Origin of the sequence: Bordetella hinzii LMG 13501, from assembly GCF_001548475.1 — a bacterium.
In the GTDB taxonomy this organism is placed as follows: Bacteria; Pseudomonadota; Gammaproteobacteria; order Burkholderiales; family Burkholderiaceae_B; genus Bordetella; species Bordetella hinzii.
In genome coordinates, this window is the sequence record NZ_LRUJ01000005.1 from 1 (window position 1) to 56,636 (window position 56,636).

Annotated in this window: 52 protein-coding genes (1 of these 52 running past the window's edge); 27 read left to right on the forward strand and 25 right to left on the reverse strand. The window is 67.9% G+C overall.

Annotated elements, in window-relative coordinates:
* Positions 1-135 precede the first annotated feature (135 nt).
* Positions 136-1,284, forward strand: a complete 1,149-nt coding sequence (locus AXA74_RS04805) for a hypothetical protein (RefSeq protein WP_155680853.1) — start codon at positions 136-138, stop codon at positions 1,282-1,284.
* 7 nt (positions 1,285-1,291) lie between these two features.
* On the opposite strand, the gene AXA74_RS04810 is transcribed toward AXA74_RS04805, so the two are convergent.
* Positions 1,292-1,927, reverse strand: coding sequence for a VTT domain-containing protein (locus tag AXA74_RS04810; protein ID WP_032957115.1), 636 nt, complete (start codon positions 1,925-1,927; stop codon positions 1,292-1,294).
* Positions 1,928-2,047: 120 nt separating this feature from the next.
* On the opposite strand from AXA74_RS04810, the gene mutL reads away from it, so the two are divergent.
* Entirely contained in the window at positions 2,048-3,913 is a 1,866-nt protein-coding gene (mutL, locus tag AXA74_RS04815) for a DNA mismatch repair endonuclease MutL (RefSeq protein ID WP_032957023.1), read from the forward strand.
* Between the two features lie 2 nt (positions 3,914-3,915).
* Complete coding sequence (miaA, locus tag AXA74_RS04820) at positions 3,916-4,866, forward strand: tRNA (adenosine(37)-N6)-dimethylallyltransferase MiaA (RefSeq protein WP_126623615.1); 951 nt, start codon at positions 3,916-3,918, stop codon at positions 4,864-4,866.
* A 50-nt stretch (positions 4,867-4,916) separates the two neighbouring features.
* Here miaA and purM read toward each other — a convergent pair whose 3' ends face one another.
* Complete coding sequence (gene purM / locus AXA74_RS04825; RefSeq protein WP_032957020.1) at positions 4,917-5,966, reverse strand: phosphoribosylformylglycinamidine cyclo-ligase; 1,050 nt, start codon at positions 5,964-5,966, stop codon at positions 4,917-4,919.
* Positions 5,967-6,214: 248 nt separating this feature from the next.
* Between purM and hda the strand changes: the two genes are divergently transcribed.
* From hda to AXA74_RS04845, 4 genes are read left to right on the forward strand one after another with little or no spacing between them, the layout of a single operon-like run.
* Positions 6,215-6,910: a DnaA regulatory inactivator Hda gene (hda, locus tag AXA74_RS04830; RefSeq protein WP_032957018.1), complete on the forward strand. Its 696-nt coding sequence runs from the start codon at positions 6,215-6,217 to the stop codon at positions 6,908-6,910.
* A complete protein-coding gene (locus AXA74_RS04835; protein ID WP_032957015.1) occupies positions 6,907-7,605 on the forward strand; it encodes an HAD family hydrolase in 699 nt (232 codons plus the stop codon). Before hda ends, AXA74_RS04835 begins: the two co-directional genes overlap by 4 nt.
* Positions 7,605-8,957, forward strand: a complete 1,353-nt coding sequence (gene pcnB / locus AXA74_RS04840; protein WP_029581532.1) for a polynucleotide adenylyltransferase PcnB — start codon at positions 7,605-7,607, stop codon at positions 8,955-8,957. The genes AXA74_RS04835 and pcnB overlap by 1 nt, the downstream gene beginning before the upstream one ends.
* Positions 8,954-9,427: a 2-amino-4-hydroxy-6-hydroxymethyldihydropteridine diphosphokinase gene (locus AXA74_RS04845; protein WP_032957012.1), complete on the forward strand. Its 474-nt coding sequence runs from the start codon at positions 8,954-8,956 to the stop codon at positions 9,425-9,427. Before pcnB ends, AXA74_RS04845 begins: the two co-directional genes overlap by 4 nt.
* Positions 9,428-9,511: 84 nt before the next feature.
* Here the strand turns inward: AXA74_RS04845 and AXA74_RS04850 are convergent, their stop codons facing one another.
* From AXA74_RS04850 to AXA74_RS04880, 7 genes are all read right to left on the reverse strand, one after another.
* Positions 9,512-11,590, reverse strand: a complete 2,079-nt coding sequence (locus tag AXA74_RS04850) for a PhoX family protein (protein ID WP_029581534.1) — start codon at positions 11,588-11,590, stop codon at positions 9,512-9,514.
* A gap of 93 nt (positions 11,591-11,683) precedes the next feature.
* A complete protein-coding gene (locus tag AXA74_RS04855; RefSeq protein ID WP_029581535.1) occupies positions 11,684-12,196 on the reverse strand; it encodes a DedA family protein in 513 nt (170 codons plus the stop codon).
* 38 nt (positions 12,197-12,234) lie between these two features.
* Positions 12,235-13,065, reverse strand: coding sequence for an HpcH/HpaI aldolase/citrate lyase family protein (locus tag AXA74_RS04860; RefSeq protein WP_029581536.1), 831 nt, complete (start codon positions 13,063-13,065; stop codon positions 12,235-12,237).
* Complete coding sequence (locus tag AXA74_RS04865; protein ID WP_029581537.1) at positions 13,065-14,252, reverse strand: CaiB/BaiF CoA transferase family protein; 1,188 nt, start codon at positions 14,250-14,252, stop codon at positions 13,065-13,067. The genes AXA74_RS04860 and AXA74_RS04865 overlap by 1 nt, the downstream gene beginning before the upstream one ends.
* Positions 14,249-15,079: an FAS1-like dehydratase domain-containing protein gene (locus AXA74_RS04870; RefSeq protein WP_029581538.1), complete on the reverse strand. Its 831-nt coding sequence runs from the start codon at positions 15,077-15,079 to the stop codon at positions 14,249-14,251. The genes AXA74_RS04865 and AXA74_RS04870 overlap by 4 nt, the downstream gene beginning before the upstream one ends.
* A gap of 163 nt (positions 15,080-15,242) precedes the next feature.
* Positions 15,243-16,766, reverse strand: coding sequence for a fumarate hydratase (locus AXA74_RS04875; RefSeq protein ID WP_032957009.1), 1,524 nt, complete (start codon positions 16,764-16,766; stop codon positions 15,243-15,245).
* Between the two features lie 64 nt (positions 16,767-16,830).
* Entirely contained in the window at positions 16,831-17,598 is a 768-nt protein-coding gene (locus AXA74_RS04880) for a crotonase/enoyl-CoA hydratase family protein (protein WP_032957007.1), read from the reverse strand.
* Positions 17,599-17,861: 263 nt separating this feature from the next.
* On the opposite strand from AXA74_RS04880, the gene glyQ reads away from it, so the two are divergent.
* From glyQ to def, 11 genes are all read left to right on the forward strand, one after another.
* Positions 17,862-18,773, forward strand: a complete 912-nt coding sequence (gene glyQ, locus AXA74_RS04885; protein WP_029581541.1) for a glycine--tRNA ligase subunit alpha — start codon at positions 17,862-17,864, stop codon at positions 18,771-18,773.
* Position 18,774: 1 nt separating this feature from the next.
* On the forward strand, positions 18,775-20,910 hold the full coding sequence (glyS, locus tag AXA74_RS04890; RefSeq protein ID WP_032957004.1) for a glycine--tRNA ligase subunit beta: 2,136 nt from the start codon (positions 18,775-18,777) through the stop codon (positions 20,908-20,910).
* A complete protein-coding gene (gene gmhB / locus AXA74_RS04895) occupies positions 20,907-21,446 on the forward strand; it encodes a D-glycero-beta-D-manno-heptose 1,7-bisphosphate 7-phosphatase (RefSeq protein ID WP_029581543.1) in 540 nt (179 codons plus the stop codon). Before glyS ends, gmhB begins: the two co-directional genes overlap by 4 nt.
* A gap of 3 nt (positions 21,447-21,449) precedes the next feature.
* Positions 21,450-22,178, forward strand: a complete 729-nt coding sequence (locus AXA74_RS04900; RefSeq protein ID WP_032957002.1) for a lysophospholipid acyltransferase family protein — start codon at positions 21,450-21,452, stop codon at positions 22,176-22,178.
* On the forward strand, positions 22,165-23,022 hold the full coding sequence (locus tag AXA74_RS04905; protein WP_029581545.1) for a M48 family metallopeptidase: 858 nt from the start codon (positions 22,165-22,167) through the stop codon (positions 23,020-23,022). The genes AXA74_RS04900 and AXA74_RS04905 overlap by 14 nt, the downstream gene beginning before the upstream one ends.
* Positions 23,023-23,026: 4 nt before the next feature.
* On the forward strand, positions 23,027-23,953 hold the full coding sequence (locus AXA74_RS04910; RefSeq protein WP_029581546.1) for a LysR family transcriptional regulator: 927 nt from the start codon (positions 23,027-23,029) through the stop codon (positions 23,951-23,953).
* A 77-nt stretch (positions 23,954-24,030) separates the two neighbouring features.
* Positions 24,031-25,446 carry an FAD-dependent tricarballylate dehydrogenase TcuA gene (gene tcuA, locus AXA74_RS04915; protein WP_032957113.1) on the forward strand — a complete coding sequence of 472 codons (1,416 nt, stop codon included), beginning with the start codon at positions 24,031-24,033 and terminating at the stop codon, positions 25,444-25,446.
* Positions 25,433-26,641, forward strand: coding sequence for a tricarballylate utilization 4Fe-4S protein TcuB (gene tcuB, locus AXA74_RS04920; protein WP_032957001.1), 1,209 nt, complete (start codon positions 25,433-25,435; stop codon positions 26,639-26,641). The genes tcuA and tcuB overlap by 14 nt, the downstream gene beginning before the upstream one ends.
* 56 nt (positions 26,642-26,697) lie before the next feature.
* Positions 26,698-27,663 carry a Bug family tripartite tricarboxylate transporter substrate binding protein gene (locus tag AXA74_RS04925; protein WP_032957000.1) on the forward strand — a complete coding sequence of 322 codons (966 nt, stop codon included), beginning with the start codon at positions 26,698-26,700 and terminating at the stop codon, positions 27,661-27,663.
* A 142-nt stretch (positions 27,664-27,805) separates the two neighbouring features.
* Complete coding sequence (gene gloA / locus AXA74_RS04930; protein WP_029581550.1) at positions 27,806-28,201, forward strand: lactoylglutathione lyase; 396 nt, start codon at positions 27,806-27,808, stop codon at positions 28,199-28,201.
* Positions 28,202-28,207: 6 nt separating this feature from the next.
* Positions 28,208-28,741, forward strand: a complete 534-nt coding sequence (gene def, locus AXA74_RS04935; protein WP_032956999.1) for a peptide deformylase — start codon at positions 28,208-28,210, stop codon at positions 28,739-28,741.
* Between the two features lie 12 nt (positions 28,742-28,753).
* On the opposite strand, the gene AXA74_RS04940 is transcribed toward def, so the two are convergent.
* Entirely contained in the window at positions 28,754-31,003 is a 2,250-nt protein-coding gene (locus AXA74_RS04940) for an acyl-CoA dehydrogenase (protein WP_080700548.1), read from the reverse strand.
* Positions 31,004-31,120: 117 nt separating this feature from the next.
* Here AXA74_RS04940 and AXA74_RS04945 point away from each other — a divergent pair, with 117 nt between their 5' ends.
* The gene (locus AXA74_RS04945) at positions 31,121-32,350 is read left to right on the forward strand and encodes a nucleoside recognition domain-containing protein (protein ID WP_032956998.1); all 1,230 of its coding nucleotides are present in this window, start codon (positions 31,121-31,123) and stop codon (positions 32,348-32,350) included.
* A 1-nt stretch (position 32,351) separates the two neighbouring features.
* Here AXA74_RS04945 and pyk read toward each other — a convergent pair whose 3' ends face one another.
* Positions 32,352-33,794, reverse strand: a complete 1,443-nt coding sequence (gene pyk, locus AXA74_RS04950; protein WP_032963887.1) for a pyruvate kinase — start codon at positions 33,792-33,794, stop codon at positions 32,352-32,354.
* 98 nt (positions 33,795-33,892) lie between these two features.
* On the opposite strand from pyk, the gene AXA74_RS04955 reads away from it, so the two are divergent.
* Positions 33,893-35,035, forward strand: coding sequence for a glycerate kinase (locus tag AXA74_RS04955; protein ID WP_032979133.1), 1,143 nt, complete (start codon positions 33,893-33,895; stop codon positions 35,033-35,035).
* 25 nt (positions 35,036-35,060) lie between these two features.
* Positions 35,061-35,540, forward strand: coding sequence for a thioesterase family protein (locus tag AXA74_RS04960; protein ID WP_032979134.1), 480 nt, complete (start codon positions 35,061-35,063; stop codon positions 35,538-35,540).
* Here the strand turns inward: AXA74_RS04960 and rsmA are convergent.
* From rsmA to AXA74_RS04975, 3 genes are read right to left on the reverse strand one after another with little or no spacing between them, the layout of a single operon-like run.
* Positions 35,537-36,325, reverse strand: coding sequence for a 16S rRNA (adenine(1518)-N(6)/adenine(1519)-N(6))-dimethyltransferase RsmA (gene rsmA / locus AXA74_RS04965; protein WP_032963882.1), 789 nt, complete (start codon positions 36,323-36,325; stop codon positions 35,537-35,539). The two genes, AXA74_RS04960 and rsmA, sit on opposite strands and share 4 nt — an antisense overlap.
* 14 nt (positions 36,326-36,339) lie before the next feature.
* A complete protein-coding gene (locus tag AXA74_RS04970; protein WP_032979135.1) occupies positions 36,340-37,875 on the reverse strand; it encodes a peptidylprolyl isomerase in 1,536 nt (511 codons plus the stop codon).
* Positions 37,872-40,274: an LPS-assembly protein LptD gene (locus AXA74_RS04975; protein ID WP_126623616.1), complete on the reverse strand. Its 2,403-nt coding sequence runs from the start codon at positions 40,272-40,274 to the stop codon at positions 37,872-37,874. Before AXA74_RS04975 ends, AXA74_RS04970 begins: the two co-directional genes overlap by 4 nt.
* A gap of 173 nt (positions 40,275-40,447) precedes the next feature.
* Here AXA74_RS04975 and AXA74_RS04980 point away from each other — a divergent pair, with 173 nt between their 5' ends.
* From AXA74_RS04980 to AXA74_RS04990, 3 genes are all read left to right on the forward strand, one after another.
* On the forward strand, positions 40,448-41,491 hold the full coding sequence (locus AXA74_RS04980) for an aminoglycoside phosphotransferase family protein (protein ID WP_029581560.1): 1,044 nt from the start codon (positions 40,448-40,450) through the stop codon (positions 41,489-41,491).
* Positions 41,491-42,171: an N-acetylmuramate alpha-1-phosphate uridylyltransferase MurU gene (gene murU / locus AXA74_RS04985; protein ID WP_029581561.1), complete on the forward strand. Its 681-nt coding sequence runs from the start codon at positions 41,491-41,493 to the stop codon at positions 42,169-42,171. The genes AXA74_RS04980 and murU overlap by 1 nt, the downstream gene beginning before the upstream one ends.
* Before the next feature lie 150 nt (positions 42,172-42,321).
* A complete protein-coding gene (locus tag AXA74_RS04990; RefSeq protein ID WP_029581562.1) occupies positions 42,322-43,035 on the forward strand; it encodes a DUF6776 family protein in 714 nt (237 codons plus the stop codon).
* A gap of 6 nt (positions 43,036-43,041) precedes the next feature.
* On the opposite strand, the gene AXA74_RS04995 is transcribed toward AXA74_RS04990, so the two are convergent.
* Positions 43,042-43,365: a 4a-hydroxytetrahydrobiopterin dehydratase gene (locus tag AXA74_RS04995; RefSeq protein ID WP_029581563.1), complete on the reverse strand. Its 324-nt coding sequence runs from the start codon at positions 43,363-43,365 to the stop codon at positions 43,042-43,044.
* Positions 43,366-43,418: 53 nt separating this feature from the next.
* Positions 43,419-44,069 carry an OmpA family protein gene (locus AXA74_RS05000; protein WP_029581564.1) on the reverse strand — a complete coding sequence of 217 codons (651 nt, stop codon included), beginning with the start codon at positions 44,067-44,069 and terminating at the stop codon, positions 43,419-43,421.
* A 143-nt stretch (positions 44,070-44,212) separates the two neighbouring features.
* Here AXA74_RS05000 and AXA74_RS05005 point away from each other — a divergent pair, with 143 nt between their 5' ends.
* Both AXA74_RS05005 and AXA74_RS05010 read left to right on the forward strand, forming a co-directional pair.
* On the forward strand, positions 44,213-44,617 hold the full coding sequence (locus tag AXA74_RS05005; RefSeq protein WP_230586951.1) for a hypothetical protein: 405 nt from the start codon (positions 44,213-44,215) through the stop codon (positions 44,615-44,617).
* A gap of 85 nt (positions 44,618-44,702) precedes the next feature.
* Positions 44,703-45,752 carry an NADP(H)-dependent aldo-keto reductase gene (locus AXA74_RS05010; protein ID WP_032956991.1) on the forward strand — a complete coding sequence of 350 codons (1,050 nt, stop codon included), beginning with the start codon at positions 44,703-44,705 and terminating at the stop codon, positions 45,750-45,752.
* Here the strand turns inward: AXA74_RS05010 and AXA74_RS05015 are convergent.
* Positions 45,712-46,518, reverse strand: a complete 807-nt coding sequence (locus AXA74_RS05015) for an AraC family transcriptional regulator (protein ID WP_029581567.1) — start codon at positions 46,516-46,518, stop codon at positions 45,712-45,714. The genes AXA74_RS05010 and AXA74_RS05015 overlap by 41 nt on opposite strands.
* Positions 46,519-46,787: 269 nt before the next feature.
* On the opposite strand from AXA74_RS05015, the gene AXA74_RS05020 reads away from it, so the two are divergent.
* Positions 46,788-48,446 (forward strand): 2-isopropylmalate synthase, encoded by a 1,659-nt coding sequence (locus tag AXA74_RS05020; RefSeq protein ID WP_032979136.1) that lies wholly within the window; start codon positions 46,788-46,790, stop codon positions 48,444-48,446.
* 4 nt (positions 48,447-48,450) lie between these two features.
* Here AXA74_RS05020 and tam read toward each other — a convergent pair whose 3' ends face one another.
* The 8 genes from tam to AXA74_RS05060 form a co-directional block, all read right to left on the reverse strand.
* Positions 48,451-49,218, reverse strand: coding sequence for a trans-aconitate 2-methyltransferase (gene tam, locus AXA74_RS05025; protein WP_032979137.1), 768 nt, complete (start codon positions 49,216-49,218; stop codon positions 48,451-48,453).
* A gap of 46 nt (positions 49,219-49,264) precedes the next feature.
* Complete coding sequence (locus AXA74_RS05030) at positions 49,265-50,221, reverse strand: PDR/VanB family oxidoreductase (RefSeq protein WP_032979138.1); 957 nt, start codon at positions 50,219-50,221, stop codon at positions 49,265-49,267.
* Positions 50,222-50,225: 4 nt separating this feature from the next.
* On the reverse strand, positions 50,226-51,086 hold the full coding sequence (locus tag AXA74_RS05035) for a fumarylacetoacetate hydrolase family protein (RefSeq protein ID WP_032979139.1): 861 nt from the start codon (positions 51,084-51,086) through the stop codon (positions 50,226-50,228).
* 3 nt (positions 51,087-51,089) lie between these two features.
* A complete protein-coding gene (locus AXA74_RS05040) occupies positions 51,090-52,109 on the reverse strand; it encodes a cupin domain-containing protein (protein ID WP_051593952.1) in 1,020 nt (339 codons plus the stop codon).
* Between the two features lie 10 nt (positions 52,110-52,119).
* The gene (locus tag AXA74_RS05045) at positions 52,120-53,106 is read right to left on the reverse strand and encodes an ABC transporter substrate-binding protein (protein ID WP_032979140.1); all 987 of its coding nucleotides are present in this window, start codon (positions 53,104-53,106) and stop codon (positions 52,120-52,122) included.
* A gap of 43 nt (positions 53,107-53,149) precedes the next feature.
* Entirely contained in the window at positions 53,150-54,286 is a 1,137-nt protein-coding gene (locus AXA74_RS05050) for a CaiB/BaiF CoA transferase family protein (RefSeq protein ID WP_032979141.1), read from the reverse strand.
* A 14-nt stretch (positions 54,287-54,300) separates the two neighbouring features.
* Positions 54,301-55,428 carry an acyl-CoA dehydrogenase family protein gene (locus tag AXA74_RS05055; protein ID WP_230588828.1) on the reverse strand — a complete coding sequence of 376 codons (1,128 nt, stop codon included), beginning with the start codon at positions 55,426-55,428 and terminating at the stop codon, positions 54,301-54,303.
* Between the two features lie 103 nt (positions 55,429-55,531).
* Positions 55,532-56,636, reverse strand: partial view of a Rieske 2Fe-2S domain-containing protein gene (locus AXA74_RS05060; protein ID WP_051593953.1) — the 3' portion only. Its footprint extends 122 nt past the window's final position; only the last 1,105 of its 1,227 coding nucleotides appear in the window; the start codon falls outside the window, past its right edge; the stop codon is at positions 55,532-55,534.

Sequence of the window (56,636 nt, forward strand, 5' to 3'; positions counted from 1 at the left end):
CCATCCGCCGCCAGAACCCGGCCGGCCGCCGGCGCCCGGCCCGCCGCCACCGGCGCACGGCCTCCCGCCGGTGGCGCCCGGCCTCCCGCCACCGGCGCACGGCCCAAGAACGCCAAGGCGGCCAGCAAGTCCGCCATGGCCCAAGCCCCCGCCGACGTGCTCGCCGGGTATCTCGCGGATCCGTCGAACAAGCGGCGCTTCGATTTTGTGTTGAGCGACCAGATGTCCACTCTGGATCTCTCCGACCATCCCTATTACCGGGTCGAGGGAATGCACACGATCAAGACCCAGGACAAAGACCCCGAGCACCACTACGTCAACACCTTCACGCCGGAAACCTGGACCCTGCTGCCCCCCAGCCAGCGGCCTCGCCACGAGACGCGCTACAACACGGCGGACGTCATCCTCTCCCAATACCTGACCGCGGCCCGCGCGGACGGCTTCGAGGACCAGCGGCCGGGCAAGCTGGTTTTCATGCTGGACTCCCAGGACAGGACAGCGCCGTTCCGCAATGCCGACGGCGAGGTGAATAGCGAGCGCTTCCTGAGCGGCACGCGCGCGGGCAGGCAGGCGCAACGCCTGATGGACGCACTGGATCTGACAATAGACCGGATTCAGTTCAACCCGCTGATCGACCGGCTGGACCTGCACGTCTCCACCCTGCCCGGGGCAAGCACGACCGACATCCTGTCGCGTCACCTGGCGCAACCGGAACGGCGCCAGGCCATGGACCTGCTGCAACAGGCATTCATCACACAGCGGCAGGACCGAGGCGGCGCGGCGGGGTCCGTCGGCGGGACCTATGCGCTATCGGACCTGCCCCCCGACCAACCCATCAATCTGTTCGTCAACTCCTTCTCACCCGATCGCTGGATCATGCACCAGAACTGGCGCCAGAACGCGCAACGCCCCTACTTCGCCAACGATGTGGTCCTGGCGCAATACAGCATCGCGGCCAAGGCCCATGGCTACTATGGCCGGCTGCCCCGGACCATCGTGCGCGACAATATCGTCAACGAGACAAGCCAGGCTTTTTTCGCCGCGGCCGGCGCGCGGCCGGACCTGCAGGGCTTCCTGACCAAGACGCCCAACGGCAAGCACACGCAACGCATCCTGGACAGCCTGGACATGCGGGCGACGGGCTTGCAATGGCTGCCCGAAGACCGGCAGGCCATCATCACCGTCCAGCCCAAGGTCGAGCCCGCCAAACCCCGGGCCGAACCGGCCAGGCCGAAGGCCCCGCCAGCCAAGGCCACGTCACGCCGGCCCACCGCCGGCCATTGAGCCCGCTTCAGCGCGCGGCGCCGCCGGAGCGGCGCCGGCCGCGCAAGAAGCGCACGATGGCCGCCGCCGCGACCGGCACGATGGCCGCGGCCAGGCCCACCAGCACGATGGTGTTGAGATGGTCCTTGATGACGGGGATATTGCCGAAGAAGTAACCGGCGGTGATCAGGCCCACGACCCAAAGCAGCGCGCCGCTGACATTGAAGAACTGGAACCGGCCTTGCGGCATCTGCGCCACGCCCGCCACGAAAGGCGCGAAGGTCCGCACCACGGGGATGAAGCGGGACATGACAATGGTCTTGCCGCCGTGCTTCTCATAGAAGAGATGCGTCTTGAGCAGCGCGCCCCGGTCCAGGAAGCGCACATTCATGGTGAAGACGCGCGGCCCCAGGCTGCGGCCTATCCAGTAGTTGAGGGTGTTGCCCGTCACGGCGGCGACCACCAGCAGCAGGGCCAACAGCACCGGATCGACGGCGCCGCTGGCGCCGAAGGCCCCGGCGATGAAGAGCAGCGAATCGCCGGGCAAAAAGGGCAGGATGACCAGCCCCGTCTCGGCAAAGACAATCAAAAAGAGCACCAGATAGACCCATGCGCCATACTGGTCGATCCAGACACCGAAGGTCTGATCGATGTGCAGGATCATGTTGAGAAAATCCATTGTCTGCGCGCGCCCCGGCCTTGCCTCGAAAAGAAGAGACACTATAGCCCAGCCCCGGCAGGGGCTAAAATCGCCGGCATACCCCTGCTTCGACCCCAGCCCGCCATGTCCGACCGCCGCTCCATTGCCCCACTGCCCGACCTGCTGATCAGCCAGATTGCGGCCGGCGAGGTGATCGAGCGCCCGGCTTCGGTGCTGAAGGAAATCCTCGAAAACGCCATCGACGCCGGCGCCCGGGCCATCGAGATCCGCCTGGAGGGCGGCGGTATACGGCGCATCGCCGTCAGCGACGACGGCTTTGGCATCCCGCCCGAAGAACTGCCGCTGGCCGTGGCGCGCCATGCAACCAGCAAGATCCGTTCGCTCACGGAGCTGGAATCCGTCGCGTCCATGGGGTTTCGCGGGGAGGCGCTGGCCTCCATCTCCTCGGTGGCGCGCCTGGCCATCATTTCGCGGGTCCGCAATGGCGAGCACGCCTGGCAGATCGACGCCGCGAGCGGCGAGGTCAGCCCCGCCTCGGGGCCGGCCGGCACCACGGTGGATGTGCGCCAGCTGTTCGACAATGTGCCGGCGCGGCGCAAGTTCCTGCGCTCGGAGGCCACCGAGTTCGGGCATTGCCTGGATGCGCTGGAACGCATCGCCCTGGCCCATCCGCAGATCGCCTTCCGCCTGTTCCACCACGACAAGGCCCAGCGCCAATGGCTGCCGGCCGATCCGGGCCAGCGTATCCGCGATGTGCTGGGCGCGGAGTTCGCCAGCCAGGCCCTGCCGGTCGACACCCGCTACGGCGCCATCGGCCTCATGGGCATGGTGACCCGGCCGACAGCGGCGCGCGCGCGCGCCGACCGCCAATACCTCTATGTCAACGGCCGCTATGTGCGCGACCGCACGGTCAGCCATGCCTTGCGCAGCGCCTATGCCGATGTGCTGCACGGCGACCGCCAGCCGGCCTATGTGCTCTACCTCGACGTGGACCCGGCGGCCGTGGACGTCAACGTCCATCCGGCCAAGCACGAAGTGCGTTTTCGCGATAGCGGCGCCGTGCATCGCTTCGTGGCACAGGTGGTCGGACAGACGCTGGCGCAGACCGGCGGCGCCCAGGCGCTGGAGGGCGAGGCCGGCCCCGCGCCGGCTCCCGAAGCCGCCGTCGAGGCTGCCGAGGCGGCCCCGGCGCGCCCGGCGGCCGTCCTGCGGCCCAGCCCCTATGCGCCCGCCTCGCGCCCGCATACCCAGGTGCCTTTCCGGCTGCAAGAGCCCGAAGGCGTCGCGGCCAGCGACTGGCAATCCCTGTACCGGCCGCTGGCCGAGGCCGCCGCGGCGCCGGCCATGCTGGCCGAGCCGGCGCCCCGCCCCGCTCCGGCCGCCAGCCCGCTGCCCGAGCACGAGGATCAGCCGCTGGGCATGGCGCTGGGCCAGCTGCATGGCGTCTACATCCTGGCGCAGAACGCCCGCGGCCTCATCCTGGTCGACATGCACGCCGCGCACGAGCGCGTCGTCTATGAACAGCTCAAGCGCGCCCTGGACAGCCGCAACCTGCCGCGCCAGGACCTCCTGGTGCCGGTGGTTTTCCACGCCCAGGAAAAAGACGTCGCCCTGGTCGAGGAGTACGCCGGCCAGCTGGCCGAACTCGGCTTCGAGATGCGCCCGTCCGGCCCCAGCTCCATCGCCGTGCGCAGCGTGCCCGCGCTGCTGGCGCGCGGCGACATCGAAAGCCTGGCGCGCGCCGTGCTGCGCGATCTCGGCTCGGTGGGCGAATCCCGGCTGCTGACCGAGCAGCGCAACGAGCTGCTTTCGACCATGGCCTGCCATGGTTCGGTGCGCGCCAACCGCCGCCTCACCCTCGAGGAAATGAACGCGCTGCTGCGCCAAATGGAAGCCACTGAGCGCGCCGACCAATGCAATCATGGCCGGCCCACATGGATCCAGTGGTCGGTCAGCGACCTGGACAAGCTGTTCTTGCGCGGCCAGTGAGCATGGAGCAGCCCGCCCTGATCTGCCTGGCCGGCCCGACCGCGGCCGGCAAGAGCGCCGCCACCCTGGCCCTGGCCCGGCGTTGGCCGCTCGAAATCATCAACGTCGATTCGGCGACGATCTATCGTGGCATGGACATCGGCACCGCCAAGCCGACGCAGGCCGAGCAGGCCCAAGTGCCGCAGCATTTGCTGGATATCCGCGACGCCGCCGAATCCTATTCGGCAGCGGAGTTCCGCGGGGACGCGCTGCGCCTGATAGCCGAGATCCAGGCGCGCGGCCGCATTCCCTTGCTGGCCGGCGGCACCATGCTCTACTACAAGGCCTTGCGCGAGGGGCTGGACGACCTGCCCCAGGCCGACCCCGCCCTGCGGGCCGAACTCGAAGCCCGCGCCGCCGAACAGGGCTGGCCGGCCCTGCACGCCGAACTGGCGCGGCACGATCCCGTGACGGCGGCGCGCCTCTCGCCCAATGACAGCCAGCGCATCCAGCGCGCGCTGGAGATCTGCCTGCTCTCCGGCCAGCCTATGTCGGCCCTGCTCACCGGCCAGGACCGCCGCGCCGACACCGGCCATCGTTTCGTGACCATCAGCCTCGAACCCGCGGACCGCGCCGGGCTGCATGCGCGCATCGCCCAGCGCTTTGACGCCATGCTGCAGGCCGGACTGGTCGACGAGGTGCGCCGCCTGCATGCCCGCGGCGACCTGCACCCGGGCCTGCCTTCGGTGCGCTGCGTGGGCTACCGCCAGATATGGGCCCACCTCGATGGCGAAATCGGGCTCGAACAGGCGCGCGAGCAGGGCATCGCCGCGACCCGCCAGCTCGCCAAGCGGCAGCTTACCTGGCTGCGCGCCCAGCCCGGCCGCCTCATCGTCGATTGCCTGGCGCCCGATGCCGTCGCGCGCGTGCTCGACATGGCGGCGCCCTATCTGGACCCGGCCGTCGGCGCATAGCCAAAAAAAACCCGCCATCTTGGCGGGTGTGGGCTCGCGGGGCCGGGCGCTCAGACCACGAAGGTCTGGGCCATGCCGCTTTCCTGGGGCACGATTTCGCCGATGCGCTTGACCACTTCGCCCTGGCCGCGCAGCGTGGCGGCGATGGCGTCGGCCTGATCGGCGGCGACCACCAGCACCATGCCAATGCCGCAGTTGAAGACGCGGTGCATTTCCGCGTCGGCGACCGCGCCCTGCTGTTGCAGCCACTGGAACAGCTTGGGCATTTCCCAGCCATCGCGGTTCAGCCGGGCCGCCAGGCCTTTTTGCAGGATGCGCGGCACGTTCTCGACCAGGCCGCCGCCGGTGATGTGGGCCAGGCCCTTGATGGCCGCGCCGTGCTCGGCCATGGCGGCCAGGACCTGCTTGACGTAGATGCGGGTCGGCGCCATGACGACGTCGACCAGCGGCTGGCCGTCGAAATCCTGCTCCGGGCGCGCGCCGGCGCGATCGAGGATCTTGCGCACCAGGGAGTAGCCGTTGGAGTGCGCGCCGCTGGAGGCCAGGCCCAGCACGACGTCGCCCGGCTGGATGGACTTGCCGTCGATGATGGCCGATTTTTCGACCGCGCCGACGGCGAAGCCGGCGAGGTCATACTCGCCTTCCGGGTACATGCCGGGCATTTCGGCGGTTTCACCGCCGATCAGGGCGCAGCCGGCCAGTTCGCAGCCCCGGGCGATGCCGCCCACCACGGCCGCCGCGGTGTCCACCGACAACTTGCCGCAGGCGAAATAATCGAGGAAGAACAGGGGCTCGGCGCCCTGGACCAGGATGTCGTTCACGCTCATGGCGACCAGGTCGATGCCGACCGTGTCGTGGCGGTTCCAGTCAAAGGCCAGGCGCAGCTTGGTGCCCACGCCGTCGGTGCCCGAGACCAGCACGGGCTCACGGTATTTCTTGGGCACCTCGAACAGGGCGCCGAACCCGCCGATGCCCCCCAGCACGCCCGGGCGCATGGTGCGCGCGGCCAGCGGCTTGATGCGGTCGACCAGCGCATCGCCGGCGTCGATATCAACCCCGGCGTCGCGGTAGGTCAGGGGAGCGGTGTGTTCATTGGTCATGAGGAAAACCGTGGGAAATGTAACAATTGCGGATTCGGGGGAGTAGAGCGGGATTTTAGACGAAGCGGCGAACAGACCCAATCCGGGGCCGATCCGGCGCGGATTCGCTGCTTTCCGACACCTTTTTTCCCGATTGGCGGCTCCGGGCGGCATCCGCGCAGGACGGAAGAGGCTTTCGTGGTTTAAAGTTAAGGGTTAGCCGCGCACGACGCCGCGCCCGGCCCCAAGCTAGTCTTATTGCAATTCCAATGAACCGCCAGCTGCTGCTTGACGTACTTCCTGCGCCAGCGCCTTCGCTGAATAACTTCATTGCCGGCCCCAACGGCGAGGCATTGGCGGCCGCTCGCGCCCTCGCCGCGGGGCGCGCCATCTACCTGTGGGGCCCGGCGGGCTGCGGGCGCAGCCATCTGCTGCGCGGCCTGGCCTCGCGCGCCGAGGCGGTCTATATCGATGCGCCCAGCGGGCCGCAGATGCTGCGCCAGCTCGCCCAAGCCGACTCCACCGCGCCCATGCCGGCCATCATCGCCGTCGACGACGTGCACCTGATGGACAAGGCCAGGCAGGCGGCCCTCTTCGCCCTGTACAATCGCTGGCGCGAATCGGCGGCGACCGACCGCGCGTTCGCGCTGGCCGTGGCCGGCGATCGCGCGCCCATGTCGCTGCCCCTGCGCGAAGACCTGCGCACCCGCCTCGGCTGGGACCTGGTGTTTCGCCTCGAACCTCTTTCGGATGCCGACAAGCTGTCCGCGCTGTCGGCCCAGGCCGCCGACCGCGGCCTGCAATTGGCGCCCGAGGTCATCAACTGGATGTTGACGCACCACGAGCGCGACATCCGCAAGCTGGCCGCGCTGCTTGACGCGCTGGACCGCTATTCCCTGGCCACAGGCCGCCCCATCACCACGGCGCTTTTGCGCGCCATGCTTGCCGAATCCCAAGCCACATGAGCACCCGCCGTCTCGCCCTGTTTGACCTGGACCACACCCTGCTGCCGCTGGACAGTGATTATCAATGGGCCGATTTCCTGGCGCGCACCGGACGCGCGGGCGACCCCGACGAAGCCCGGCGCCGCAACGACGACCTGATGGAGCGCTACAACCGCGGCGAACTCACCGCCGAGCAGGCCGCCGAATTCATGCTGGGCCTGCTGGCCGCGCACAGCCCCTTCGAGCTGGCGGCCTGGCACGAGGAATTCATGGCCGAGGTGATACGCCCGGCCATGCACACCCGGCCGCTGGACCTGGTCGCCGGACACCTGGCCGCCGGCGACCTGTGCGCCGTGGTCACCGCCACCAACAGCTTCGTCACCGCCCCCATCGCCCGCGCCTTCGGCATCCCGCACCTGATCGCCACCGATGCCGAATACCGCAATGGCCGCTACACTGGCCGCATCGAAGGCACGCCCAGCTTCAAGACCGGCAAGGTCGTGCGGGTCAAGCAGTGGCTGGCCGCTCAACAGCTGTCGCTGAACGACTTCTCCGAGTCTTTCTTCTACAGCGATTCCACCAACGATATTCCCTTGCTTGAAGTCGTCACCCGTCCCATCGCCACCAACCCCAGCCCCAGCCTGCGCCAGACCGCGCTGCAACGCGGCTGGCAGGTGCTGGACATGTTCGACCATCTCGAAGACCACAAGTCCTGATGATCACCGACACCATACGAAAATTCGTCGGACGCCTGTTCGGGCCCGTCAACCGAGGCCCGCAACGCATCGCCAGCGACAAGCACGGCATCGACCGCCGCAATGTCTCCCGGCATGCCATCAAGGTCTGCGAAGTCCTGCGCCAGCACGGCTATGAAGCCTATATCGTAGGCGGCGCCGTGCGCGACCTGATCATGGGCCTGGAACCCAAGGACTTCGACGTGGCCACCAATGCCACGCCCGAGCAGATCCGCCCGCTGTTCCGCCGCGCGCGCATCATCGGCCGGCGCTTCCAGCTGGTGCACGTGGTCTTCGGCCAGGAGATCATCGAGACGTCCACTTTCCGCGCGCCGGCCTCGGCCGACCAGGAAACCGACGAGCACGGGCGCATCCTGCGCGACAACGTCTTCGGCAGCCAGGAAGAAGACGCGGCGCGGCGCGACTTCACCATGAACGCGCTCTACTACGACCCGCACACCGAAGAAGTCATCGACTATCACAACGGCGTGCAAGACCTGAAAAAGCGCCAGATCCGCATGATCGGCGACCCGGTCAAGCGCTACCGCGAAGACCCCGTGCGCATGCTGCGCGCCGTGCGCTTCGCCGCCAAGCTCAACGGCACGATAGATCCGGCCACGCGGCAGCCCATCCGCACCATGGCCGCCCTGATCGAGAACGTGCCGGCCTCGCGCCTGTTCGACGAGATGCTCAAGCTGCTGACCTGCGGCCATGCCATGGACTGCCTGCGCCAGCTGCGCGCCGACGGCCTGCACCATGGCCTGCTGCCGCTGCTGGACGTGGTGCTGGAGCAGCCCGGCGGCGAGCACTTCGTCGAGCTGGCGCTGGAGCGCACCGACGCGCGCGTGCGGGCCGGCAAGACCATCAGCCCCAGCTTCCTGTTCGCCGCCCTGCTCTGGCAGCAGGTCGAGTCGCGCTGGAAAGAACTGCGCGGCCGCGGCGAACACAATATCCCCTCGCTGGTGCAGGCCGCCGATTCCGTGCTGGACGAACAAACCGAAAAGCTTGCCATCCAGCGCCGCTTCTCCTCGGACATGCGCGAAATCTGGTTCATGCAGCCGCGCTTCGAACGCCGGGGCGGCAAGACCGCCTATCGCATGATCGAACAGCCGCGTTTCCGCGCGGCCTGCGACTTCCTGCAGCTGCGCGCCGCCGCCGGCGAATTCGACAGCGTGCTGGCCCAATGGTGGATGGACCTGGCCAACGCCGACGACGCCACGCGCGCCGAGATGATCGAAGAGTCCGCGCGCCAGCCGCGCGAAGACAGCGGCGAAGAAAGCGGCCCCTCGCGCCGCCGCCGCCGGCCGCGCCGCCGCCGCAACAGCGCCGAATGAGCCAGCGCGCCTACGTCGGCCTGGGCGCCAATCTCGGAGACGGCGCCGCGACCCTGCGCGCCGTCCTGGCCGAGATCGCCGCCCTGCCCGGCGTGCAGGCCTGCCGCGCCTCGCCCTTCTACCGCTCGGCGCCGGTCCAGGCCAGCGGCCCCGACTTCATCAATGCGGTCGCCGAGCTGGACACCACGCTGGCGCCGCTCGAACTGCTCGACGCCCTGCAGGCGCTCGAAACCCGGCATGGCCGCGAGCGCCCCTACAAGAACGCCCCGCGCACGCTGGACCTCGACCTGCTGCTCTACGGCGGGCTGCGCATGGACACGCCGCGCCTGACCTTGCCCCACCCGAGACTGCACGAACGCGCCTTCGTGCTCTATCCCCTGCGCGACCTGGCGCCGGCGCTGGAACTGCCCCAGGGCAGCTACGCCGACCTGCTGCGGGCCGTGGGCGACCAGGCGATCGAGCAAATCTAGGCGCGCGGCGCCAGACACCCGGACGGGCCTGCGCACAACGCCAGACCGCGCTCCCGGTGCCCGGCGCCGCCGGGCCCGTCTCCCCTATACGCCGATCTTGCCGCCGTCGGCGCGCTGGATCACCACCGTCGACGAGCGCGGACGCACGACGCCGGTCGTGGCGACGGTCGCATCATCGGTGTCGTAGGCCGGCCAGTTCACGGGATGCTGCACGTTCAGGAAGATCGAGGTGTAGTCCGGCGTGAAGGCAAAGCCGGTGATCTCGGCTTCGTTGGGGCCCACGAAGAAACGGCGCAGATCCGCCTGGTTGCCGGCATTGATGGCCGGACCGGTGCCGCTGCTGTCGGCCAGCGCGCCGGGAATGACGGCCAGCATCTGGTCATTGACGGTGCGGGCCACGTCGTTGTTGCGGCCGTTGTCGATGCCATTGTCGGTCTGGATCCACAGGATGCCGCGGTCATCGAAGGCCAGGCCGTCGGGGCTGGCCAGCTCGTTCATGGCGGTCAGGCCCGAACGGTTGGTGTCCGCGTCGGCGCCGGCGCTCGATCCAAAAACGAAGATGTCCCACTTGAACCGGGTCGAGCCGGGCTCGTCGTGCCAACGCACGATATGGCCGTTGACGTTATTCAGGCGCGGATTGGGCGGATTGGTGCCCGAGGCCGCATTGCGGCGCGTGTTGTTGGTCAGGCTCAGGTAGATGTCGCCATTGCCCGGATGCGTGGCGGTCCATTCCGGACGGTCCATGGGCGTGGCGCCCACGAAGTCCGCCGCGCCGCGGGTGTTGATGATGATGTTTTCCAGCGAGCCGAACTCATCGCCCAGCGTGCGGCCGCCGGCGCCGACCGTGGCCGGCGTCAGGGGCAGCCAGGTGCCGCTGCCGTCCTCGTCGAAGCGCGCGACATAGAGCGTGCCCTTGTCCAGGTACTTCGCGCCGACAGCCAGGCGGTCGGTGCGCTCGGCGTCCTTGGGATCCCAGACGGCTTCGGAAACGAAGCGGTAGATATATTCGAACTGCGAATCGTCGCCCGAGTAGAAGGAGACCGGCTTGCCCGCTTCCAGCTTGCTATAGGCGCAGCCCTCGTGGGCAAAGCGGCCCATGGCGGTGCGCTTGGTGGCGATGCTGTTCGGGTCATAGGGATCGATCTCGACCAGATAGCCGAAGCCGTTGACTTCATTGCGCCAGTCCTGCGTGGCGTCGGCGCCCGTCGGCGTGACATTGAAGCGCGCAAACTCGCCCAGCACCTCGGAGGGATCGTTGGCGGCGCTTTCCCAGCCATAGCGGCCGGCCGTCGCGCTCACGCCGACGCGGACCTGGTGGGCCGGACGCGCCGCGGTGTTCACAAAGCAGGCCGCCCAGTTCTCTTCAGCCGTGATGTACGTGCCCCAGGGCGTGGTGCCATTGCCGCAGTTGTTGTTGGTGCCGCGCACTTGCGAGCCATTGGGCGAGAACGGCGTCTTGACCCAGTCGGTGCCGGCGACGGGGCCGGCCAGCTTCATGGCCGTGGCGGAGGTGAAGCGGCGGTTATAGCGCGAGTTGTTGACGATGTTCCAGCTGCCGTTTTCCTTGCGGATGTGCATCACGGCCACGCCATGGGCGTTGATTTCCTTGCGGACTTCCTCGGCCGGACGCTTGCCAGCCACGCGCGTCGGGCCGTTGGGATGCAGCGCGCCCTGGTCGATGTATTCGTGGTTGACGACCAGCAAGCCCTCGGTCGAGCTGCCTTGCAGCGGGAAGTAATGCATGCCGTCATGGTGCATGCCGGTGGAGTTCAACAGATCGTTGGAGCTGTTGTTGCCATTCTTGTCCCAGGGCTGGGCGTTGTCGTTGAGCGGCGTGCCCCAGGCGCCGAGGACATGGGCCACATAGCCCGCCGGCACGACACAGGCGTCGGTCATGGAAGCGGGCAGCGACTCGAAGCCCAGCTTCAGGGCCTGCGGCGGCGTGGTCGGCGTGGTGCCGCCGCCGTTGCCCGGCGCCGTGGCGTCATCGTCATCGCTGCCGCTGCTGCCGCAGGCGGCCAGGCCCAGCGAGCCCATGGTGGCCAGCGCGGCGAGGCTGCCGCGCATCACCGCGCGGCGCGACAGGTTGCGCTCGAGGATTTCGCTGAAGGGAAGGTTGCTGCTGGAGTTGCGGACGACCTTGTCTGTTATGGACTTGCTCATGTGGGCTCCTGTCGTAGAGTCGCGCCAGTTGTGGGAAGCAAGATCCTAAGAACTGAACGTTAACCGCTCATGACAGCAAGCTGAAACACGCGGCTAGCCGCGCCACCATTGCAACAGCGGGCGGTAGACGTCGGCCGCCAGATAAGGGCCCGCGCCCCACACCGCCGTCCAGGCCAGGGCGCCGATGGCATTGGCCGCGACAAAACGGTGAAACGGCATGCCGGCCGAACCGGCGATAAGGCCGTTGAGTTGGCGCAGCACCACCACGAAGCGAGCGCCCATCACGAGATAGACGCCGCGCTTGCGGAACTGTTGTTCCAGCGACGCCAGCCGCTCGGGCGTGAGCTTGACCAGATGGCCATGGCGCAGCAGCAGGCGGCGCCCGCCGAAACGGCCGATGGCGTAGCCCGTGCAATCGCCCAGCACCGATCCCAGAAAGACCGCGGCCAGCAAGGCCGCCAGCGGCATCTCGCCGTGCACGGCCAGCAGCGAGGACAGCACCACGGCGGACTCGCCCGGCACGGGCACGCCCATGGACTCCAGGTAGACACAGAGAAAGAGCGCCCAGGCGCCATAAACCAGCAGCAGGTGGTGCAGGGTCTGCATGGCCGTCGGGCAGGCACGCGGGCGCCTGCCCCTTGACGCTAGGCGGGGAGGCTCTCGCCGGCCCTCTCCAGCAGGCGGCGGGCGCGGGCGATGACAGGCGCATCGATCATCTTGCCGTCCAGCTTGAAAGCCGCCAGGCCGCTATCGCGGTGGGCGCGCACCACCTGGCGGGCCCATTCGAGATCGGCCAGCGGCGGCAGGAAGGCCTCGTGCACTACCGGCACCTGGGTCGGATGGATGCACAGCAGGCCGCCAAAGCCCATGTCGCGCGCCCGGATGGCCGCGGCGCGCAGGCCGCTCGTGTCCTGGATACCGGGAAAGACGCCATACAAAGGCTGCGCCAGGCCGGCCACCCGGCCATGCAGCAGCAGCTGCACGCGGGCGTGGTCCAGCACCAGGTCGGCGCCCTCGGTGTCGGGCGTCATGGACAGGTCCAGGGAATAGTCCAGTGAGCCGAAAGCCAGGCGCTGCACGCCGGGCGTGGCGGCGATCTCCGCCAGGTTGAGCACGCCCTGCGCCGTTTCGACGATGGGGATGACGGGGATATTGGTCTGCGCCGCATGGCGCACCTGGGCCATGCTCTCGGCCTTGGGCAGGACGATGCCGCTGACCGTGGCGCGCCCCCGCAGGGCTTGCAGGTCGGCGTCATGCCAGGGCGTGCTGGCGTCGTTGACGCGGACCCACAGGCGCACATCGGGATGCGCGTCCAGGAAGTCCAGCAGGGTCTGGCGGGCGCTGTCCTTGGCCAGATGCTCGACCGCGTCTTCGAGGTCGACGATGACGGTGTCGGCGCCGGTGGCCAGGGCCTTGGGGATGCGGTCCGGCCGGTTGGCGGGCACGAACAGCGCGGTTCGGATGACTGAGGACATTACACAACCTCCGCGGCATGCAGGCGCGCCACATCGTCGGGCGCATACCCCAACGATGCTAACACCGCGTCGGTGTTTTCGCCCACGGCCGGCACGGCGTCCATGCGCGGACTGAAGGCATTGTTGTGCGCCGGCGGCAGGAAGGACGGAATGCGGCCGGCCGGGCTGTCGATCTCGCGCCAGTTGTCGCGCGCCTTGAGCTGGGGATGCTCCCAGACGCCCTTCATGTCGTTGACGCGGGCATTGGCGATCTGGGCCGCCTCCAGGCGGTCGGTGACCTCGTCGATGGTCAGCGCGGCAAAGGCCTGCACGATGAGCTGGCGCAGGCTGTCGCGGTTGGCCGTGCGGCGCGAATTGCTCTCGAAGCGGCTGTCGGCGGCCAATTCGGGCTGGCACAGCACCTGATCGCAGAACACCTTCCATTCGCGTTCGTTCTGCAGCCCCAGCATGATGGTCTTGCCGTCGCCCACCGGGAAGGGGCCGTAGGGATAGATGGTGGCATGGGAAGCCCCCGCGCGCGGCGGCGGCGGCGCGTCCTCGAAGGCGTAGTACATGGGATAGCCCATCCACTCCACCGTGCTCTCCAGCATGGAGACGTCGATGCGGCTGCCCCGCCCGGTCTTGCCGCGCAGCAGCAAGGCATTGAGGATGCCGCTATAGGCATACATGCCCGCGGCGATGTCCGAGATCGAGCAGCCCGCCTTGACCGGCTCGTCGGGCGTTCCGGTGACCGACAAAAAGCCGCTTTCGCTCTGGATCAGCAGGTCATAGGCCTTCTTGTCCTGGTAGGGGCCGCCCTCGCCATAGCCGGAAATATCGCAGACGATCAGGCGCGGGAAGCGCTCGCTCAAGGCCTCGAAAGACAGGCCCAGGCGGGCCGCCGCGCCCGGGGCGAGGTTTTGCACCAGCACATCGGCCTCGGCCAGCAGGCGCTGCATGATCTCGCCCGCCTCGGGCTTCTTGAGATCGAGCGTGAGGCTCTCCTTGGAACGGTTGGTCCAGATGAAGTGCGAGGCCTGTCCGCGCACGCGCTCATCGTAGCGGCGGGCGAAATCGCCCACGCCCGGCCGCTCGACCTTGATGACGCGCGCGCCCATATCGGCCAATTGCCGGGTGCAGAAAGGCGCGGCGATGGCATGTTCCAGGCTGACGACAGTGATGCCGTCCAGGGGACGCGGGGCGCTCATGCTTCGAACCTCAGTTCGGCCTGGTGCGCCAGCGTGCCGTCCTGCTCGGCCCACAGCCGGGCCAGGCCGGGCTCCTGGATCGCGCCGGCGACCGTGAAGGGCCGGGGGGAGATGAGCGGACGCAGGCCGCGATAGGCGAAGTGCTTCAGGCGCGCCTCGGGATGGGCGCGGCAGAAAGCCGACAGCATGGACGTGGCGATCAACGGGCCGTGCACGACCAGGCCGGGATAGCCCTCGACCTCGGTCACATAGGGATGGTCATAGTGGATGCGATGGCCATTGAAGGTCACGGCCGAGTAGCGGAACAGCAGCACCGCGCTGGGCTCGACGGTCTCGCTCCATTGGCCCTGGGGCGCGGCTTCGCTGCCCTCCAGCTTGGGCGGCGACGGCTGCCGGTAGACGATGTCCTGCTCTTCGACGATGGCGGCCTGTCCTTCTTGCAGGAACTCATGGCGCACGGTGACGAACAGCAGGCTGCCGGTGCGGCCGGTCTTTTCCTTGATATCGGCGACCGTGGAGACACGCTCGGCCGGCACCCCCACCTTCAGCGGCTGGTGGAACGCCACGCGCCCGCCCGCCCACATGCGGTTGCGGTCATCGGCCGGTGGCAGGAAGCCGCCCCGCGCCGGATGGCCGTCGCGGCCCAGGCCGGCCATATCGGCCGTCTTGATGAAATAGGCCCATTGCCACAGGGGCGGCAAGGCTTGGCCCGCGGCCGGCGCGGCCACCCCCAAGGTGGCGGCGATGCGCGCCGCGTGCACCGGATCCAGGGCGTCGGCCATGCGTTCGGTGCTGCCGATCCACTGGTCTAGAGCCTGCTCAGACATGAATTCGCTCCTTTGCGTATAGTCCCCGGGAGCATGCCGGGGCCGGCGGGGACTGTAAATTCGTTTTTGCTCAAGCCGGGGTTTGCTCCGGCTTAATGGGTGCGTAAAGGCTTCGGGAACCCGGCGGCGAAAAAAAACCGCCCGAAGGCGGTTTGTGCCGGGATCAAGCCACGGCGACCGGGATCTTGCCGATCTTGGCCTGCCACTCCTTGGGGCCGGTGGTGTGCACCGACACCCCCTGGGCGTCCACGGCGACGGTCACGGGCATGTCCTTGACGTCGAACTCGTAGATGGCTTCCATGCCGAGGTCTTCGAAGGCCAGCACGCGGGCTTCGCGGATGGCCTTGGACACCAGGTAGGCGGCGCCCCCGACGGCCATCAGGTAGGCCGATTGATGCTTCTTGATGGCCTCGATGGCCACCGGGCCGCGCTCGGACTTGCCGATCATGGAGATCAGGCCGGTCTGGGCCAGCATCATTTCGGTGAACTTGTCCATGCGGGTCGCGGTGGTGGGGCCGGCCGGGCCGACCACTTCGTCGCGCACCGGATCGACCGGGCCCACGTAGTAGATGACCCGGTTGGTGAAGTCCACCGGCAGCTTCTCGCCGCGCGCCAGCATGTCCTGGATGCGCTTGTGCGCGGCGTCGCGGCCGGTCAGCATCTTGCCGGACAGCAGCAGGGTCTGCCCCGGCTTCCAGCTGGCCACTTCCTCGCGGGTCAACGTATCCAGGTTGACCTGCTTGGACTTGTTGTAGTCCGGCGCCCAATGCACATCGGGCCATTCGCTCAGCGACGGCGGGTCCAGGCGGGCCGGGCCGGAACCGTCCAGCACGAAGTGCGCATGGCGGGTGGCCGCGCAATTGGGGATCATGGCCACGGGCTTGGAGGCCGCGTGGGTCGGGAAGGTGTGGATCTTGACGTCCAGCACGGTCGTCAGGCCGCCCAGGCCCTGCGCGCCGATGCCCAGCGCGTTGACCTTTTCATAGAGTTCGATGCGCAGCTCTTCGAGCTTGTTCTGCGGGCCGCGGGCCAGCAGTTCGTACATATCGATGTCTTCCATCAGCGACTGCTTGGCCATCAGCATGGCCTTCTCGGCCGTGCCGCCCACGCCAATGCCCAGCATGCCCGGCGGGCACCAGCCCGCGCCCATGGTCGGCACCGTCTTGAGCACCCAATCGACCAGCGAGTCGCTGGGATTGAGCATGACAAACTTGGTCTTGTTCTCGGAGCCGCCGCCCTTGGAAGCCACTTGCACGTCGACCGTGTTGCCGGGCACCAGGTCGACGTGCAGGATACAGGGGGTGTTGTCGCGCGTGTTCTTGCGGGCGAAGAGCGGGTCGTCCAGGACCGAGGCGCGCAGCGGGTTGTCCGGGTTGGTATAGCCGCGGCGCACGCCTTCATCGCAGAGTTCCTGCAGGCTGCGCCGGGTGTCAAAGCGCACGTCCATGCCGATCTTCAGGAAGACGTTGACGATGCCGGTGTCCTGGCACAGCGGGCGCTTGCCTTCGGCGCACATGCGCGAGTTGGTCAGGATCTGGGCCATCGCGTCGCGCGCGGCCGGGCTTTCCTCGCGCTCGTAGGCGCGCGCCAGATGGCGGATGTAGTCAACGGGATGGTAGTAGCTGATGAACTGGATCCCGTCGGCGATCGACTGGATCAGGTCTTCTTCTTTGATGGTGACGGTCATGGCATTACGGTGAGAAACAACGGGAACATTCGGCCGGACGCGGCGCCCGGCCCTGGAACGGATTTTATTTGCCTTGCCAGACGGGCTTGCGCTTCTCGGCAAAGGCGGTGGCGCCTTCCTTGGCGTCGGCGGATGTGAAGATGTGGGCGATCAGCGGACGCTGGCGGTCGAACATGCCTTCCTGGTCCCAGTCCAGCGACTGCTGCACGATGCTCTTGGCGGTCTGCACGGCCAGCGGGCCGTTCTCGACGATGACGCGCGCCAGGGCCAGGGCGCCTTCCAGCGCCTGGCCGGCCTCGGTCAGACGGTTGACCAGGCCCAGCTGGTGGGCGCGCTCGGCGCCCAGCATATCGCCGGTCAGGATGATTTCCATGGCGACGTGGTAAGGCAGGCGGCGCGGCAGGCGCATCATGCCGCCCGAGCCGGCCACCAGGCCGCGCTTGACTTCGGGCAGGCCGAACTTGGCGTTGCCGGCGGCCACGATAAGATCGCAGGCCAGGGCCATTTCGCAGCCCCCGGCCAGGGCATAGCCCTCCACCGCGGCGATCAGCGGCTTCTTGGGCGGGCGTTCGTTCAGGCCGGCAAAGCCGCGTCCCGGGATCAGCGGGCGCTGGCCGCTCTGGGCGAAGGCCTTGAGGTCCATGCCCGAGGAGAACGTGCCACCGGCGCCGGTCAGGATGCCGATGCGGATATCGTCGCGCGCATCGAGCTGGTCGAGCGCGGCGGCCATGGCCTGGGCGGTCTCCAGGTTGATGGCGTTCTTGGCCTCGGGGCGGTTCACCGTGATGATCTGGATACCGTCGGTGACTTCCACCTTGATGAGTTCGGACATGCTGGCTCCTTCCTGTAGCCCCGGGCGCGCCGGGTTTTATATAAGACTTGGGCAAACAGCAATGATACGACCAATGCCCGGACACCGTCCCGCCCCCAGTCCACGCCACGGCCGTCCCCCCCACGGAATCCGACCCCTTTTCTACCGCCCCCGGGGCGCGATAAATCGCGCCGCGCCGGCGCCTGCCGCCGGGGATGGCCGCAAGCCAGTTAAAATCTACGGTTTTCCCGCGTCAGCGCACCCGGCCCCGGGCCACGAACCCTATGCTTACCTTTCAGCAAATCATCCTCACGCTCCAGGAGTACTGGGACAAACAAGGTTGCGCCCTGCTGCAGCCCTATGACATGGAAGTCGGCGCCGGTACCTCGCACACGGCGACCTTCCTGCGCGCCATCGGGCCCGAACCCTGGCGCGCGGCCTATGTCCAGCCCTCGCGCCGCCCCAAGGACGGCCGCTACGGCGAAAACCCCAACCGCCTGCAGCACTACTACCAATACCAGGTGGTGCTCAAGCCGGCCCCTCCGGAAATCCTCGACCTGTACATCGGTTCGCTCAAGGCCCTGGGCATCGATCCGGCCGAGCACGACATCCGTTTCGTCGAAGACGACTGGGAAAATCCCACGCTGGGCGCCTGGGGCCTGGGTTGGGAAGTCTGGCTCAACGGCATGGAAGTGACGCAGTTCACGTATTTCCAGCAGGTCGGCGGACTGGACTGCACGCCCACCACCGGCGAGATCACCTATGGCCTGGAACGCCTGGCCATGTACCTGCAAGGCGTCGAAAGCGTGTACGACCTGGTCTGGACCGAAGGAAGCCGCGGCCGCCGCGTGCTCTACCGCGATGTCTTCCACCAGAACGAAGTCGAGCAATCCACCTACAACTTCGAGCATTCCTCGGCCGAGATGCTGTTCTCGCACTTCAACGACTATGAAGCCGAGGCCAAGCGCCTGATGGACGTGCCGCTGGCCCTGCCGGCCTACGAGGCCGCCCTGAAGGCCGCGCACACCTTCAATATGCTGGACGCGCGAGGCGCCATCAGCGTGACCGAGCGCGCCGCCTATATCGGCCGCATCCGCAACCTGTCGCGCGCCGTCGCGCAGGCCTATTACGACTCCCGTGAACGACTGGGCTTTCCCATGCTGGGCGGCAGCGCCCCCGCCGGGGAGGCCGCCTGACATGACCACCACTATCCGCCCCCTGCTGGTTGAACTGCTGACCGAGGAACTGCCGCCCAAGGCCCTGAACCGCCTGGGACAGTCCTTCGCCGAAGGCGTGCGCGCGACGCTGGACCGCCTGGGCCTGCTGGCCCAAGGCTGCCAGGCCACCGCCTACGCCACGCCGCGCCGCCTGGCCGTGCGCCTGTCCGCCGTGCTGGCGCAGGCCCCCGACCAGGCCTACGCCGAAAAACTCATGCCCGCCAAGATCGGCCTGACCGAAGACGGCAAGGCCACGCCCGCGCTGCTCAAGAAACTGGCCGCCAAGGGCCTGGAGCACCTGGACCCCGCCCGCCTGGAACGCGAGTCCGATGGCAAGCAGGAATACCTGGTCGCCCGCGGCACCGCGCCCGGCGCCCAGCTGGCCGCCGGCCTGCAGGAAGGCCTGGACAGCGCCATCGACGGCCTGCCCATCCCCAAGGTCATGCGCTATCAACTGGCCGATGGCGTGAGCACCGTGAAGTTCGTGCGGCCCGCCCATCGCCTGGTGGCGCTGTTCGGCGCCGACATCGTGCCCGTCTCGGCCCTGGGCCTGCAGGCCGGCCGCAATACGCTGGGCCACCGCTTCATGAGCGAGGGCGACGTGGTCATCGCCCAGGCCGACGCCTACGAGCCCACCCTGGCGCAAGCGCGCGTCGTCGCTTCGTTCGAGAAGCGGCGCGCCGATATCGAAAAGCAGCTGCAGGCCGAGGCCGCCAGGCTGTCGGCCACCCTGGGCGATGACCCGGAAGTGGCCGCGCTGCTGGACGAAGTCACCGCCCTGGTCGAGCATCCCACCGTCTACGTGGGCCAGTTCGAGGAACAATTCCTGCAAGTGCCGCAGGAATGCCTGATCCTCACCATGCGCCTGAACCAGAAGTACTTCCCGCTCTTCGACCCGGCCACCGGCAAGCTCACGCATCGTTTCCTGATCGTCAGCAATATGCAGACCGCCAACCCGGTGAACATCGTCGAAGGCAACCAGCGCGTCGTGCGCCCGCGCCTGGCCGACGCGCAATTCTTCTTCGAGACCGACCGCAAGATGCCGCTGGCCGCCCGCGTCGAGCAGTTGGGCAGCATCGTGTATCACAACAAGCTGGGCACCCAGCTCGAGCGCGTGGACCGCGTACGCGCCATCGCGCGCGGCGTGGCCGAGGCGCTGGGCGCCGATGTGTCGGCCAGCGACCGCGCGGCCTTGCTGGCCAAGGCCGACCTGGGCTCGAACATGGTGGGCGAGTTCCCTGAGCTGCAGGGCATCATGGGCGCCTACTATGCGGCCGGCGACGGCGAGCCGGCCGACGTGGTCGAGGCGCTGCGCACCCAGTACCGCAACCGCTACGACAGCCCGGTCAGCGCCGAGACGCTGACCGCCGCCGTGCTGTTCCTGGCCGAACGCGCCGAAACCCTCGTCGGTATCTGGGCCATCGGCCTGGCGCCCACCGGCGAGCGCGACCCCTTCGGCCTGCGCCGCGCCGCCCTCGGCCTGATCAGCGCCTTCGAGCAGCTGGCCGCCGGCGGCTGGCTCAAGACCAGCGAGGACGGCCCGCTGTCCTTGACCGGCCTGCTGAGCCTGGCCGAAGCCAGCTTCCCGGCCGGTAAAGTGCCCGCCAGCACGCTGCCCGAGGTGCAGGCCTTCATCTATGAACGCTACCGCAACCAACTGATCACCGAACACGACCGCAATGCCGTCGAGGCCGTGATCGCCCTGACGCCGCCCCTGCACCAGGTGGCCGAGCGCGTGCGCGCCGTGACCGCCTTCGGCCAGATGCCCGAGGCCGCCAGCCTCGCGGCGGCCAACAAGCGTATCGGCAATCTGCTCAAGAAGGCCGAAGGCGACATCGGGGAGGTCGACGCCGCGCGCCTGGCCGACCCGGCGGAAAAAGCCCTGGCCGACACCATCGCCCGCCTGGGGCCGCAGGCCGGCGCGCAGCTGGCCGCCGGCGACTTCGCCGCCAACCTGCGCACCCTGGCGCAGGCCCGCGGACCGGTCGATGCCTTCTTCGCGGACGTCATGGTGATGGCCGAGGACGCAGCGCTGCGCGCCAACCGCCTCGCCCTGCTCAAGCAATTGCACGGCCTGATGAACCAGGTCGCGGACATCTCCAGGCTGGCGCAGTGAAACTCATCATCCTGGATCGCGACGGGGTCATCAACCGCGACAGCGACGCCTTCGTCAAGACCCCTGACGAATGGATCCCGCTGCCCGGCAGCCTGGAGGCCATCGCCCGGCTGACGCAATCCGGCTGGACGGTGGTCGTGGCCACCAACCAGTCGGGGCTGGCGCGCGGCCTGTTCGACATGGACACGCTCAACGCCATCCACATCAAGATGCGCCGCGAGCTGGCCGCCCTGGGCGGCAGCATCGAAGCCATCTTCCTGTGCCCCCATGGGCCTGACGATGGCTGCGGCTGCCGCAAGCCCCTGCCGGGCATGATGCACGACATCGCCCAGCGCCTGGACGCCGACCTGGCCGGCGTGCCGGCCGTGGGCGATTCGCTGCGCGACCTGCAAGCCGCCGCCGCGGCCGGCTGCGCGCCCTGGCTGGTGCTTACGGGCAACGGCGAAAAGACCCGAGCCAAGGGCAATCTGCCTCCCGGCACACGTGTCTGCGCCAACCTGGCCGAAGTGGCCGATCTCCTTCTGCAGGACGAATAAGGCATGGCCTGGCTGCGCTCTTTTCTCTACATGGTCTTCCTGGCCGTCACGGTCATCCCCTACGCCTTTGCCTGCATCCTGTGGGCGCCGCTGCCCCTGCGCCTGCGCTACAGGCTCACCGTGGGCTGGCCACGCCTGGCCATCTGGGGCGCCAAGGTCTTCTGCGGCATCCGCTGGCAGGTCAAGGGCTGGGAAAACCTGTCCGACCAGCCCGTGGTGCTGCTGTCCAAGCATCAGTCGGCCTGGGAAACCCTGTTCTTTCCGGCGCATATGCCGCGCCCGGTCTGCTTTGTCTACAAGAAGTCGCTGCACTGGGTGCCTTTCTTTGGCTGGGGCCTGGCCCTGCTGCGCATGATTCCCATCGACCGCGCCAAGGGCCGCGACGCCTTCGAGCAAGTGGTGCGCGAGGGGGGTAAATGCCTGCAAGACGGCCGCTGGCCGCTGCTGTTTCCGGAAGGCACGCGGGTCGCGCCGGGCCAGATGGGCCGCTTCAAGATGGGCGGCGCGCTGCTGGCCTCGCGCACCGGCGCGCCGGTGGTGCCCGTGGCCCTGAACGCCGGCGAATGCTGGCGCCGCAATGCCTTCGTCAAGCAGCCCGGCCTGGTCACCGTGTCCATCGGGCCCGCGATAGAATCGCAGGGACTCACCCCCGACGAACTCAACGCCAAGGTCCACGCATGGATCGACGCGGAAATGCGGACACTCAATCCAGAAAGGTATGGCCAGCGCTGACCAGCTCGAATTCCTGTTCGATGCCGGGCCCTCCCAAGAGGCCCCGACCGGCGCGCCCCTGGCCTCCATCCCCACACCCTGCCCCGACCCGCTGCCGGCAGGCGGCCGCTGGCGCGAGGTGCAGACCGAGCAGCAGCGGATAGGTTTCGTGCTGCTGCGCTCGCGGCGCCGCAGCATCGGCTTTGTCGTGGCCGACGACGGCCTGCGGGTGACCGCGCCCAATTGGGTCACGCTCGGGCAGATCGACGAGGCCGTGCGCGAAAAGGCCCGCTGGATACTCGCCAAGCTGCGCGACTGGCATACCCGCCGCGAACAATTGGCGCTGGCGCAGACGCGCTGGCAAGCCGGTGGCGAACTGCCCTACCTGGGCCGGCGCATCGTCATCGGCCTGGCCGCCGACCGGCGCCAGGCCCACCTCGAGGGCGATGCCGCCGCGCCGGCCGACGGCGCCACGCTCTGGCTGCCCCTGCCGGCCGACGCCGAGGCGGCGCGCATCCGCGACGCCGCCCAGGCCTGGCTGCAACAGCGCGCCGGCGCGCTCTTCGGCGAACGCCTGGCGCACTTCCTCGAGCGCACGGGCCTGAAGATCCGGCGCTGGCGCCTGTCCTCGGCCGCCACGCGCTGGGGCTCCTGCACCAGCGACGGCAACATCATGCTGAACTGGCGCCTGATCCACTTCAGCCCCGACATCATCGACTACGTCATCGCCCATGAGCTCGCGCATCTGCGCGAAATGAACCACAGCCAGGATTTCTGGGCCGAAGTCGGCCACATCCTGCCCGGTTTCGAAGCGGCCAAGAAAGTCCTGCGGCGCCACGATCCGGCCATGCTGCCCAGGTTCTGACGCCATGGAACTGCGCCAGCTGCGCTACTTCGCCAAGGTGGTCGAATGCGGCAGCCTGGGGCGCGCGGCGACCGAGCTGGGCGTGGTCACCTCGGCCTTGAGCCAACAGATCAGCCGCCTGGAAAGCGAGCTGAGCACGCGCCTGCTGACCCGGACCTCGACCGGCGTGGTGCTGACCGACGCCGGCCTGGCCTTCCTGCGCCAGGCGCAACTGTCCCTGCGGCACGCCGACGACGCCGTGAAAGCCGCGCGCGAATCGCGCCTGAGCGGCCATGTGAGCATCGGCCTGGCGCAGACCACGGCCTCGGTGCTGGCCCTGCCCTTCATGCGCGCCATGCGCGAGCGTTATCCGGACGTGCGCCTGCGGCTGGTCGAAAGCCTGTCGGGCCATTTGTCCACCATGCTCAATGCCCGCCAGCTGGACCTGGCCATCGTGTTCCACACCGAAACGGCGCGGCGCTGGAGCGTCATGCCCCTGCTCGACGAGCGCCTGTTCTTGATCGCGCGCGAGGACATGCCGGGCCTGCCGCCGGCCGGCCCCGTCCGCCTGCGCGACCTGGCCGGCCTGCCGCTCCTTTTGCCCAGCGACAGCCACGGCCTGCGCGTGCTGGTCAACAACGGCTTTGCCCGCCTCAATGACAGGCCCAACCTGGTCGCCGAAATCGACGGTCTGGACGTGCTGATGGAATTGGTCGAGGCGGGCCTGGGCGCCACCATCCAGCCCGGCGCGGCCACCGTGCGCCTGCGCGGCCCCACCCTGGCCACGCGGCAAATCCGCGACCGCCAACTGGCGCGCAGCAATCTCCTGGTGAGCCTGTCCGACGATGAACTGTCCCCGGCCGCCCTGGCGGTCAGGGTGCTGCTGGCCCAGACCGCCTCCGAGCTGGTCCGCGCCGGCGCCTGGCCGGGCGCAACCCTTCACAAATCGTGAAGAGGCATTGCTCCCCGCCTTCTGGCGGGGGCAGGCGCAGGTCCCTATAGTCGGCCCATCGAATGATGGACGACGACATGATAGACGTACTCGTGATCGGCGGCGGCAACGCCGCCCTGTGCGCGGCCCTGATGGCCAGGGAGGCCGGCGCCAGCGTGCTGCTGCTGGAGGCCGCGCCGCGCGAATGGCGCGGCGGCAACTCTCAGCACACCCGCAACCTGCGCTGCATGCACGACGCGCCCCAGGATGTGCTGGTCGACGCCTACCCCGAAGAAGAATACTGGCAGGATCTGCTCAAGGTCACCGGCGGCATCACCGACGAAAAACTGGCCCGCCTGGTCATCCGCGCATCGTCCTCCTGTCGGGACTGGATGCGCAGCCACGGCGTGAACTTCCAGCCGCCGCTATCCGGCGCGCTGCATGTGGCGCGCACCAATGCCTTCTTCATGGGCGGCGGCAAGGCGCTGGTCAATGCCTACTATCGCAGCGCCGAAGCCCTGGGCGTGCAGATCCGCTACAACGCGCCGGTCGATTCGCTGGAACTGGCCGATGGCCATTTCGTCGCCGCCCGCATCGGCCAGGAGCGCATCGAGGCCCGCAGCTGCGTGCTGGCCGCCGGCGGCTTCGAATCCAATCTGGAATGGATGCGCGAGGCCTGGGGCCAGAACGAACGCGGCGAGTGGCCGGCCGACAACTTCCTGATCCGGGGCACGCGCTTCAACCAGGGCGTGCTGCTGAAGTTCATGATGGAGGCGGGCGCCGACATCATCGGCGATCCTTCGCAATCCCATTGCGTGGCCATCGACGCGCGCGCGCCGCTCTATGACGGCGGGATCTGCACCCGCATCGATTGCGTGTCGCTGGGCGTGGTGCTCAACCGCGACGCCGAGCGCTTCTACGACGAAGGCGAAGACTTCTGGCCCAAGCGCTACGCCATCTGGGGCCGCCTGGTCGCCATGCAGCCCGGGCAGATCGCCTACTCCATCATCGACGCCAAGGCGGTGGGCCGCTTCATGCCGCCGGTGTTCCCGGGCGTGCGCGCCGACTCGCTGGCCGAACTGGCCGCCAAGCTGGAGCTCGATCCCGCCCGCTTCGTGCAGACCATCGAAGACTACAACCGCGCCTGCCGCGTGGGCAGCTTCGACCACACCCGGCTGGATGACTGCCATACCGAAGGCCTGACGCCCGCCAAGACCCACTGGGCGCGTCCCATCGACACGGGGCCCTTCTACGGCTATGCGCTGCGTCCGGGCATCACTTTCACCTACCTAGGCCTGAAGGTCGACGAGACCGCCGCCGTGCGGTTTGGCGGCATCCCCAGCGACAACCTTTTCGTGGCCGGCGAGATGATGGCCGGCAATGTGCTGGGCAAGGGCTATACGGCCGGCGTCGGCATGTCCATCGGCACGGCCTTCGGCCGCATCGCCGGCACCCGCGCGGCCGCGGCCGCGCGCGCCCAAGGCAAGAACGGAGCCCAACGTGAAGCAGCTTGAACCACTGGCCCGCCAGGCCGAACTGGCCGGCGCCGCCCCCTCGCGGGGCCAGCCCATGAAATTCGTCGCAAATGCCAGCACGGCCGGCGCGCGGATGAGCGAAGACGAGAACGAAGTCGCGCGCATCATGCAGATCTGCAATGCCTGCCGCTATTGCGAAGGCTTCTGTGCGGTCTTTCCCGCCATGACCCGGCGCCTGGAGTTCGACAAGGGCGACGTCAACTACCTGGCCAATCTCTGCCACAACTGTGGCGCCTGCCTGCACGCTTGCCAATACGCGCCGCCGCACGAATTCGGCGTGAACGTGCCGCAGGCCATGGCCCGGGTGCGCATGCAGACCTATACCGACTATGCCTGGCCCCAGGCCCTGGGCAAGCTGTACCAGCGCAATGGGCTCACCCTGTCGCTGGCCGTGGCCGCCACGCTGGCGCTTTTCCTGGCGCTGGTGGTCAGCATCAATGGCGGCTGGCTGCACACGCCCCTGGCCGGCAATTTCTACGCCATCTTCCCGCACAACACCCTGGCGCTGATGTTCGGCGTGGTGTTCGGATTCGCCGTGCTCGCCCTGGCCCTGGGCGTGACCCGCTTCTGGCGCGATGTCAGCCCGGGCGCGGCCAGCGGCCCGGCCGTGGCCGAAGCGGCGCACAACGCCTTGCGGCTCAAATACCTCGACGGCGGCCACGGCAAGGGCTGCAACGAAGCCGACGACGCCTTCACCCTGGCCCGCCGCCGTTTCCATCATTTCACCTTCTACGGCTTCATGCTATGCTTCGCGGCCACCTCGGTGGCCACGCTCTACCACTATCTGCTGGACTGGCACGCTCCCTACCCCTTCTTCAGCCTGCCCGTGCTCCTGGGCACGGCGGGCGGCGTCGGGCTGCTGATCGGCCCGGCCGGCCTGTTCTGGCTCAACCTCAAGCGCGATCCGCGCCAAGGCGACACCCGGCAACGCCCGATGGACCGCGGCTTCATCGCCCTGCTGTTCTTCACCAGCCTGACCGGACTGCTGCTGCTCGCCCTGCGCGACACCTCCTGGATGGGGCTGCTGCTGGCGGTGCACCTGGGCGTGGTGATGGCGCTGTTCCTGACCCTGCCCTACGGCAAATTCGCCCACGGCATCTTCCGCAGCGCCGCCCTGCTCAAGTCCGCTATCGAGAAGCGCCAGCCCAACACCCTGGGACTGGGTTCGGACTGACCCCGGGCCCTGCCGCGGCGCCCGCTTTCGCACAAATAAATACCAGGAGACTTTCCATGTCATTGCGCTCATTGCTCCAGACGGCCTGTACCCTCGTGCTGGCTACCGGCCTGGCCCAGGCCCAGACCTTTCCGGGACGCCCAATTTCGCTCATCGTGCCGCACTCGGCCGGCGGCACCTCCGATATCCTGGCGCGCACCGTGGCCGCCGAGGCAGGCAAGACGCTCAAGCAAACCATCGTGGTGGAAAACAAAGGCGGCGCCAATGGCAGCATCGCCGCCAAGACTGTCGCCAGCGCCACGCCCGACGGCTATACACTGCTGCTGGCCACGGCCAGCACGCATGGCATCAACCCTTCCCTCTATCCCAAGATCAGCTACGACGCCGTCAAGGATTTCGCGCCCGTCACCCTGCTGGCCACCGTGCCCAATGTGCTGGTCGTGCGCAAAGACCTCGGCGTCGACAACGTGGCCGCCCTGACCTCCCTGCTGCGCGCACAGGGCGGCAGCCTCAACATGGCCTCGGCCGGGGCCGGCACCCCCGGCCATCTGGCGGGCGAGATGTACCGTAGCCAGGCCAAGCTGGAATTCACCCACGTGCCGTACAAGGGCGGCAGTCCGGCACTGTCCGACCTGCTGGGCGGACAGGTGGACTTCATGTTCACCACCATCCCCGGCGCACTGCCCCACATCAAGGCCGGCAGCCTCAAGGCCCTGGCCGTCACCTCGCCGGAACGCTCGTCCGCCCTGCCCCAGCTGCCGACCATGGCCGAATCCGGCCTGCCCGGTTTTTCCGCGCTCTCCTGGCACGGCATCGTCGCCCCGGCCGGCACGCCGCCGGCCGTCATCGCCACGCTGAACGACGCATTCAGCCGCGCCCTGCAATCGCCCGAAGTCAAACAACGCCTGGCCGAAGAGGGTGCGCGCGCGGCCCAGTTGAACGGCGAGGCCTTCGGCCGTTTCATCCAGACCGAAGTCTCGACCTGGGCCGTCGCCGTCCGCGATTCCGGCGCCTCGCTATAGACCTATCGCGCCGCCCCTCCCTTCGGACGAAAGGGATTCTCCGCCCGACGGCGCCGCGGCCGTTTTGTTACGATGGTGGCCTGAACACCGCGTCCTGGGGCCCCGCCCGGGACGCGGCGACAACATCATTGAGGACAGAGCAATGCGTCTCCTGCACACCATGCTGCGCGTCGGCAATCTCGAAAAATCGCTGGACTTCTACACCAATGTCCTGGGCATGCGCCTGCTGCGCCAGAAAGACTATCCGGACGGCCGCTTCACGCTGGCCTTCGTCGGCTACCAGGACGAAGCCGAAGGCGCCGTCATCGAACTGACCCACAACTGGGACACCGACAAATACGACCTGGGCACCGGCTACGGCCACATCGCCCTCGAAGTCGACAACGCCTACGAAGCCTGTGACAAGGTCAAGGCCAAGGGCGGCAAGGTCACGCGCGAAGCCGGTCCCATGAAGCACGGCACCACCGTCATCGCCTTCGTCGAAGATCCCGACGGCTACAAGATCGAGTTCATCCAGAAAAAAGGCCGCGCGGACTGATACGCCATGATCCATCCCATCCTGAAAATGGGCGATCCGCGCCTGTTGCGCGTGGCCGCGCCAGTCGAGGACTTCGGCAGCCCGGCCCTCGGGCAGCTGATCGAAGACATGTTCGAGACCATGATCCACGCCAACGGCGTGGGGCTGGCCGCGCCGCAGATCGGCGTGGACCTGCAGCTGGTGATCTTCGGTTTCGAGCGCAACCCCCGCTATCCGGACGCGCCGGCCGTGCCGCAGACCGTGCTGTGCAATCCGGTCATCACGCCGCTGTCTGACGAGATGGACGAGGGATGGGAAGGCTGCCTGTCGGTGCCCGGCCTGCGCGGCCTGGTGCCGCGCTACCGCCATATCCGCTACCAGGGCATGGACCCGGACGGCCGGGCGATCGACCGCGAAGCCAGCGACTTCCATGCGCGCGTGGTGCAGCACGAGTGCGACCACCTGATCGGCCGCCTCTACCCCTCGCGCATCCGCGACTTCTCCCAGTTCGGCTACACCGAGATCCTCTTTCCCGAGATGGATCCCAACCAGGACGATTGAACCTGCCCGCTGTTAGAGCGGACGGCGCGCCGGGCTTTCCGGCTCACCGGTGAGGGTTTCGGGCGCGAAGTCGTCCACCGCGACAATCTCCGCCACGGCGGCCTCGGCGGCGAGGATCTGTTCGGCCACCGCATCGCTGATGGCGCCGCCCTTGTGGGCCTCGCGCCAATCCTTGACCCCCTCGCGCCGCAGCCGGTCCCGCAAGGGGCCCAGGGCGCTGACGCGCGCAAAAGCCTCCTCCAGCTTGCCGATGGCGTCGTCGCCGCCGCCGCGCTGCAGGTCGGCCGTCAGCCGGTCGCGCGTGGCCGAGGGCTCGAGCAGGAGATTGGCGCACTCGCGTGTGAGCGCATCGCTGGGCCCGCGCGCCAGCCGCATGGGCAGGATGAGGGCGCGCAAGGCCATGGCCGCTGCCCGGTTGGGCAGATTGGACAAGACCTGGTCCATGGCCTGCTCGATGCGCAGGCTGCCCTCCTCCATGCCCCAGGCCACCAATGGCAGGTCGGCATGGCAGCGCCCCTCATCTTCCCAGCGCTTGAGCAGGGCCGACAGGAGATAAAGCTCGGACAGGATGTCACCCAGGCGGGCGGACAGCATCTCGCGCCGTTTGAGCGCCCCGCCCAGCAGCGCCATGGCGGCGTCCGCCAAGAGGGCGAAGCCGGCCGAATAGCGGCTGAGCCGGCGGTAATGGCGGCTGACCGCGCCGGCCGGCGGCGCCGGCGCGAACAGCCCGCCCGTCCAGGCGCGCCCCCAGGCGCGCAGGACCGTCATGCCGCTATGGCGCATGTGCTGCCAGAAGGCCTGCTCGAATTGCTCTTGCCCGCGCGCCTGGTCGGTTTCGCCCAGGGCCATGACCTCGCGCATCAGATAGGGATGGGCGCGGATGGCCCCCTGGCCGAAGACGATGAGGCAGCGGGTGAGGATGTTGGCCCCCTCCACGGTGATCGCGATGGGCAGGGCGCGGTAAAGCGCCCCCAGATAGTTGCGCGGCCCGTCGATCACGGCCTTGCCGCCATGCACGTCCATGGCATCGTTGACCGACAGGCGCAGCCGCTCGGTGGCGTGGTATTTCATGATGGCCGACACCACGGCCGGTTTATGGCCCTGGTTGAGCGCCGCGCAGGTCAGGCGGCGCGCCGCCTCGACCAGATAGGCATGGCCGGCCAGGCGGGCGAGTTTTTCCTGCACGCCCTCGAAACGGCCCACGGGGATGCCGAACTGGCGCCGCACGCGCGCATACATGCCGGTGGTGTGGGCGCTCATGACGGCGCCGGCGGCCGACAGCGAGGGCAGCGAGATGCCACGGCCCGCAGCCAGGGCGCTCATCAGCATCTGCCAGCCCTGGCCAGCCCGGGCCGGCCCGCCGATCAGGGCCTCGATGGGCACGAAGACGTCGCGCCCCTGGTTGGGGCCGTTCTGGAAGACCTGCATGGACGGCAGATGGCGGCGGCCGATCTCCACGCCCGGCGCATCGGTGGGCACCAGGGCCACCGAAATGCCCACGTCCTCGGCGCCGCCCAGCAGGCCCTCGGGGTCGCGCAACTTGAACGCCAGGCCCAGCACGGTGGCCACCGGCCCCAGCGTGATGTAGCGCTTGTGCCAATTCAGCCGGATGCCCAGCAGATCCCGGCCATCGACCACCTGGCGGCACACCACGCCGGTATCGGTCATGGAGGCGGCATCGGACCCGGCCTCGGGGCTGGTGAGCCCGAAGCAGGGAATCTCGCGGCCGTCGGCCAGGCGCGGCAGCCAGAATTCCCGCTGCGCGGGCGTGCCGAATTGCAGCAGCAGTTCGCCCGGGCCCAGCGAATTGGGCACCATGATGGTGACGCCGGCCGTGATCGAATACGCCGACACCCGCCGCACGACCTCGGAATGCGCGTAGGGCGAAAAGCCCAGGCCGCCGTATTCCTTGGGAATGATCATGCCGAAGAAGCGCTCGCGTCGCATCAGGTCCCAGACCTCGGGCGGCAGATCGCGGCGCTTCCATTCGATGTCCCATTCGTCCAGCAGCGCGCACAAGCGCGCCACCGGCCCTTCGATGAACAGGCGTTCTTCGTCGCTGAGCGTGGCCGCCGGCACGGCGAGCAGTTTGTTCCAATCGGGGTTGCCAGTGAAGAGATCGCCGTCCCACCAGACATCGCCGGCCTCGATGGCCTCGCGTTCGGTATCGGACAGGCCTGGCAGGGCGGCGCGGGCCCAGCGATAGGCGGGTTCGGATATGCGCCGGCGGCGCCAATCCGCGAAGCTCGATCTCAGACTCATGGCTGACCTCTACGGGGCATTGTTATGTAACCAAGTTACCAGTTTGAGGGGCCCGGCACAAACCACGGCGGGATGGGTCTGCGACAATAGCGCCACCCCCGCCTCCCTTGGTGAGCAATGCTGAACAAACTCTGGCTGGCCTTCTTCCTGGTTGCCGCCGGCGCCGGCCTGGTGCGCTGGATAGGCCTGGGCGATGCCGAGGTATTCCGCGCCATCGTCGCCAGCCTGTTCGAGATGGCGCGCATCTCGGTCGAAGTCATGGTGCTGCTTTTCGGCACGCTGACCCTGTGGCTGGGATTCCTGCGCATTGCCGAAGCCGCCGGCCTGGTGGGTGCCTTGGCGCGCCTGCTGGGACCGCTGTTCGCCCGACTGATGCCTGGCGTGCCGCGCAACCACCCCGCCATCGGCCTGATCACGCTCAATTTCGCCGCCAACGGCCTGGGGCTGGACAATGCCGCCACGCCTATCGGCCTGCGCGCCATGCGCGAGTTGCAATCGCTCAACCCGCGGCCCGACACCGCCAGCAATGCGCAGATTCTCTTCCTGGTGCTCAATGCCTCTTCATTGACGCTGCTGCCGGTCACGCTGTTCATGTTCCGCGCCCAGCAGGGCGCGCCCGACCCCACCCTGGTCTTCCTGCCCATCCTGCTGGCCACCAGCGCCTCCACCCTGGCGGGCCTGCTCGCCGTGGCGGCCTGCCAGCGCCTCAGGCTCTGGGACCCGGTCGTGCTCGCCTGGCTGGGCGGCGCGGCCGTGCTGCTGGGCGGATTCATGGCGCTGCTGGCCGGCATGTCGGCCAGCGCCATCGCGGCCCTATCGTCGCTGCTGGGCAACCTGACGCTGTTCGCCGTATTGCTGGCCTTCCTGGTGGTCGGGGCCTGCAAGAAAGTGCCGGTCTACGAGACCTTCATCGCTGGCGCCAAGGACGGCTTCGGCATCGCCCGCGACCTGCTGCCCTATCTGGTGGCCATGCTGTGCGCCGTGGGCGTGCTGCGCGCCTCGGGCGCACTGGACTTCCTGCTCGACGGCATCCGCTGGCTGGCCGCCGCGGCGGGCTGGGACACACGCTTCGTCGATGCCCTGCCCACGGCCCTGGTCAAGCCTTTTTCCGGCAGCGCGGCGCGCGCCATGATGCTGGAGACCATGACGCATTTCGGCGTGGATAGTTTTCCGGCGCTGCTGGCCGCCGTGATGCAGGGCAGCACCGAAACCACGTTCTATGTGCTGGCGGTGTATTTCGGCTCGGTCGGCATCGTGCGGGCGCGCCACGCCGTGGGCTGCGCCCTCATCGCCGACCTGGCCGGCGTGCTGGCCTCGATCGGCGTGTGCTACTGGTTCTTCGGCTGACTCACTCCACGCGCAGGATCTTCATGCCGTTGGTGCCGCCGCTGTCGCGATAGAAATCCCCCTTGGTCAGGATGATCCAATCGCCGGCCGCCACGCGGCCGCGCTTTTTCAGTTCGTCGATGGCCGCGTCGCTCAAGGCCGCCGGATCATGGTCGGCCGGGGCGAAGGGCACGGTATACACGCCGCGGAACAGCGCCGCGCGGTTCTGCGTCAGCGGATGCGGGCTGTAGCAATAAATGGGCACCCCCGAACGGATGCGCGACATGATGAGGGGGGTATGGCCGCTCTCGGTCAGGGCGATGATGGCCTTCACCCCGGGGAAATGATTGGCGGCGTACATGGCCGCCAGCGCAATGGTCTCATCGCAGCGCGTGAAGGTCTCGCCCAGGCGATGATGCGAATGCGTGGTGGTCGGGTGCTTTTCGGCGCCCAGGCAGACGCGGGCCATGGCCTGCACGGCCTGCACCGGATATTGCCCCGAGGCGCTTTCCGCCGACAGCATGACGGCATCCGTGTAATCCAGCACCGCATTGGCCACGTCGGAGACCTCGGCGCGCGTGGGCATGGGGCTGGAGATCATGGACTCCATCATCTGCGTGGCGGTGATCACGACCTTGTTCAGGGTGCGCGCATGCTGGATGATGCGCTTCTGGATGCCCACCAGTTCGGCGTCTCCCACTTCGACGCCCAGGTCGCCGCGCGCCACCATCACGCCGTCGCTGGCGCGGATGAGGGAATCCAGCGCCTCGTCATCGGCCACCGCCTCGGCGCGTTCGATCTTGGCGATGATCCAGGCCTCGCTGCCGGCGGCGCGCACCAGGGCGCGCGCCTCGTCGATGTCATGGCCATAGCGCGGAAAGGACACGGCCACATAGTCCAACGCCAGCTCGGCGGCCAGGCGGATATCCTCGCGGTCCTTGTCGGTCAGGCTGGGCGCGGAGATACCGCCTCCGCGCCGGTTGATGCCTTTGTTGTTCGACAGCGCGCCGCCCACGACCACCGTGGTATGCACTTCGTCGCCCTCGACCCGATCGACCTGCAACACGATGCGGCCGTCGTCGAGCAGCAGCTCGTCGCCGGGACGGCAATCGTGGACCAGCTCGGGAAAATCGATGCCCACGATGGACGCATTGCCGGCGTCCTTGGGATAGCTGCGCGACAGCGTGAAAGCCTGGCCCGCCAGCAGCGTGACCTGCTTGTCGGCAAAGCGCGCGATGCGGATCTTCGGGCCCTGCAGATCGCCCATGATGGCGACAAACCGGCCGCGCTCGGCGGCCAGCCGGCGTATGGTGCGGGCGCGCTCGCGGTGGTCGTCGGCGCTGCCGTGGGAGAAGTTCAGGCGGGCGACGTCCATCCCCGCATCGATCAGGGCGCCGATCATCTGCGGCGAAGAACTGGCGGGGCCCAGGGTGGCGACAATTTTGGTGCGGCGCAATACAGGCATGAATACTCTCAAGGAAGAATCCACAGGAAGCCCTATGGTACGCCGCCCCGGCCCGCGCGGGTATCATGGCCGCTTGCCGCGACACAGGAGCCCGCGCCGTGAAAATCGTCATCGCCCCGGATTCGTTCAAGGAAAGCCTCGACGCCGCCGCCGCGGCGCGCGCCATCGAGCGCGGCGTCAAGCTGGCCTGCCCTGGCGCGCACACGGTGCTGGTGCCGATGGCCGATGGCGGCGAAGGCACGGTCGACGCCGTCCTGGCCGCCGCGGGCGGCCAGGCCCGCCAGGCTTGCGTGCGCGATGCCCTGGGACGCCCCATCCAGGCGAGCTGGGGCTGGCTGGACCACGCGACGGCTGTCATCGAAATGGCCTCGGCCGCCGGGCTGGAGGGCATTGCCCCGGCCGAGCGCGACGCGCTGGCCGCCGACACGCACGGGGTGGGCGAACTCATCCTGGCCGCGCTGGATAGCGGCGCGCGCAAACTCATTCTCGGCCTGGGCGGGTCGGCGACCACCGACGGCGGCACCGGCATGCTGCGCGCACTGGGCGCGCGTTTCCTGGATGCCTCGGGCCAGGCGCTCGCGCCGGGCGGCGGCGCCCTGCGCGAGCTGGCGCGCATCGACCTCGATGGCCTGGACCCACGCCTGGCCGGGCTGGAGGTCGAGGTGGCTTGCGACGTCGACAACCCGCTGTGCGGTCCGCAAGGCGCGGCCCATGTCTTCGGGCCGCAAAAGGGCGCCACCCCGGCGCAGGTCGAGCAACTGGACGCCGCGCTATCACGGCTGGCCGATGTCGCGCACCACACGCTGGGCCAGGATCACCGCCACGCAGCCGGCGCCGGCGCGGCCGGCGGCCTGGGCTTTGCGGCCCATGCGTTCTTGCGCGGCCGCTTCCGGCCGGGCGTGGCCCTGGTGGCCGAGCTGGGCGGCCTGGCGCAAGCCCTGCAGGGCGCCACGCTGGCCTTCACCGGCGAGGGCCGCATGGACGCCCAGACCTTGCGCGGCAAGACCCCGGCCGGCGTGGCCCGGCTGGCGCGCGAAGCCGGCGTGCCCGTCGTGGCGCTGGCCGGCTCGCTGGGCGAGGGTTACGAGGCGCTGCACGCCGCCGGCATCACCGCGGCGTTCAGCCTCGTGCCGGGCCCGCACAGCCTGGACCAGGCGCTCGCGCATGCCGATGACTACCTCGTCGCGCGCGCGCGCGACATCATGCAGCTCTGGATGGCCGCGGCGCGGCGCCGGCTGTGACCCTTCAATCGACAAAGGAATCCCGATGAGCACCCTGCCCTCGACCACGCTGGCGGTCGACCCCGACTGGATCGACGCCTACGGGCATATGAACGCGGCGCATTATGTCGGCGTGTTCGACCGCGTGGGATTTGAACTGCTGCGGCAGGTCGGCGTGGGCCTGGACTATACCGAAGCCACCGGCTGCGGCATCTACACGATGAATATCCAGGTCGCCTATATGCGCGAAGTGCTGGCCGGCGACCCGCTCATGCTCAGGCTGCGCCTGCTGGCGTCCGATGACAAGCGGCTGCTGTGCCTGATGGAACTCTGGCAGACCCGGCAGAACTATCTGGCCGCCACGATGGAGCAGCTGTCGCTGCACGTGGACCTGCGCCAGCGCCGCGCCACGCCCTTCCCGGCCGAACTGGCCGGGCAGCTGGCCCGGATCACACAGGAACACGCGGGACAGCCCCTGCCCGCCGGCTACCGGCGCATCCTGCCGCTCAAGCCGCCGCGCCCCTAGGCCTTGACGGCCCCCGCGGCCACCAGGGCATCGGTCAGGCGGATGAACTGCGCCACGCCGATTTCCTCGGCGCGCGCGGTGGGGGGCACGCCCACTTCCTCCCAGGGCACCTGCGCGGCCCAGTCGCCCAAGCCACGGCGCAGCATCTTGCGCCGCTGCGAGAACGCCCGCGCCACGACGGCCTCGAAGGCCGCGCCGCTGGCCGGGCGCGGGCGGTTCTCGCCCAAGGGGATCATGCGCACCACGGCCGAGACCACGCGCGGCGGCGGGTCAAAGGCCTCGGGCGGCACGTCAAAGAGTTTCTCCATGCGGTAGCGCGATTGCAGCATGACCGACAGGCGGCCATAGTCGGCCGAGCCGGGTTCGGCGACCATTCGGTCGATGACCTCGCGCTGCAACATGAAATGCTGGTCACGCACCAGGTCAGCCGCGCCCATGAGGTGGAACAGCAGCGGACTGGAGATGTTGTAGGGCAGGTTTCCGACCACCCGCATGCCCGCGCCAAACTGGCTGAAGTCCACCGTCAGCGCGTCGGCCTCGACCACCGACAGACGCTCGGGCGGATACTTCTTGCGCAAGCGGGCCGCCAGGTCGCGGTCGATCTCGACCACGGACAGCTTGTCGAGCCGCTCCAGCAGCGGAGCGGTCAGGGCCGACAGGCCGGGACCGATCTCGACCATGGCGTCGTCCCGCGCCGGCGCGATGGCCCGCACGATGGACTCGACCACGCTCTCGTCGGTAAGAAAGTGTTGGCCAAAGCGCTTGCGCGCCTGGTGTTGCGACATGACGGCTTCCGTGCTTAGCGGTTGTTCTGCTCGATGCGGTCCTGCTTTTCCAGGCGATTGTCGATGAAGGCCTGCCCGCGCAGCTGCTCCATCCAATCCTCGAACGCGGGGCCGGCGCGGCGCTCGAACAGTGCCTGGCGGGCCTGCATGCGCTGGACCTCGTCGGTGACGTCCTTCTCGCGGCGCTCCAGCACCTGGACCAGATGCCAGCCGAAAGGCGATTCGACAGGCGGGCTGATCTCGCCCGGCTTCAGGGCGTTCATGGCGGCTTCGAAAGACGGCACCATCTCGCCCGGGTTGACCCAGCCAAGGTCGCCGCCCTGCGGCGCGGTGGCATCCTGCGAGTACTGGCGCGCCATGTCCTCGAACTTGGCGCCGCCCGAGACCAGGCGCTGGCGCACCTGCTCAAGGCGCTGGCGGGCCTGCTCGTCGCTCATGACCGTGGAGGTCTTGATGAGGATGTGGCGCGCATGGGTCTGCGTGACCTGGACCGGACCCTGCGGGGCGCGCGTGGCGGCGGGCGCGGGAGCGGGCGCAGGCGCCTGCGCCGGACGCTGCTGCGGACGCGCGGGCGCGCGCCCGTCGCTGCGCTGCAGGACCTTCAGGATGTGGAAACCATTGCCCGACTGCACGATGGCGCTGACCTGCCCCGCCGCCACGCCGTTGATGGCCTTGACGAAGAGATCGGGCCAGCCGTCCAGCGGGCGGGCGCCCATGACGCCGCCCTGCAGCGCCTCGGGGCCGTCGGAGGCCGCGGCCGCGACGCTGGCGAAATCATCGCCGCGCTTCAGGCGCGCCAGGACATCCTCGGCCTTCTTGCGCAGGCTGGCGACCGTCTCGGGCGAGGCGCCCTCGGGCACGCGCACCAGGATCTGGGCCAGGGCGACCTGGACCGGACCGGTGGCCTGCGGCGGCGGGGCCTGCTGGGGCTCGGGCGCGCGCGCGGCCGGAGCGCCCTGCAGCGCCGGGTTGCGCGCCTGGTCCTTCAGGTAGGCGTCGACCTCGGCATCGGTGATGATGATGTGATTGTCGATGGTGCGCTGGCGCAGCCGGTCGGTGCGGATTTCATCGCGCAGCGACTTGCGGTATTCATCCCAGCTCACGCCGCTTTTTTCGACTTCGGCGCGCAATTGCTGCGGGGTGATCTTGTTGCGCGAGGCCACCATATTGATGGCCTGGTTGACTTGGTTGTCGTCGACACGGATGCCGAGGCGGTCAGCCTCCTGGCGCTCCAGGCGCTCGAAGATCAGGCGTTGCAGCACCTGCTTTTGCAGCGTTTTCTCATCCGGCAGCTGGATGCCGCGGCGCTGCAGGTCCACCTTGGCGCGCGCGGTGCCTTCGCGCACCTCGCGCATGGTGATGACATCCTTGTTGACGATGGCGGCGATGCCGTCGACAAACTGCTCCGAGGAGGCCGATGGCGCCTTGGCCGGTGCCGGCTTGCCGGCTGCCGGTTTGTCGGCGGCATGGGCCAGGGGCAGGGCCAGGCCCATGGCCAATGCCAGAAGGCTGCCGCGGAAACGGCGCGACGAGTGCAACCTACGCATCATTCATACCTTTCAAATGTCGTGCCTGCCTGGGCAGGCTGCGAAACCGGCTGATAGCCCGGAATGCTCTTGTCGAGCAGCTTGAGGGGATCGGTCCCCAAAGCGCCCAGCCCGGTCAGTTCGAGCTGGAAGAAAACCGCCGTATTGGTGTCGTTGGCCGCCACGGCATAACGCTGGAAGACCACGCGGCCGGTCCAGCAGCAATCGCCCTTGTACTCCAGGCCGGCGATGGCCTGGGTGACGCGCGGCGAGTTCGTGGCGCCCGCCACGGAACCCGGATCGGAATGGATCGCGTAGTCGATGCGGCCTACGCCGTACCAGCGCCGGCTGAACGGCCATTGCAGCGCGAGCGTGACCTGGTTCTGGCCCCGCGGCGCATAGGAAATATTGTTGATCGGGTCACGCTGGTAGCGGTAGGCCACCGCCACCGTGGTCTGGCGCTGCGGCGACCAGCGCGCGCTCACCAGGCCGCGCGACCAGTTGTTGTCGTAGGGGTTGTACTGGGCGGCGACATCGGTGGTCAGGGTGTCGGTCAACGCCGCGCTGGCCCCCACCAGGAAGTCCGAACGCACGTTTTCGCGCGGCGTCTCGCCCGGCAGGGTGACGCGCTGGTCTTCGAAGTACAGGCGCTGCGCCACGGACAGGGCCACGCGCTGGAAGCCGGTATTGGCGTCCAGCCAGCGCGTGGTGAGCGCGGCGGTCAGCTGGTTGGCGTTGGCAATGCGGTCCCAGCCGCCGGTGTAGATATTCTCCTGGAAAGCCTGCTCGAAACTGAAATCGGACAGGCTGGTGTCATACACCGGCAGCGTATCCTGATCGCGGTAGGGCACGCGCAGGTAGTACAGGCGCGGCTCCAGGGTCTGCGTGGATTCCTTGCCGAACAAGGTCGTGGGCCGCTCGAACGTCATGCCGGCATCCAGCGAGAAAATCGGCACGGTGCGCGACTCGGTGCCGCGATAGGGCGCCGTGCTGCCGAGCATGTTCCAGTCCTTGCCATACCAGGAGGTGTGGTATTGGGTGTAGTTCAGCCCGACCTTGGGCGTGATGTACCAGCCGGCGCGCACGATGGGATAGGCGATCGTGGGATAGGCTTGCAAGCGGTCACCTTCCTGGCCGACGCGGTTGCCCTGGAAGAGCGGCCGGCGAAAGCGCACGGCGGTCGAGTCCATGCGCACATCGAAGCCGTTCCAGTCGTAGCGGGCGCCCTGCAGGAAGATCTCCGGCTCTTTGTCGTAAGGCGGCACGATGGGCGCATCGGGATCCTGCAGCGTCCGGTATTTGTAGACCTGCACATAGGTCTGCCAGTAGTTGGACGACCAGCCCACCCGGCCCTGGCGCGGCAGATAGGTCGTCGAGGCCGTGTTCAGGCCCAGCGTCGTCATGTCGCGATAATAGTTATCGTCGGACACGCCGTTGATATCCCAATCGGCATAGAAGCCGCCGCCGAAGTACTGCCTGTGCGTCAGGCGGTACATATAGCGGTCGAAGCCGGCATCGCGGTCGCTGGGCAGGTAGGTGCCCGACACCGACCCCCCATAGGTGTTGCCCAGGTAGCGGAACTCGCCGCCGAGCTGCAGGCCGCGCTTGCCCATGTAGCGCGTGATCAGGGTGGCGTCATAGTTGGGCGCCAGGTTGAAGTAATACGGCACCGAGATATCCAGGCCGGTCTTGCTCGACGACCCGTAGGTCGGCAGCAGGAAACCCGACTTGCGTTCCTTGCGGATCGGGAAAGTCAGGTAGGGCGAGGCCAGGATGGGCACGTCCTTGAAGTACAGCACCCCGCTGCGGGCCACGCCCTCGTTCTCGTCGAAATCCAGGTCGACCGAGTCGGCCTTGATGTACCAGGAAGGCTTCTCGCAAGGGCAGCCGCTGTAGGTGACCTGCGTCAGGCGCATCTGCGAGCGGCTGAAGATGTCGGCATGATCGGCGCGCGCCGTCCCGCCGCTGGCGCCGATCCAGAAATTGGGCTTCTCGATCTCGCCGCTGTAGGTGTTCATGTTGAGCCGGGCCGAAGGGCCGGTCACCAGCGTGGCATCGCGCATGATGCGCGCATTGCCCTTGACGTTCACGTCGCCCGTCTCGTTGCTGTAATGGATGCTGTCGCCCTTGACCACCCCATCGACACGCCGCACCTGGGCATTGCCCTTGAGCGTGATTTCCGAGGATGGATCCCCGGAAATATCGTCGGCTTCCATATAGGCCGGGATTTGCTCGTCGGGAAAGTGGCGCACCCGCAGACCCGGGGAGATACGCAGGCCGGGCATTTCGAGGGCGGAGTCGGCGGCGGCGCTGCTCGTGGGCTTGCCGCCCTTCTGGGCAGGGGCGACATCCTGGCTGCCTTGGGCCTGAGCGGCCCCGGCGACGCTGAGAGCGGAGAGGATCAACCACCTGATCATATGCACGAGTAAAAACCAACCTGTGTCTGTGAGGACTTGCCAGCCCCGGGCGGACGCTGGATCGACCCGGTATTATAGAGAAGCCTCGCCGCCCCGGTTTCCGGGATCGCCCGAGGTTGGGCGCCCCGGCCCGGGTGCCGCCCGTCCCCCCAAAGAGCACTTCCGCGAGACTGGCCGCCTTGAACTCCCCCCAGACCGATTCCCGCCTGGCATCCCTGCACGCCTGGCTTGCCACCCTGCCCGCCGAGCTGGGCCTGCAACCCGCCACCCTGGCGCCGGTTTCCGGCGATGCCAGCTTCCGCCGCTATTTCAGGCTCCAGGCCGCCGCCGGCAGCCTGATCCTGATGGACGCGCCAGCGCCTCACGAGGACATCCGGCCGTTTGTCCATGTGGACGGCCTGCTGGCGGCAGCCGGCGTGAACGTGCCGGCCATCGTAGCGCAGGATGCCTCCCAGGGCCTGCTGCTGCTCAGCGACCTGGGCGAAAAAAACTATACCCAGCGTATCCGCGAAGGCCTGGACGACGCCACGCTCCAGACGCTGTACCGCGATGCCCTGGCCGCCCTGGTGCGCCTGCAGACGGCGGCCACCACCGGGCTGGCCGCCTATGACGCGCCGCGCCTGCGCGCCGAGCTGGATCTGTTCCCCGAGTGGTATGTGGGCGTGCACCACCAGGCCAAGCTGGACGAAGCGACGGCCAACGCCCTGGAGCGGATTTTCGCCCTGCTGGCCTCCAGCAACGGCAGCCAGCCGGCGGTCTTCGTGCACCGGGACTTTCATTCTCCCAACCTCATGGTCTGTGACGATCCCCGCCATGGCCCCAACCCCGGGGTGATCGATTTCCAGGATGCGCTGGCCGGTCCCATCACCTATGACCTGGCCTCCCTGGTCACGGATGCGCGCACCACCTGGGAAGAACCCCAGCAGCTGGACTGGGCCATCCGCTATTGGGAAATGGCCCGGCAGGCCGGCCTGCCGGTCGACCGCGATTTCGCCGAGTTCCACCGCGCCTACGAATGGATGGGCCTGCAGCGCAATCTGCGCATCCTGGGCGTCTTCGCCCGCCTGAACCACCGCGACGGAAAGGCCAGCTACCTGGAGCACATGCCGCGGGTCAATGGCTATGTGCGACAGGTGGCCCAGCGCTACGGCGTCTTCACCCCGCTGCTGCGCCTGCTGGACCAACTGGACGACCGCGAGGTCAAGGTGGGGTACACCTTCTGATGCGCGCCATGATCCTGGCCGCCGGGCGGGGCGAACGCATGCGCCCCCTCACGGACCACACTCCCAAGCCCCTGTTGCCCGTGGCGGGCAAGCCCCTGATCGTCTGGCACCTCGAACGGCTGGCCGCGGCAGGCTTCACCGAGGTCGTCATCAACCACGCCTGGCTGGGCGGCCAGATCGAGGCCGCCCTGGGCGACGGCCGCGCCTTCGGCCTGTCCTTGCGCTACTCGCCCGAGGCTCCGGCGCTGGAGACCGCGGGCGGCATCGCCCGCGCCCTGCCGCTGCTGGGCGGGCAGCCCTTCCTGGTCGTCAACGGCGATATCTGGTGCGACTGGGATCCCGGCCTGGCCCGCGCCAGCGCCGCCGGCCTGCCGGCCGAAGGAGCCTGGTTGCTGCTGGTGGATAATCCGCCCCAGCATCCGGCAGGCGATTTCGTGCTCGACGCCCAGGGGCGGGTCAGCAGCGGCGAAGGGCCGCGTTTGACGTTCTCGGGCATCGGCATCTACGATCCAGCCTTGTTCAACGGCGTGGCGCGCGATACGCCCGCCCCGCTGGCGCCGCTGCTGCGCGCCGCCATGGCCCAGGGCCGGGTCCGGGGCCAGCACTACCGTGGACGCTGGACCGACGTTGGCACGCCCGCGCGCCTGGCCGAGCTCGACCAGGCGCTCAAGAGGGTTTAGCCGCCCGCTGTTTCACGGTATCAACGGAGGAAACCAGAGTTGTCCAGGGCACATCCCGGCAAACTCTCGCGGTATCCTCTTTGGTTTTGACTGGCGGGCGCTTGAGCGCCCGCGCATTACACCCGCTATAGGAATTCTGCTCGCATGGGGATGTTCGGACGGTCGCAAAAACCGGTATTCAGGCCTTCGCTCTACCAACCCGGAAAACGCTCGCGCCGCCTGCCGCGCTGGCTGGTGCTGCTGCTCATCGGCATCGGCCTGGGCGCGGGCGGGGTGCTCTTCCTGCAGGCCAACTACGGTCCGCAGCGCCTGACCGTCGAGCAGTCCGAACAGCTGCACACCGAATTGAGCGCCGCCAATGTGGAGCGCCAGCGCCTGCAAAGCCAGCTCGACGAAGCCATCACCCAGCGGGATAACAACAAGTCCACGCATGAGCAGCTGACCGCCGACCTGGCCCAGGCCCGCAGCCGCATCGAAGCCCTCAACCAGGAACTGGCGCTGTTCCAGGACGCCGTGCCGCCCGATCCGCGCGGCGGCGACATCGGCGTGCGCTCGGCGCGCTTCAAGCGCGAAACCGGCGCGCTGGACTACCAGATCCTGATCATGCGCGACACCGACACCGGCACGCCCTTCCAGGGCAGCATCGAGTTGCTCATCGAAGGCAATTATCCGAACGGGCGCCGCGACCGCATCACCCCCGATGCGATTCCGCTCTCGCTGGCCCGCTACGATCATGCCGTGGGCAAGCTCGCCACCCCCGACGGCTTCATCCCGCGCTCGGTCACCATCCGCGTGCTGGACGGCCAGCAGCGCCAACATGCCATGCGCATCTATTACGTGCGCGAGGGCGGGCGCGCCAACTGAGGGCGCTCAAGCCGGGATCGCCAGGCCGGTCGCCCCGGCCTGCGCGGCCGCTTCGTCCATGAACTGCGCCATGCGCACATCGAGCTCGGTCACGCCGCCGGCGTCGTGGGTGGTCAGGACGACATCCACCCGGTTGTAGACGTTGCTCCATTCGGGGTGGTGATCGATCTTCTCGGCGAACATCGCCACCCGGCTCATGAAGCCGAAAGCCGCATTGAAGTGATCGAAACGGTAGCGCTTTTGCAGCGCCTGCCGCGTCGGATGCGCCTGCCAGCCGGGCAGCGCCGCGCGCGCCACGGACAGCTCCATGCGCAGATATCGTTGAGTCATGCCCAAGCCTCCTGGCGGGGTCTGCTCCCAGGCGAGCAGACCCATGCGCCATGCTACTGCTTCACGGCATAGAGGTACACCTCGACGCGGCGATTGGCCGCGCGCCCTTCGGCGGTGTTGTTGTCGCCGATCGGGTCGGTCGCCGCCCGGCCTTCGACCATGATGCGCGAAGCGGCCACGCCCTGGCGCGACAAATAGCTCGCCACGGCCTGGGCACGGTCATGCGAGAGTTTCTGGTTGGTGGCCACCGAGCCGGTGTTGTCGGTATGGCCCACCGCCTTCACGCGCAGTTCGGGATGCTGCTGAAGCGACCGCGCCACGCTGTCGAGCACCGGCAGCAAGGCCGGCTTGAGGGTGGCGCGTCCGGTATCGAAGGACACATTGCCCGGGATATTCACCTTCAGCGAGCCGTCGGGCATCTCGACCACGTCCACGCCCAGCGACGAGGCGCCGGACTGCTGGACGTCTTCCTTGACCGTCTTCCAGTTGTAGCCGATGAGGCCGCCGGCCACCGCGCCGATGCCGGCGCCGATAGCCGCGCCCGTGCCGTGGCCGATCAGGGCTCCGACGCCCGCGCCCAACGCGGCCCCGGCGCCGGTGCCCACCGCCGTGTTCGTTTGCTGTTGCGTGGCACAGCCCGCCAACAACAGGGCTCCCACCACGCCGACGACCGCAACGCGCTTGCTGATTTGTTCTGCTCGCATGACGACCTCCACAACGGGAAATCCGGCATATGCCGGCAATTCATGCTAACAATCCGCCGCGGGCGGACGGCAACAATTTGTAGCCGGCCGCCCGGGAATTGCGTATAACGCTCCGGTACCGGCCACTACCCTTCGCCATGCATATGGTTCGTCGATTCGCGCTTTGCCTCCTGGCCGCCCTGGCCCTGCCGGCGTCCGCCGCTCGTCCGGGCGGCGTCGTCTACGGCGCCGCCGTAAACCAATGCCTGGTCAGCGAACCGGGAGGCCAGACAGGGCAGCGATTGCGCAATCTCTGCAATTTCCGCATCAACATCACGTTTTGCCAGGTCAAGCGCGACGGCGATGGCTGCGCCGCGGGCCGCATGGGCGGCACGGCCATGGCCGGCCGCAGCAGCCGCTCGCTGCTGGAAGACGTCGTCGACACACATTATGTCGTCTGCCGCGACCCCTTCCATGTGCCGGTCGCCGCGGCCGCCTGGCAGGACGGGCGGGTGCTCGGGCGCTGCCAGGCCACGCGGGCGGCCGCGCAGGCCGCCAAGCGGCACTAAGGCGTGGTGGGCCGGGCCCCCACCCGGGTGTAAGATCGGCAACCAAGGCGTTGCCCGCCGGCGACGCACAGACCGGAGCACTTCCTTGAAATACCGCAAGCTTGGCCGCACCGATCTCTCGGTCAGCCTCATCGGCCTGGGCACCATGACCTGGGGCCAGCAGAATACCGAAGCCGAAGCCCACCAGCAGCTGGACTACGCGCTGGAGCGCGGGGTCAACCTGGTGGACACGGCCGAGATGTACCCCGTCCCGCCCAAGGCCGAGACCCAAGGCCGCACGGAAAGCTATATCGGCACCTGGCTGGCCAAGACCGGCCGCCGCCAGGACATCGTGCTGGCCAGCAAGGCGGCCGGCCCCGTGCGGGACGCCAAGCGCCCCGGGCATATCCGCGACGGCAAGACCTTTCTGGATCGCAAGAACCTGACCGAGGCCCTGGACGCCAGCCTCAAGCGCCTGCAGACCGACTACCTGGACCTCTACCAGCTGCATTGGCCCGACCGCACCACCATGACCTTCGGCCGGCCCAACTATCCCTGGGTCGAGGACGCGCACACCGTGCCCATCGGCGAAACCCTGGAAGTGCTGCAGGACTTCGTGCGCGCCGGCAAAGTGCGCCATATCGGCGTATCCAACGAAACGCCGTGGGGCGTGGCGCAGTTCATCAAGCTGGCCGAAACGCGCGGCTTGCCGCGCCTGGTATCCATCCAGAACCCCTACAGCCTGCTCAACCGCCACTATGAGCTCGGCCTGTCGGAATTCAGCCGCTTCGAAGACGTGGGCCTGCTGGCCTATTCGCCGCTGGCCATGGGCATGCTGAGCGGCAAATACCTCGATGGCGCCCGCCCCGCCGGCGCCCGCCTGACGCTGTTCGAACGCTTCACCCGCTACAGCAATCCGCAGGCCGAAGCCGCCACCGCACAATACTGCGCGCTCGCCCGCGAGCATGGCCTGACGCCGACGCAGCTGGCCCTGGGCTGGGTCAACGCCCAGCCCTTCGTGACCAGCAACCTCATCGGCGCCACCACGCTGGAGCAGCTGAAGGAAAACATCGACAGCGTGGATGTCACGCTCTCGCAAGAGATCGTCGACGCGGTCAACGCCATCCAGACGCGCTGGCCGAATCCGGCTCCCTGAGCGCCACGAAAGCCGACGGCGCCATGCCGAACTGGCGGCGAAACGCCAGGGTATAGGCGCTGTGGCTCTCGTAGCCGCAGGCGAGCGCGACATGCAATATCGGCTGGCCCCCGACCAGGCCCTGCAAGGAGGACAGCAGGCGGGCCCGCAGGCGCCATTGGCCAAAGCTCAGGCCGGTCTGCCGCCGGAAATGGCGATGAAAAGTCTTCAGGCTCATCGCCAGTTCCCGGGCCCAGCGCCCGGCCTCCCAATCCCGCCCGGGGCCGTCGTCCATCAGCGCCGCGCACACCGGCGCCATACGCCCCTCCGCCGGCCAGGGCAGATGAAAAGCCAGGTCCATGGGCGCGCGCAGCTCCTCGCGCAATAACGCGGCCAGCAGCCGGCCGCGCCGCGTATCTTCGGCCGCCAGCCCCAGGCGAGCCAGTTCGGCGATCAAGGCCCGCAACAGCGGCGATACCGGAATGACCCCATCCTCGGCCGGCAGGCCCCGCGCCCGGCGCGCATCCACGAATACGCTGCGCACCCGTACCGGGCCGCGCATCCTGAGCCGGTGCTCCACTCCCGGCCGCAGCCAGACCGCCCGCGACGGCGGCACCACCCACCGTCCGGCCGGCGTCTCCACGCGCAGCACCCCGTCGATAGCGTACAGCAGCTGGCAGCGATCGTGCCGGTGCGGCGCCACCGTCTCGCCCGCGGCGTAATCCCTGGCCACGCCGGTCACGATGGCCCGCGCGGTCTCATGAGTCTGGAAATCCCTGGACGGCATGATTGACCCTTTCCATACATATTTCGACTCATTTTATGGAAAAAGCCACGGGCCCAGTCCCTAAGATGGGAAGGTCCAAAGCCATCTGGCCCGCCATCCGCCCCGCCATGCGCCGCCCGCCGCTGCTATCCGCCCCGCTATCCCTGACCCACGGTCGGGGTCCGGGCGCGCGCGGCGCGCCGCACCCTTCCTGATTCCCCAGGACCCCGACCTCGCCACGCCGCCTGCCGGCAGGGGAATCAGGCCCCCCTACTCCCGCGAGGTCATCCATGCTTGCCCATCCGCACACCAAGTACCGTCCCTTCCCTCCCGTCGCCCTGCCCGAGCGGCAATGGCCGTCCCGCACGCTCGCGCAAGCGCCGGTGTGGCTGTCCACCGATCTGCGTGACGGCAACCAGGCCTTGTTCGAACCCATGAACCGCGAGCGCAAGCTGCGCCTGTTCGACGAACTGGTGCGCATCGGTTTCAAGGAGATCGAAGTCGGCTTCCCGTCCGCCTCGCAGACCGACTTCGACATCGTGCGGCAGCTGATCGACGAAGGACGGATCCCGGCCGATGTCACGCCCATGGTCATCACCCAGCTGCGCGAAGACCTGATCCGCCGCACGGTGCAAAGCGTGCGCGGCGCGCGGCGCGTCATCGTGCATTTCTATAACGCCATCGCGCCGGCCTGGCGCGAGATCGTCTTCCACATGACGGTGCCCCAGATCATCGCGCTGGTGCGCGACCATGTGCGCCTGCTCAGGACCCTGACCGACGCCCTGCCCGAGACCGAGTGGGTGCTGCAATACTCGCCCGAGACCTTCTGCATGGCGGAGCTGGACGTCTCGCTGGCGGTGTGCTCGGCGGCCATCGAGGCCTGGGATGCCGGCCCCGGCCGGCCCATGATCATCAACCTGCCCACGACCGTGGAAGTCGCCACGCCCAACGTCTTCGCCGACCAGATCGAGTGGATGGACCGCCGCCTGCCGCGGCGCGAGCATCTGGTGCTCTCGGTGCATCCGCACAACGACCGCGGCACGGGCGTGGCCTGCGCCGAACAGGCGCTGCTGGCGGGCGCGCAGCGCGTCGAAGGCTGCCTCTTCGGCAATGGCGAGCGCAGCGGCAACCTCGACGTGGTCACGCTGGCGCTCAACCTCTACACCCAGGGCATCGCGCCGGGCCTGGACTTCTCGGATATCAGCGCCGTGGCGCGCATCGCCGAGGAGTGCACCGCCCTGCCCATCCACCCGCGCCACCCCTATGTGGGCGACCTGGTCTTCACCGCCTTCTCGGGCTCGCACCAGGACGCCATCGCCAAGGGCTTTGCCGCCCAGGAGGAAGGCGGCCCGTGGCGCGTGCCCTATCTGCCCATCGATCCCAAGGACCTGGGACGCAGCTACGACAGCATCGTGCGGGTCAATAGCCAGTCCGGCAAGGGCGGCATCGCCTACCTGCTGCAACGCGATCGGGGAGTCGTCATGCCGCGGCGCATGCAGATCGAGTTCAGCGCCATCGTGCAGCGCCACGCCGATGCGAGCGAGACCGAGATCGACAGCGACACGCTCTGGTCCTTGTTCCGCAAGACCTACCAACAGCCGCTGGTCACCGGGCCGCTGCGGCATATTTCGCATGAGCTGGAACAGTCCGCCGAAGGCCAGCGCATCCGCTGGCGGCTTGACGGCGCCGGCGGCCGCCTTTTGCGCGAAGCGGTGGGCAACGGGCCGGTCGACGCCGCCGCCCGCGCCCTGGACCCGGCGCTGCGCGTGGACAGCTTCGAGCAATACAGCCTGGGCGCGGGCTCGGGCGCGCGGTCGGTGGCCATCATCGAGGTGGCCCTGCCCGGCCGCGCGGGCACGGTCTTCGGCATCGGCATGCACGAGAACATCGCCACCGCCTCCATCCTGGCGTTGCTGTGCGCCTACAACCGCGCCCGGGCCGAGCCCTGAGGCATCAGGTCCTCTGGGTGGCGATCACGAACAGGCGCGGAAAAGGCAGCAGCACCGTGCCATCGGGCAAGGCCGGATAGGCCTGGGCGACCGCCGCCTCGTAGCGGGCGAGAAAGGCCGCCTTCCCGTCCTCGTCGAGCAGGTTCAGATAGGGCAGCAGGGCCGTGCCCTTGAACCACTCGACGATGGCTCGCGCCCCGGCCAGCGGATGCATATAGGTCGTGCGCCAGACATCGACGCGCTGGGCCAGGGGCGACAGCAGGGCGTAGTACCAGTCCGCGGGATGACGGTCCGGGTGGCGCACGCCGGCCAGCCTGGCGGCCCAGGGGCCCTCGCCGGCGACGGCGCGGGCCAGGCGATGGGCCGGCTCTTCGAGATTGTCGGGCGTCTGCACCGCCAGGCTGCCGCCCGGCGCCAGGCGGCCCAGCAGACGCGGATACAGCGTGGCGTGATCCGGCACCCACTGCAGCGAGGCATTGGCCAGGATCACGTCGTACCGGACCGCCGGGTTCCAGGTGGAAATATCCTCCTGGCTGAATGCCACGCCCGGCATGCGCTTGCGCGCGGCGGCCACCATGTCCGCCGAACTGTCCATGCCGCTCACCTCGGCCTGCGGAAAACGCGCCGCGAGCACCTCGGTCGAATTTCCCGGGCCGCAACCCAGGTCCACGGCCCGGCGCACCTCGGCCGTGGGGATGGCGGCGACCAGGTCCCGCACCGGACGGGTGCGCTCGTTTTCAAAGGCGGAATACTGCTTGGCGGACCAGCTCATATCGGCTCCTGCTATCGGCTCAGCGCCAGTCTAGGTCGCGCCGGCCTTACAAGTCCAGCACCAGCCGCGCGCTCTTCGCGCCCGAACAACAGACCATCATGGTTTTGCTCTGCGCGCGCTCGGACTCGCTCAGGACAGCATCGCGATGATCGACCTCCCCCTCCAGGACGGCCACTTCGCAGCAACCGCAAATGCCCTCCTGACAAGAAAAGTCTACTGCCACACCATTGTCCAGCAATACCTTGAGAATGCTGGAACCCTCCGGCACCTCCAGGGTCTTGCCGCTGCGCGCCAGCGTCACCGCGAAACCGCCTTCCAATGCCTGGGCCTGTTGGGCGGCAAACCGCTCCAGGTGCACGGTCCGCGGATCGCGCCTGGCGGCGGCCAGCTCGTAGGCATCGAGCATGGGCGCCGGGCCGCAGCAGTACAAATGCGCATCAGCCGCCGCGCCATCGACCACGCGCTGGAGATCCATCACCTGTCCGGCCTCATCGTCAAAATGCAGATGGACCTTGGAGGGCAGGGCTTCGAGTTCCCCCAGGAAGGCCGCATCCGCGCGCGACCGGGCGCTATACCAAAGCTCCCAGGATGCGCCCGCCTCTTCCAGGCGTTGCGCCATGCACCAAATGGGCGTGATGCCTATGCCGCCAGCAATGAGAACCGTATGAGCCGCATCCTCTCGCAGCGGAAAATGGTTGCGCGGCGGCGAGACCTTGATGATCGCGCCCACCCGCAGCTTCTCGTGCACATAGCGCGATCCTCCCCGGCTGGCGGCATCCAGCTTGACCCCCACCAGGTACTGGTCGGGTTGGTCCCCCGGGCGCACCAGCGAGTAGGAGCGCGTCAAGCCATTGTCCAGATGCAGATCGATATGCGCGCCCGGCGTGGCGGCGGGCAGCCGTCCGCCGCCAGGCGGAGCCAGCTCCACCAGATAGGTATCACGCGCGGCGTAACGAATGGCCTGCACCCGGAGGTCCAGGCTGGCCTTGTCCTGGGCATTCATACCGTTACTCCGCGGCCGCGACCGAGACGTCCATCGCGCCGACCGAAGCGATTTCCGCGTGGATGACGTCCCCGGGCACGACCGGCCCGACGCCCTCGCAGGTGCCCGTCATGATGACGTCGCCCGGCTCCAGCGTATAGAAACGCGAGGCCCAGGCGATCTGCTCGGCGATATACAGAATCATGTCGCGGGTATTGGCCACCTGGCGGTCCTGGCCGTTGACCTGCAAGCGCAAGTCGAGCGCCTGGGGATCGGCAATCTCGTCAGCCGTCACCAACCAGGGCCCCAGCACCGAATAGGTATCCAGGGACTTCCGCAAGGATCGGTCCTCGGCGCCGCGCACCGTCATATCGAGGGCGATCGAATAGCCCGAGATATACGATAGCGCTTCTTCTTCGGAAACATTCCTGGCGGTCCTGCCGATGACCGCCCCCAGCTCGATCTCATGGTGTGTCAGGCGCTCCGGCATGCTGATCCGCACGGCCTGGCTGCAGCCGATCAAGGAGCTATTGGCCTTGAGGAACAGCCCCTGCTCCAGAACGCTGCCCGTTTGCCGGTTGGTAAACGTGGCCACGTCCGCGGCGGCTTCCTCGACATGTTTCTGGTAGTTGACCGGAACGCCGATGATTTTCCCGGGATTGGCCACCGGGCTCAGAAAGCGAACCGACTCAATCGGATAGGATGGCGCGGTGGGCAGCAAGGCGCGCGCCGCCTCCTGGAATCGATCCAGGTTGGCGATCAACCAATCTCCCGAGCGATTGGGGTAAGGCGGCGCGGGCAAGGCGCGCAACGCGGCGCTGACATCAAACACCACGCCATCGCCGACAATACCCGGCAAGTCATCATTGAACCAACAAATCTTCATTTTCTATCCTTCGCAGTCCGGCTCTTGCACTTCTTCGGCCAGGACATTCAGCCGGCGCAATACATCCGCATCGGACACGACAAAAAAACGCGCCGGCCCCGCCAGCGCGGTATGGCTGGCCCAGTTATGTTGCGGCACGGTAAAAATATCGCGGGCCTTCCAGCTGAACCGCGTGCCGCCGATCGCGCTTTCGCCCTGGCCTTGGACCACCGCGATCACCTGATTGGCGTTGGACCGGACCGGCCGCGAGGTGCAACCCGCATCGAGTTCCTGCATCGTCGTTTCGAGCAGGGGCATGGCGCTCTGGCCCGTCAAGGGATTGACATAGCGCACCCGCCGCATCCCATCCGGCGAGACCGGGGCGTGCGCCAAGGCGCGCAAGGCATCCTCGTAGGGATAGCGGAACACCGGCGACCTTCCCGCGTCGCCGAAGGTGACGCAGGGCAGGATGTTCGGCGCGGCGAATGCCGCATCGTTCATGGTCACGGGCTCGGGATGCATGGGTCCCGGCTGGAAGACCACGGACCCCAGATACATATGCAGCGGCACGTCCAGCACATCCAGCCAGACCACCGGCTCATGCCCCTCGTGCCGATGCTCGTGCCAGGCCATGCCCGGCGTGAGCACCAGGTCTCCGAAGTGCATGGCGCAAGCCTTGCCGTCGACCAGGGTGACGGCGCCCTCGCCCTCCAGCATGAAGCGCAGGGCATTCATCGTATGCCGGTGCGCACGGGCGGTCTCGCCCGGCAACAGGCACTGGTAGGCGGCCAGCACATTGCCGCAGGTGAACTCATCCGCGATCGACCGGGCCTGCGGACTCAGCATCTGCAGCACCCGGCGCTGCACGGCCGCCGGCGATGTCTCCTGGAAGGCCAGATCCAGCAGCGGCCGAACCTGCTCCCAACGCCAGATATGACTGGATGCCTGGCTCTCCTGGGGCTTGTGGGCGTTCGGGCTCTCCCACAGGGGCGCCAGCCGGGCCTGCAGCCATTGATCGCGGACCTCGCCGCTGTTTGCCGACATTGCGCGCTCCTTACAGCCGATAGCTTTCGAATGTGCCGGGATGGAACAAGTCTTCCGGCGTCACCCGGCGGGGAGACAACCCTTGCGCATGGTGGTGATGGAAGAAGCTCTCCAGCACGTGGCGATTGGCCTCGATACCGTATGACCAGTAATCCTCGCCCATGAGGTCGCGCGCTTCCTTGAGGCGCTCCTCGGCAAAGGGCAGCGTGATCTTGGTGGCGGACGTATCGGAAAGATGCTCAATCGCCTGGCGCTTGGCGGCCTCGAAAGCCTTGTAGATGGCGCCCGGCAGCCAGGGATGCTGCTCCGCCAGCTCGCGGCGCACACCCAGGATATGCATGATGGGAAAAATCCGCGTGCGCCGGTAGTAGTCCTTGGCGGCCGCCACCGGATCGCGGAACAGCCACCCCACGTCCGGCGTCGCGGCCGGCACATAAGGAGGGCGCGGCGCAATATAGCCGTCGATCTCGCCCCTGGCCAACAGGCTGGAAATCGTCTCGCCTTCGGGCGCGTCTTCCACCCGGACATTGTCCGGCAGCTTGACCTTGATCTTCTCGGGCCGGCCCGCATGCGCAATCCCGCCGCGCACCCAGGTGACATCCGATGGCGCCACGCCATGATCCTCCTGCAGGATCGCGCGGGCCCAGACGTTGGCCGTCAACTGGTACTCCGGCAGGCCTATCTTGCGGCCGCGCAGGTCTTCCGGGGTCTTGATCCTGTCGCTGCGGCAATACATGGAAGTGTGGCGGAAGGCGCGCGACAGGAACACGGGAATGCCCACATACGGGAAATTGCCCTGGGCGGTCTGCAGGGTCGAACTGGACAAGGACAGTTCGCAGATATCGAATTCCTGGCCCCGGAAGGCCCGGAAAAAAATCTCCTCCGGCGACAATGTCATGATCACCGGATCCACGCCGTCGATCTGGACGGCGCCATCTATCAATGGCCGGCACCGGTCGTAGTTGCCGATGGCCACGGAAAGCTTCAGTTTGCTCATTGTTGGTCTTCTCTGGTTGTCGCCATGCGTTCGAGTCGGCGCCTCAAGACAGGCCGAACTCGCGCCGGATGGCTTCGGTGTGTTCGCCCAGCATGGGAGCGGCCTTGTCCGAAGGGCCGCGTTGTCCATTGATGCGCACCGGCCGATGGATGGCGGTCATCGCGCCCTGCTCCGGATGCCGGACCTCATAAAAGGTTTCCAAATGGCGCACCTGCGGGTCCTCCATGACGTCCGGCGCGCTGTTGACCGGCGCATGCGGCACATCATTGGCTTGCAGCCGCTCGCACCAATGGGCCTGGCCGCGGCCCGCGAAGGTCGCGGCGACATCGCCGGCCAGTTCCTGGTAGTGCTTGGCACGAGCGGCGGGCGTCTGGAAACGCGCATCCTCCAGGAGATCCGGACGCTCGATGGCCCGGACAAACCCCTGCCAGAACTTCTCCACCGAGGACAGGTGCACCGACACCAGCCGGCCATCCCCGCAGCGGAAGGCGTATGACTGCGAGACCGCCACCCTCGACAGGGGGTTGGGCACCAGGCCGAGACGGGTGTATTGCGAGAAGCCTTCCGGCGAAAAGGCGATCGAGGCTTCCAGCATATTGACCTCGACCTTGGCCCCTTTGCCGGAGCGGCCACGCGCATGCAGCGCCGCCAGCATGCCGTAGGCCGCATACATGCCGGTGATGTTGTCGGACAATGACGGCCCATTGAGCGATGGCTGCTCCGGATCCACCATCTGCGCGGCGATGCCCGACAGGGCCACGGCCACCGCGTCATAGCAGGGGCGGTCGCGGTAAGGGCCGCTGGCGCCGAAACCGGTGATCGAGCATTGGATCAGGCGCGGATTCAAGGCCTGGAGCCGGGCGTCGTCAAACCCCAGGCGCTGCATGACGCCCGACCGATAGTTATCCAGCAGTACGTCGGCCCGCGCGATCAGCTTCGCCAGGTCGGCCTTGCCCGCCTCGGTCCGCAGATTGAGCTGGATGCTTTCCTTATTGCGGTTGTAGGCGACGAAATGCGGACTGTACAGACTGCCCGCATGGCGGCGGAAAGGATCGCCCCCTTCCGGATGTTCGACCTTGATGACGCGCGCGCCCATATCGGCCAGCATCATGCCCGCCAGGGGCGCGGTCAATACCGTTCCCAGCTCGATGACGAGAATATCGTCCAGTGTGTCTTTCATCAGGGATTCCAGAATCAGCTGTATTGCTTCAGGATCTGGCGCGCGAGCGTGGTGCGCAGCACCTCGGTCGGGCCCTCGGTGATCCGGTAGCTGCGCAAGTCGCGCCAGAAGCGCTCGATCGGCGTGTCCTCGGTCAAACCCATGCCGCCATGCAGCTGCATGCAGGCGTCGACCACTTTGAAACCCATCTCCACGCCGAATGTCTTGATCATGAAGGTTTCGAGTCTTGCGTCCAGGCCCGCGTCGGCTTTCCGGGCCGCGTCATACACCATCAGGCGGGTGGCATAGACCTCTGTAAAGCCGTCGGCCAGCATCCATTGCACGCCCTGGCGCTCCGACAATGCCGCGCCGAATGTCTTGCGCTGCGCCGCATAGGCGGCGGTCAGGCCCAGGCAGCGCTCGGCGGCCCCGCAGGCGTGGGCGCCCTGGCGTATGCGCCCGTGATTGATATAGCCTTGCGCCAGGGCAAAACCCTTGCCCTCTTCGCCGACCAGGTTCCGGGCGGGGACCTCCACATCCTCGAAGGCGATCTCCCAGGGCTTGTCCCCCATCACCGTGCGCTCGGCGCCGGCCAGGCGCACACCCGGGCTATCCATGTCCACGATGAAGCAGGAAATCCCCCCGCGCGCGCCCTTGGCCGCATCGGTCACCGCCATCACCAGGGCGAAGCTGGCCTGCCCGGCGCGGGTGATGAAGCGCTTGACGCCATTGATGCGGTATCCCGTATCCGTCTTGACGGCGCGCGTGCGCATGGCCGAGGGGTCCGAGCCCGCATCCGGCTCGGTCTGGGCAAAGCAGAACTTTTTCCGTCCTTCGATGACCGGATACAGGTACTGTTCGCGCTGGGCGTCGTTCAGGCCGACCAGGATAGGCCCGACGGTGGGACCGAACAATCCATGATGCCGGACCCAGGATGCGACCGTGCTGCGCCCCACCTCTTCCCAGAAAACGGCCAGCGGCAACAGCGACAGCCCTTGCCCGCCGACATCCTCGGGGACATCCATCAGCCAGAAGCCCGCCTCCCTGGCGCGATCGCGCACGGACTGCGCGCGCGCCTCATCCAGCAGGCCATCGGGGCCAAGATGGCCTTCAAGCGGAATCAGCTCCTTGTCCACGAACCGCCGTATGGACGAGCGAAACATCAATAGCTCTTCGGGAAGAGCCTCATGAGGAGTTAAATCAAGCATTGTGTGCCAGGAACCATGAGTAAAGCGGACGCCCTCGCGCCCGCTGGCGTGTCGGGACTTAGGCCTGCGCGTAGGCCGTCGGCGCGGCGGGCTGGCCGGCGCCGCCCTCATCGCCTGGCTGCAGGGGCAGGTCGACGGGTTTTTCCAGCGCCTTCCATGGCTTGGTCTCCTTTCCGTCGCGCAACAGATCCAGCTCGCGCCAGAAAATCTTGCGCAGCGTCACGATGCCCAGGTCCGAGCGGCCCAGGATCTCGTCCTCGCGTCGGGTCACGCGCTCCTGCCCTCGGATGGAAAGATAGTCCTGGGCGGCGGTCAGCCCCACGAAGGTGTCTTCGGGGTTCTTCCACACACGCGAGCCGAAGAGTTCATCATGGTGAGCCGCCGGATCGTATTTGCCATACTTGGCGAAATAGCTGCGGAAGCGCTGCCTGGACGCCTCGCCCGCTCCGGGCGGCAGGCTGTAGATCATGAAGCGCGTGGTGTTCAGCTCATCATTGGGCAGCATCCAGACAAACACATCCAGCCAGGGATCCTCGGGCGTCAGGCCAGGCACCGTGATGTGGTTGTTGTTCGGGAACGTCCAGTCGCTCTGGCGGACATTGCCCTCGGAGCGGCGCGCGGTCTGGCGGATACCGGCCGCGGTTTCCTCGTAGCTCAGCTCCGGGATGCTGGCCGTCACCGCCTTGCCGAACGGCCCCACGGTCAGGGCCATGTGCACGAAGCTCACATGCACGGCGTCCATGGAGTTCTCCACCTGCTGGAACCAGTTGTTGTCCCAGCGCTCCATGCCATTGGCCACCAGGGCGCCCTCGCGCTCGGTCTGCAGCTTGCGCGGCAGGTCGAACGCCGGCGCATCGCCCTCGCCCAGATAGGCGAACACCAGGCCCTGATACTCCCGCACCGGATAGGCGGCGATCTGCGTGCGCGGCATGCCGGTGTCGGCCTCGGCCGGACGCTTGACGCAGGCGCCGCGGCTGTCGAACTGCCAGCCGTGATAGATGCAGCGGATTTCTTCGCCCACCACCCAGCCTGTATGCAGCAGCGTGCGGCGATGCGCGCAGCGCCCGCCCACCAGGTGCAGCGCGCCGCTGGCGCCGCGATACAGCGTCAACGCTTCGCCAAGCACCTTCACGGGAATGGCGGCGTTGACCTCGATGTTTTCG

What these genes read in the sequence shown, in the direction of transcription:
- AXA74_RS04805 (WP_155680853.1), top strand. Translation starts at nt 136, where the DNA reads ATGGCCCAAGCCCCCGCCGACGTGCTCGCCGGGTATCTCGCGGATCCG.
- AXA74_RS04810 (WP_032957115.1), bottom strand. Translation starts at nt 1,927, where the DNA reads ATGATCCTGCACATCGATCAGACCTTCGGTGTCTGGATCGACCAGTAT.
- mutL (WP_032957023.1), top strand. Translation starts at nt 2,048, where the DNA reads ATGTCCGACCGCCGCTCCATTGCCCCACTGCCCGACCTGCTGATCAGC.
- miaA (WP_126623615.1), top strand. Translation starts at nt 3,916, where the DNA reads ATGGAGCAGCCCGCCCTGATCTGCCTGGCCGGCCCGACCGCGGCCGGC.
- purM (WP_032957020.1), bottom strand. Translation starts at nt 5,966, where the DNA reads ATGACCAATGAACACACCGCTCCCCTGACCTACCGCGACGCCGGGGTT.
- hda (WP_032957018.1), top strand. Translation starts at nt 6,215, where the DNA reads ATGAACCGCCAGCTGCTGCTTGACGTACTTCCTGCGCCAGCGCCTTCG.
- AXA74_RS04835 (WP_032957015.1), top strand. Translation starts at nt 6,907, where the DNA reads ATGAGCACCCGCCGTCTCGCCCTGTTTGACCTGGACCACACCCTGCTG.
- pcnB (WP_029581532.1), top strand. Translation starts at nt 7,605, where the DNA reads ATGATCACCGACACCATACGAAAATTCGTCGGACGCCTGTTCGGGCCC.
- AXA74_RS04845 (WP_032957012.1), top strand. Translation starts at nt 8,954, where the DNA reads ATGAGCCAGCGCGCCTACGTCGGCCTGGGCGCCAATCTCGGAGACGGC.
- AXA74_RS04850 (WP_029581534.1), bottom strand. Translation starts at nt 11,590, where the DNA reads ATGAGCAAGTCCATAACAGACAAGGTCGTCCGCAACTCCAGCAGCAAC.
- AXA74_RS04855 (WP_029581535.1), bottom strand. Translation starts at nt 12,196, where the DNA reads ATGCAGACCCTGCACCACCTGCTGCTGGTTTATGGCGCCTGGGCGCTC.
- AXA74_RS04860 (WP_029581536.1), bottom strand. Translation starts at nt 13,065, where the DNA reads ATGTCCTCAGTCATCCGAACCGCGCTGTTCGTGCCCGCCAACCGGCCG.
- AXA74_RS04865 (WP_029581537.1), bottom strand. Translation starts at nt 14,252, where the DNA reads ATGAGCGCCCCGCGTCCCCTGGACGGCATCACTGTCGTCAGCCTGGAA.
- AXA74_RS04870 (WP_029581538.1), bottom strand. Translation starts at nt 15,079, where the DNA reads ATGTCTGAGCAGGCTCTAGACCAGTGGATCGGCAGCACCGAACGCATG.
- AXA74_RS04875 (WP_032957009.1), bottom strand. Translation starts at nt 16,766, where the DNA reads ATGACCGTCACCATCAAAGAAGAAGACCTGATCCAGTCGATCGCCGAC.
- AXA74_RS04880 (WP_032957007.1), bottom strand. Translation starts at nt 17,598, where the DNA reads ATGTCCGAACTCATCAAGGTGGAAGTCACCGACGGTATCCAGATCATC.
- glyQ (WP_029581541.1), top strand. Translation starts at nt 17,862, where the DNA reads ATGCTTACCTTTCAGCAAATCATCCTCACGCTCCAGGAGTACTGGGAC.
- glyS (WP_032957004.1), top strand. Translation starts at nt 18,775, where the DNA reads ATGACCACCACTATCCGCCCCCTGCTGGTTGAACTGCTGACCGAGGAA.
- AXA74_RS04900 (WP_032957002.1), top strand. Translation starts at nt 21,450, where the DNA reads ATGGCCTGGCTGCGCTCTTTTCTCTACATGGTCTTCCTGGCCGTCACG.
- AXA74_RS04905 (WP_029581545.1), top strand. Translation starts at nt 22,165, where the DNA reads ATGGCCAGCGCTGACCAGCTCGAATTCCTGTTCGATGCCGGGCCCTCC.
- AXA74_RS04910 (WP_029581546.1), top strand. Translation starts at nt 23,027, where the DNA reads ATGGAACTGCGCCAGCTGCGCTACTTCGCCAAGGTGGTCGAATGCGGC.
- tcuA (WP_032957113.1), top strand. Translation starts at nt 24,031, where the DNA reads ATGATAGACGTACTCGTGATCGGCGGCGGCAACGCCGCCCTGTGCGCG.
- AXA74_RS04925 (WP_032957000.1), top strand. Translation starts at nt 26,698, where the DNA reads ATGTCATTGCGCTCATTGCTCCAGACGGCCTGTACCCTCGTGCTGGCT.
- gloA (WP_029581550.1), top strand. Translation starts at nt 27,806, where the DNA reads ATGCGTCTCCTGCACACCATGCTGCGCGTCGGCAATCTCGAAAAATCG.
- def (WP_032956999.1), top strand. Translation starts at nt 28,208, where the DNA reads ATGATCCATCCCATCCTGAAAATGGGCGATCCGCGCCTGTTGCGCGTG.
- AXA74_RS04940 (WP_080700548.1), bottom strand. Translation starts at nt 31,003, where the DNA reads ATGAGTCTGAGATCGAGCTTCGCGGATTGGCGCCGCCGGCGCATATCC.
- AXA74_RS04945 (WP_032956998.1), top strand. Translation starts at nt 31,121, where the DNA reads ATGCTGAACAAACTCTGGCTGGCCTTCTTCCTGGTTGCCGCCGGCGCC.
- pyk (WP_032963887.1), bottom strand. Translation starts at nt 33,794, where the DNA reads ATGCCTGTATTGCGCCGCACCAAAATTGTCGCCACCCTGGGCCCCGCC.
- AXA74_RS04960 (WP_032979134.1), top strand. Translation starts at nt 35,061, where the DNA reads ATGAGCACCCTGCCCTCGACCACGCTGGCGGTCGACCCCGACTGGATC.
- rsmA (WP_032963882.1), bottom strand. Translation starts at nt 36,325, where the DNA reads ATGTCGCAACACCAGGCGCGCAAGCGCTTTGGCCAACACTTTCTTACC.
- AXA74_RS04970 (WP_032979135.1), bottom strand. Translation starts at nt 37,875, where the DNA reads ATGATGCGTAGGTTGCACTCGTCGCGCCGTTTCCGCGGCAGCCTTCTG.
- murU (WP_029581561.1), top strand. Translation starts at nt 41,491, where the DNA reads ATGCGCGCCATGATCCTGGCCGCCGGGCGGGGCGAACGCATGCGCCCC.
- AXA74_RS04990 (WP_029581562.1), top strand. Translation starts at nt 42,322, where the DNA reads ATGTTCGGACGGTCGCAAAAACCGGTATTCAGGCCTTCGCTCTACCAA.
- AXA74_RS04995 (WP_029581563.1), bottom strand. Translation starts at nt 43,365, where the DNA reads ATGACTCAACGATATCTGCGCATGGAGCTGTCCGTGGCGCGCGCGGCG.
- AXA74_RS05000 (WP_029581564.1), bottom strand. Translation starts at nt 44,069, where the DNA reads ATGCGAGCAGAACAAATCAGCAAGCGCGTTGCGGTCGTCGGCGTGGTG.
- AXA74_RS05005 (WP_230586951.1), top strand. Translation starts at nt 44,213, where the DNA reads ATGGTTCGTCGATTCGCGCTTTGCCTCCTGGCCGCCCTGGCCCTGCCG.
- AXA74_RS05015 (WP_029581567.1), bottom strand. Translation starts at nt 46,518, where the DNA reads ATGCCGTCCAGGGATTTCCAGACTCATGAGACCGCGCGGGCCATCGTG.
- AXA74_RS05020 (WP_032979136.1), top strand. Translation starts at nt 46,788, where the DNA reads ATGCTTGCCCATCCGCACACCAAGTACCGTCCCTTCCCTCCCGTCGCC.
- tam (WP_032979137.1), bottom strand. Translation starts at nt 49,218, where the DNA reads ATGAGCTGGTCCGCCAAGCAGTATTCCGCCTTTGAAAACGAGCGCACC.
- AXA74_RS05030 (WP_032979138.1), bottom strand. Translation starts at nt 50,221, where the DNA reads ATGAATGCCCAGGACAAGGCCAGCCTGGACCTCCGGGTGCAGGCCATT.
- AXA74_RS05035 (WP_032979139.1), bottom strand. Translation starts at nt 51,086, where the DNA reads ATGAAGATTTGTTGGTTCAATGATGACTTGCCGGGTATTGTCGGCGAT.
- AXA74_RS05040 (WP_051593952.1), bottom strand. Translation starts at nt 52,109, where the DNA reads ATGTCGGCAAACAGCGGCGAGGTCCGCGATCAATGGCTGCAGGCCCGG.
- AXA74_RS05045 (WP_032979140.1), bottom strand. Translation starts at nt 53,106, where the DNA reads ATGAGCAAACTGAAGCTTTCCGTGGCCATCGGCAACTACGACCGGTGC.
- AXA74_RS05050 (WP_032979141.1), bottom strand. Translation starts at nt 54,286, where the DNA reads ATGAAAGACACACTGGACGATATTCTCGTCATCGAGCTGGGAACGGTA.
- AXA74_RS05055 (WP_230588828.1), bottom strand. Translation starts at nt 55,428, where the DNA reads ATGTTTCGCTCGTCCATACGGCGGTTCGTGGACAAGGAGCTGATTCCG.